Source organism: Stappia sp., from assembly GCF_048268045.1.
GTDB lineage: Bacteria > Pseudomonadota > Alphaproteobacteria > Rhizobiales > Stappiaceae > Stappia.
Genome location: NZ_JBLWWG010000004.1, coordinates 279,954 through 336,630, shown reverse-complemented (window position 1 = coordinate 336,630; position 56,677 = coordinate 279,954). Strand labels below are relative to the sequence as shown.

The 56,677-nt window shown below is 66.7% G+C and carries 51 protein-coding genes (1 of these 51 running past the window's edge); 22 read left to right on the top strand and 29 right to left on the bottom strand.

The features are described 5' to 3' along the window. From ACN0WF_RS08935 to ACN0WF_RS08920, 4 genes are all read left to right on the top strand, one after another. Positions 1-594, top strand: the 3' portion of a protein-coding gene (locus ACN0WF_RS08935; protein ID WP_417772454.1) for a DUF1868 domain-containing protein. It extends 129 nt beyond the left edge of the window; 594 of the gene's 723 nt are visible here — the last part of the coding sequence; its start codon lies beyond the left edge, outside the window; it ends in the stop codon at positions 592-594. Positions 595-812: 218 nt separating this feature from the next. Beyond that, complete coding sequence (locus ACN0WF_RS08930; RefSeq protein WP_417772453.1) at positions 813-1,487, top strand: RluA family pseudouridine synthase; 675 nt, start codon at positions 813-815, stop codon at positions 1,485-1,487. A gap of 274 nt (positions 1,488-1,761) precedes the next feature. Next, positions 1,762-3,012: a cell wall hydrolase gene (locus tag ACN0WF_RS08925; protein WP_417772452.1), complete on the top strand. Its 1,251-nt coding sequence runs from the start codon at positions 1,762-1,764 to the stop codon at positions 3,010-3,012. Positions 3,013-3,363: 351 nt separating this feature from the next. Next, positions 3,364-5,238, top strand: a complete 1,875-nt coding sequence (locus tag ACN0WF_RS08920; RefSeq protein ID WP_417772451.1) for a GGDEF domain-containing protein — start codon at positions 3,364-3,366, stop codon at positions 5,236-5,238. A gap of 12 nt (positions 5,239-5,250) precedes the next feature. Here ACN0WF_RS08920 and nadC read toward each other — a convergent pair whose 3' ends face one another. The 3 genes from nadC to nadA form a co-directional block, all read right to left on the bottom strand. Then, on the bottom strand, positions 5,251-6,132 hold the full coding sequence (gene nadC, locus ACN0WF_RS08915) for a carboxylating nicotinate-nucleotide diphosphorylase (protein WP_417772450.1): 882 nt from the start codon (positions 6,130-6,132) through the stop codon (positions 5,251-5,253). Further along, complete coding sequence (locus ACN0WF_RS08910; RefSeq protein WP_417772449.1) at positions 6,129-7,748, bottom strand: L-aspartate oxidase; 1,620 nt, start codon at positions 7,746-7,748, stop codon at positions 6,129-6,131. The genes nadC and ACN0WF_RS08910 overlap by 4 nt, the downstream gene beginning before the upstream one ends. Positions 7,749-7,993: 245 nt before the next feature. Beyond that, entirely contained in the window at positions 7,994-9,088 is a 1,095-nt protein-coding gene (gene nadA, locus ACN0WF_RS08905; RefSeq protein ID WP_417772448.1) for a quinolinate synthase NadA, read from the bottom strand. Between the two features lie 452 nt (positions 9,089-9,540). On the opposite strand from nadA, the gene ACN0WF_RS08900 reads away from it, so the two are divergent. Continuing rightward, entirely contained in the window at positions 9,541-12,012 is a 2,472-nt protein-coding gene (locus ACN0WF_RS08900) for a mechanosensitive ion channel family protein (protein ID WP_417772447.1), read from the top strand. Between the two features lie 83 nt (positions 12,013-12,095). On the opposite strand, the gene ACN0WF_RS08895 is transcribed toward ACN0WF_RS08900, so the two are convergent. After that, on the bottom strand, positions 12,096-12,503 hold the full coding sequence (locus ACN0WF_RS08895; protein WP_417772446.1) for a hypothetical protein: 408 nt from the start codon (positions 12,501-12,503) through the stop codon (positions 12,096-12,098). A 96-nt stretch (positions 12,504-12,599) separates the two neighbouring features. Here ACN0WF_RS08895 and ACN0WF_RS08890 point away from each other — a divergent pair, with 96 nt between their 5' ends. From ACN0WF_RS08890 to ACN0WF_RS08880, 3 genes are all read left to right on the top strand, one after another. Continuing rightward, positions 12,600-12,812, top strand: coding sequence for a LysR family transcriptional regulator (locus ACN0WF_RS08890; protein ID WP_417772445.1), 213 nt, complete (start codon positions 12,600-12,602; stop codon positions 12,810-12,812). A gap of 21 nt (positions 12,813-12,833) precedes the next feature. Then, positions 12,834-13,409, top strand: a complete 576-nt coding sequence (locus ACN0WF_RS08885) for a LysR substrate-binding domain-containing protein (protein WP_417772565.1) — start codon at positions 12,834-12,836, stop codon at positions 13,407-13,409. A 447-nt stretch (positions 13,410-13,856) separates the two neighbouring features. Then, positions 13,857-15,116 carry an MFS transporter gene (locus tag ACN0WF_RS08880; protein WP_417772444.1) on the top strand — a complete coding sequence of 420 codons (1,260 nt, stop codon included), beginning with the start codon at positions 13,857-13,859 and terminating at the stop codon, positions 15,114-15,116. A 133-nt stretch (positions 15,117-15,249) separates the two neighbouring features. Here ACN0WF_RS08880 and ACN0WF_RS08875 read toward each other — a convergent pair whose 3' ends face one another. Next, entirely contained in the window at positions 15,250-15,648 is a 399-nt protein-coding gene (locus tag ACN0WF_RS08875; RefSeq protein WP_417772443.1) for a hypothetical protein, read from the bottom strand. A gap of 291 nt (positions 15,649-15,939) precedes the next feature. On the opposite strand from ACN0WF_RS08875, the gene ACN0WF_RS08870 reads away from it, so the two are divergent. The 4 genes from ACN0WF_RS08870 (at position 15,940) to glyS (ending at position 21,780) form a co-directional block, all read left to right on the top strand. After that, positions 15,940-16,872 carry a glycine--tRNA ligase subunit alpha gene (locus ACN0WF_RS08870; RefSeq protein ID WP_417772564.1) on the top strand — a complete coding sequence of 311 codons (933 nt, stop codon included), beginning with the start codon at positions 15,940-15,942 and terminating at the stop codon, positions 16,870-16,872. A 164-nt stretch (positions 16,873-17,036) separates the two neighbouring features. Further along, complete coding sequence (locus ACN0WF_RS08865; protein WP_417772442.1) at positions 17,037-17,594, top strand: LemA family protein; 558 nt, start codon at positions 17,037-17,039, stop codon at positions 17,592-17,594. Positions 17,595-17,626: 32 nt separating this feature from the next. Continuing rightward, positions 17,627-19,552, top strand: a complete 1,926-nt coding sequence (locus tag ACN0WF_RS08860) for a DUF2207 domain-containing protein (protein WP_417772563.1) — start codon at positions 17,627-17,629, stop codon at positions 19,550-19,552. A gap of 149 nt (positions 19,553-19,701) precedes the next feature. After that, complete coding sequence (gene glyS, locus ACN0WF_RS08855) at positions 19,702-21,780, top strand: glycine--tRNA ligase subunit beta (protein ID WP_417772441.1); 2,079 nt, start codon at positions 19,702-19,704, stop codon at positions 21,778-21,780. Positions 21,781-21,891: 111 nt separating this feature from the next. Here the strand turns inward: glyS and ACN0WF_RS08850 are convergent, their stop codons facing one another. The 3 genes from ACN0WF_RS08850 to ACN0WF_RS08840 all read right to left on the bottom strand — a co-directional run bounded on the left by ACN0WF_RS08850 (position 21,892) and on the right by ACN0WF_RS08840 (position 24,076). Beyond that, positions 21,892-22,077: a hypothetical protein gene (locus tag ACN0WF_RS08850; RefSeq protein ID WP_417772440.1), complete on the bottom strand. Its 186-nt coding sequence runs from the start codon at positions 22,075-22,077 to the stop codon at positions 21,892-21,894. 36 nt (positions 22,078-22,113) lie between these two features. After that, a complete protein-coding gene (locus tag ACN0WF_RS08845) occupies positions 22,114-22,980 on the bottom strand; it encodes a S49 family peptidase (protein ID WP_417772439.1) in 867 nt (288 codons plus the stop codon). A gap of 112 nt (positions 22,981-23,092) precedes the next feature. Continuing rightward, complete coding sequence (locus tag ACN0WF_RS08840) at positions 23,093-24,076, bottom strand: uracil-DNA glycosylase (protein WP_417772438.1); 984 nt, start codon at positions 24,074-24,076, stop codon at positions 23,093-23,095. A 171-nt stretch (positions 24,077-24,247) separates the two neighbouring features. Between ACN0WF_RS08840 and ACN0WF_RS08835 the strand changes: the two genes are divergently transcribed. Further along, a complete protein-coding gene (locus tag ACN0WF_RS08835; protein ID WP_417772437.1) occupies positions 24,248-25,927 on the top strand; it encodes an electron transfer flavoprotein-ubiquinone oxidoreductase in 1,680 nt (559 codons plus the stop codon). Between the two features lie 111 nt (positions 25,928-26,038). Here ACN0WF_RS08835 and ACN0WF_RS08830 read toward each other — a convergent pair whose 3' ends face one another. The 3 genes from ACN0WF_RS08830 to ACN0WF_RS08820 form a co-directional block, all read right to left on the bottom strand. After that, the gene (locus ACN0WF_RS08830) at positions 26,039-26,596 is read right to left on the bottom strand and encodes a flavodoxin domain-containing protein (RefSeq protein ID WP_417772436.1); all 558 of its coding nucleotides are present in this window, start codon (positions 26,594-26,596) and stop codon (positions 26,039-26,041) included. Positions 26,597-26,699: 103 nt separating this feature from the next. Next, positions 26,700-29,027, bottom strand: a complete 2,328-nt coding sequence (locus ACN0WF_RS08825; RefSeq protein ID WP_417772435.1) for an NADP-dependent malic enzyme — start codon at positions 29,025-29,027, stop codon at positions 26,700-26,702. A 6-nt stretch (positions 29,028-29,033) separates the two neighbouring features. After that, the gene (locus tag ACN0WF_RS08820; protein WP_417772434.1) at positions 29,034-29,756 is read right to left on the bottom strand and encodes a ceramidase domain-containing protein; all 723 of its coding nucleotides are present in this window, start codon (positions 29,754-29,756) and stop codon (positions 29,034-29,036) included. Between the two features lie 170 nt (positions 29,757-29,926). Here ACN0WF_RS08820 and moaB point away from each other — a divergent pair, with 170 nt between their 5' ends. The 3 genes from moaB to ACN0WF_RS08805 all read left to right on the top strand — a co-directional run bounded on the left by moaB (position 29,927) and on the right by ACN0WF_RS08805 (position 32,231). After that, on the top strand, positions 29,927-30,484 hold the full coding sequence (gene moaB / locus ACN0WF_RS08815) for a molybdenum cofactor biosynthesis protein B (RefSeq protein ID WP_417772433.1): 558 nt from the start codon (positions 29,927-29,929) through the stop codon (positions 30,482-30,484). A gap of 125 nt (positions 30,485-30,609) precedes the next feature. After that, positions 30,610-31,578 (top strand): MBL fold metallo-hydrolase, encoded by a 969-nt coding sequence (locus ACN0WF_RS08810; RefSeq protein WP_417772432.1) that lies wholly within the window; start codon positions 30,610-30,612, stop codon positions 31,576-31,578. A gap of 416 nt (positions 31,579-31,994) precedes the next feature. Then, the gene (locus ACN0WF_RS08805; protein WP_417772431.1) at positions 31,995-32,231 is read left to right on the top strand and encodes a hypothetical protein; all 237 of its coding nucleotides are present in this window, start codon (positions 31,995-31,997) and stop codon (positions 32,229-32,231) included. Positions 32,232-32,407: 176 nt separating this feature from the next. Here ACN0WF_RS08805 and soxR read toward each other — a convergent pair whose 3' ends face one another. After that, complete coding sequence (gene soxR / locus ACN0WF_RS08800) at positions 32,408-32,839, bottom strand: redox-sensitive transcriptional activator SoxR (RefSeq protein ID WP_417772430.1); 432 nt, start codon at positions 32,837-32,839, stop codon at positions 32,408-32,410. Positions 32,840-33,007: 168 nt separating this feature from the next. Between soxR and ACN0WF_RS08795 the strand changes: the two genes are divergently transcribed. The 3 genes from ACN0WF_RS08795 to ACN0WF_RS08785 all read left to right on the top strand — a co-directional run bounded on the left by ACN0WF_RS08795 (position 33,008) and on the right by ACN0WF_RS08785 (position 36,453). Further along, entirely contained in the window at positions 33,008-34,225 is a 1,218-nt protein-coding gene (locus ACN0WF_RS08795; RefSeq protein WP_417772429.1) for an MFS transporter, read from the top strand. 284 nt (positions 34,226-34,509) lie between these two features. Beyond that, the gene (locus ACN0WF_RS08790) at positions 34,510-35,649 is read left to right on the top strand and encodes a PA0069 family radical SAM protein (RefSeq protein ID WP_417772428.1); all 1,140 of its coding nucleotides are present in this window, start codon (positions 34,510-34,512) and stop codon (positions 35,647-35,649) included. A gap of 120 nt (positions 35,650-35,769) precedes the next feature. After that, a complete protein-coding gene (locus tag ACN0WF_RS08785) occupies positions 35,770-36,453 on the top strand; it encodes a ribonuclease HII (RefSeq protein ID WP_417772427.1) in 684 nt (227 codons plus the stop codon). Between the two features lie 124 nt (positions 36,454-36,577). Here ACN0WF_RS08785 and ACN0WF_RS08780 read toward each other — a convergent pair whose 3' ends face one another. The 8 genes from ACN0WF_RS08780 to ACN0WF_RS08745 all read right to left on the bottom strand — a co-directional run bounded on the left by ACN0WF_RS08780 (position 36,578) and on the right by ACN0WF_RS08745 (position 44,496). Continuing rightward, positions 36,578-37,057 carry a F0F1 ATP synthase subunit B gene (locus ACN0WF_RS08780; RefSeq protein WP_417772426.1) on the bottom strand — a complete coding sequence of 160 codons (480 nt, stop codon included), beginning with the start codon at positions 37,055-37,057 and terminating at the stop codon, positions 36,578-36,580. Positions 37,058-37,067: 10 nt separating this feature from the next. Further along, on the bottom strand, positions 37,068-37,661 hold the full coding sequence (locus ACN0WF_RS08775) for a F0F1 ATP synthase subunit B (protein WP_417772425.1): 594 nt from the start codon (positions 37,659-37,661) through the stop codon (positions 37,068-37,070). An 87-nt stretch (positions 37,662-37,748) separates the two neighbouring features. Further along, positions 37,749-37,976, bottom strand: a complete 228-nt coding sequence (locus ACN0WF_RS08770; protein ID WP_417772424.1) for a F0F1 ATP synthase subunit C — start codon at positions 37,974-37,976, stop codon at positions 37,749-37,751. An 81-nt stretch (positions 37,977-38,057) separates the two neighbouring features. Next, positions 38,058-38,816 (bottom strand): F0F1 ATP synthase subunit A, encoded by a 759-nt coding sequence (locus tag ACN0WF_RS08765; RefSeq protein ID WP_417772423.1) that lies wholly within the window; start codon positions 38,814-38,816, stop codon positions 38,058-38,060. Positions 38,817-38,870: 54 nt separating this feature from the next. Further along, positions 38,871-39,242 carry an AtpZ/AtpI family protein gene (locus tag ACN0WF_RS08760; protein ID WP_417772422.1) on the bottom strand — a complete coding sequence of 124 codons (372 nt, stop codon included), beginning with the start codon at positions 39,240-39,242 and terminating at the stop codon, positions 38,871-38,873. Positions 39,243-39,454: 212 nt separating this feature from the next. Further along, a complete protein-coding gene (gene smc / locus ACN0WF_RS08755; protein ID WP_417772421.1) occupies positions 39,455-42,922 on the bottom strand; it encodes a chromosome segregation protein SMC in 3,468 nt (1,155 codons plus the stop codon). Between the two features lie 224 nt (positions 42,923-43,146). Next, a complete protein-coding gene (locus tag ACN0WF_RS08750) occupies positions 43,147-43,785 on the bottom strand; it encodes a DsbA family protein (protein WP_417772420.1) in 639 nt (212 codons plus the stop codon). Between the two features lie 162 nt (positions 43,786-43,947). After that, positions 43,948-44,496: a DUF721 domain-containing protein gene (locus ACN0WF_RS08745; RefSeq protein ID WP_417772419.1), complete on the bottom strand. Its 549-nt coding sequence runs from the start codon at positions 44,494-44,496 to the stop codon at positions 43,948-43,950. Between the two features lie 225 nt (positions 44,497-44,721). Here ACN0WF_RS08745 and mutY point away from each other — a divergent pair, with 225 nt between their 5' ends. Beyond that, entirely contained in the window at positions 44,722-45,813 is a 1,092-nt protein-coding gene (mutY, locus tag ACN0WF_RS08740) for an A/G-specific adenine glycosylase (RefSeq protein ID WP_417772418.1), read from the top strand. Between the two features lie 105 nt (positions 45,814-45,918). After that, entirely contained in the window at positions 45,919-46,467 is a 549-nt protein-coding gene (locus tag ACN0WF_RS08735) for a 2OG-Fe(II) oxygenase (protein WP_417772417.1), read from the top strand. A gap of 18 nt (positions 46,468-46,485) precedes the next feature. On the opposite strand, the gene ACN0WF_RS08730 is transcribed toward ACN0WF_RS08735, so the two are convergent. Then, positions 46,486-48,039, bottom strand: a complete 1,554-nt coding sequence (locus ACN0WF_RS08730; RefSeq protein WP_417772416.1) for an AMP nucleosidase — start codon at positions 48,037-48,039, stop codon at positions 46,486-46,488. 399 nt (positions 48,040-48,438) lie between these two features. Between ACN0WF_RS08730 and ACN0WF_RS08725 the strand changes: the two genes are divergently transcribed. Further along, positions 48,439-49,584 (top strand): site-specific DNA-methyltransferase, encoded by a 1,146-nt coding sequence (locus ACN0WF_RS08725; RefSeq protein ID WP_417772415.1) that lies wholly within the window; start codon positions 48,439-48,441, stop codon positions 49,582-49,584. Positions 49,585-49,698: 114 nt separating this feature from the next. Here ACN0WF_RS08725 and ACN0WF_RS08720 read toward each other — a convergent pair whose 3' ends face one another. From ACN0WF_RS08720 to gcvT, 8 genes are all read right to left on the bottom strand, one after another. Continuing rightward, a complete protein-coding gene (locus ACN0WF_RS08720; protein ID WP_417772414.1) occupies positions 49,699-50,280 on the bottom strand; it encodes a hemerythrin domain-containing protein in 582 nt (193 codons plus the stop codon). Next, positions 50,277-50,978: a cysteine hydrolase family protein gene (locus tag ACN0WF_RS08715; protein WP_417772413.1), complete on the bottom strand. Its 702-nt coding sequence runs from the start codon at positions 50,976-50,978 to the stop codon at positions 50,277-50,279. Before ACN0WF_RS08715 ends, ACN0WF_RS08720 begins: the two co-directional genes overlap by 4 nt. A gap of 24 nt (positions 50,979-51,002) precedes the next feature. Further along, complete coding sequence (locus tag ACN0WF_RS08710) at positions 51,003-51,473, bottom strand: MarR family winged helix-turn-helix transcriptional regulator (RefSeq protein ID WP_417772412.1); 471 nt, start codon at positions 51,471-51,473, stop codon at positions 51,003-51,005. Between the two features lie 139 nt (positions 51,474-51,612). Beyond that, positions 51,613-53,208 carry an aminomethyl-transferring glycine dehydrogenase subunit GcvPB gene (gene gcvPB / locus ACN0WF_RS08705; RefSeq protein ID WP_417772411.1) on the bottom strand — a complete coding sequence of 532 codons (1,596 nt, stop codon included), beginning with the start codon at positions 53,206-53,208 and terminating at the stop codon, positions 51,613-51,615. After that, positions 53,205-54,551, bottom strand: a complete 1,347-nt coding sequence (gene gcvPA / locus ACN0WF_RS08700) for an aminomethyl-transferring glycine dehydrogenase subunit GcvPA (RefSeq protein ID WP_417772410.1) — start codon at positions 54,549-54,551, stop codon at positions 53,205-53,207. The genes gcvPB and gcvPA overlap by 4 nt, the downstream gene beginning before the upstream one ends. A 35-nt stretch (positions 54,552-54,586) precedes the next feature. Beyond that, positions 54,587-55,078 carry an OsmC family protein gene (locus ACN0WF_RS08695; RefSeq protein WP_417772409.1) on the bottom strand — a complete coding sequence of 164 codons (492 nt, stop codon included), beginning with the start codon at positions 55,076-55,078 and terminating at the stop codon, positions 54,587-54,589. A gap of 2 nt (positions 55,079-55,080) precedes the next feature. Then, on the bottom strand, positions 55,081-55,452 hold the full coding sequence (gene gcvH / locus ACN0WF_RS08690) for a glycine cleavage system protein GcvH (protein ID WP_417772408.1): 372 nt from the start codon (positions 55,450-55,452) through the stop codon (positions 55,081-55,083). Between the two features lie 64 nt (positions 55,453-55,516). Next, entirely contained in the window at positions 55,517-56,665 is a 1,149-nt protein-coding gene (gene gcvT, locus ACN0WF_RS08685; protein ID WP_417772407.1) for a glycine cleavage system aminomethyltransferase GcvT, read from the bottom strand. Positions 56,666-56,677: the final 12 nt, after the last annotated feature.

Sequence of the window (56,677 nt, the reverse complement as noted above, 5' to 3'; positions counted from 1 at the left end):
GTCTGTCACCTGCTGAAAGGCTCGGCGAGCGAGCGGGCGGTGGTCGCGGCACGGCAAAGCCTGATGGACCTGCCTGAGGCGCGCGAAAACCTCGCCTTCACGCCGGTCCCCAGCCTGCACATGACGCTGTTCCAGGGGATCATCGAGTACCGCCGGACGGTTCCCTTCTGGCCGCAGGACATGCCGCTCGACACGCCGATCGAGGACATGACCGCTCACTACCTGCGCAAGCTCGAGAGCTTCGTCGCCCCCGGCCCCTTCACGATGACGGTGACGGACGCGACGCCCGAGGGGCTGACCATCGACGGCGCGACGGCGGCCGACCGGGCCTGTCTGAAGGAGTGGCGCGACCGGCTGGCCAGCGCCTTCGGCTACCGCCATCCCGACCATGACAGCTACCGCTACCACATCACCTTCGCCTATGTGCTCCGCCGCTTTTCCGACGAGGCGATCCTGGCCTGGGACGAGGCGCTTCCCGACATCGTCGCCCGCCTGCGCGACGAGGCGCCGACCCTCGAGCTTGCCCCTCCCGCCTATTGCAGCTTCGAGGACATGACGCACTTCGAGGAACTGCGGGTGCTCGCTCCCGCGTGAGGCGGCGGGATCACGGCGCCCGGGGAAAACCGTCCCGACGACGCCGGGAGCACCGGCTTTTCCGGCTCCCGAGCCGGACCTCTCACGCGTGTCCGGCAAGCAGTCAGCCTTGCATGCAAAGGTCAAAAATACAATTAAAAGTAGAAAATTTGTGACGCCACTACCGCGCGACCTTTCCCGCGCTTGGCAAGGCCGGCGCGGGCAGGCTATCAGGGCGCATGCTCGCAACTCCGCCCGCCCCGCGCGTCTACGCGCCGCCGACCGCGCCCTTTCTCGCCGTGGTCCATGCCGACGACGACATTCTCGTCCTCGACAAGCCTTGCGGGCTTCTCACGGTGCCGGGCAAGAGCGCCGAGCTTGCCGACTGCGTGGCCTCCCGCGCGGCGGCGCGCCATCCGGGTGCGCGCATCGTTCACCGTCTCGACATGGACACCTCCGGCCTGCTCGTGCTGGCGATGAACCCGGCCGCGCACCGCCATCTCGGCCTGCAGTTCGAGCGCCGGCATGTGAACAAGACCTACGTGGCGCGCGTCGCCGGCCATCTGCGGGCCGATGCAGGCACCATCGACCTGCCGCTGTCGTGCGACTGGCCCAACCGGCCGCGCCAGATGGTCGACCATGAGGGCGGCCGTGGCGCCGTCACCCACTACCAGGTGATGGAGCGGGCCGCCGACGGCACGACACGGGTGCAGCTCTCGCCCGTCACCGGCCGCTCGCACCAGCTTCGCGTGCACATGCTGGCGCTTGGTCACCCGATCCTCGGCGACCCGCTCTATGCCACAGGCACGGCTCTAACGGCGGCCGACCGGCTCCAGCTCCATGCGGCCACGCTCGAGATCCGCCATCCCGTCGGCGGCGCCAGGCTTCGCTTCGACGCGCCTGCCCCCTTCTGACGAAAAGCCCCCTCGAATTTTTTTCTCCCCTCCCCGCCGGCTTGGGCGCAGGGCGGTGCTGCGCGCGAAAATCCCTGTCCGGCAAGACGCTTGCCACGGCGATCGCATTAACCAAGATCGCCCCCTTGAGACGGCGCGAGCCCACCGGTTCCGCGGGTCTTGTCCGTCATTAACTCTCTTTCAAGGTTAAACGACGACGATCATGGTTATCGCGCCGGACGGCTGAACGCCCGGGTCGCATCGAGTTTTCGCGTAAGGACCGGAGTTGCCGCGTATGCATGGCACGGCTCGCATATATGTACCCAGCCGTCCCGGGACGCCCGGCGTTCGACGCCGCGCACCGTCCCGCATCCGGCGGCTCGCCCTCCTCGCGGCGGCGGCCCCGCTCGTCTATTTCGCCTGGACGAACGCCGTTGCCCAGCAGGACATTTCCGCGCTGATCGAGGCAAGCCGCGGCCAGGCGCCGCGCTGGATGTCGGCCATCGAGGCCTCCCCCCACATCTCGAGCCTGACACCCAGCGTCGTTCTCGCCGATGCCTCGAAGCAGTCTTCCGCCGACACACCCGACTACGCGGTCACCAACGCAGCACCTGGCACCGACCCGGCCGTGGTGCGCGGGCTCGAGGTCTTCGTCAAGGAAAGCGCACCCAAGTCCGCGCCCGACAAGACGCCGATCAACCGCGCCCGCAAGGGCGACCGCTTCGTGTCGATGGCACCCGACCGGCAGATGGTCGATGCCGCCTCCGGCACCGTCTACTACATGGGCAGCATGCTCGCCGCCGGCAGTCCGGCCGAGCTTCCCCGTGTCGCCTTCGTCCGCTCCGCCATCCCGGCCGCGTCCTCGCTCATCGCCTCGTCTGCCAAGGGCGGAAGCGGCGCAACCGGCAACCCGCTGGACCTCGCCCGTCTCGCCATGGCGCGCAATGTGGCGGCAACCAGCGTTTCCTACGCTTCAGCCTACGCGCCGAACGGCATCGACAACATCCGCGCCCCCTTCGAGGCACTGCTGAGCGGCAATGTCGGCATCGGGGCAAACGAGGAAGCCGCACTCGAGGCCAACAGCGAGAGCGATCCCTACTGGTGGGCGAAGCGGCCGCTGCCGGCCAGCGTCGTCACCTCCAAGGAACAGCGCTGCCTGGCCGAGGCCGTCTATTTCGAGGCCCGCGGCGAACCGGTGGACGGCCAGGTCGCCGTTGCCCAGGTGGTCCTGAACCGGGTGCGCAATCCGGCCTATCCGCCCACCATCTGCAAGGTCGTCTACCAGAACCGGCATCTGCGGAATCGCTGCCAGTTTTCCTTTGCCTGCGATGGCATCCGCGATCAGATCAACGAAAAAGAACGCTGGGACGTGGCGCAGAAGGTCGCGCGGGAGACCGTGTCGGGCCAGCGCTATCTGGAGAAGGTCGGCGCATCGACCCACTATCACGCCACCTACGTGAAGCCGCGCTGGGCCCGTCACATGAAGCGGCTTCAGAAAATCGGCCAGCACATCTTCTACCGGACTTACGGCGGCGGCTGGAGCTAGACAGCTGCCGCACCGTCCCCAGTAAGCCCCCGGTTTCCTGAAAATGTGACTCCCCCTACGTCTTTTTGCTGAGACTGAAACACTCCTTTCATAGATTGCAGCTATTGAAGGCGCGCCCGGGCAGGAGACACTTGCGCCTGACCCGGTGCACCGCGGCCACCGGCCCCCGCTCCTGATCGGCGGGGCAGAGATTTTGAAGCCGCGTGCTCTGCGTCGTTGCGGACGGGGGGACCGCCTGCGCGACATCGATTTTAACGACCCCGACTATGGACGCGCGGATCGCGCGCGCCCGAGCCGCATTTTTCGCGCACGCCCGACAAGGCGTGCGAAAGACTGTGGGCGATAGATGCCATGACTTTGTCTGCCAACCGGCGGATCTCGCACGTGCCTGGCCGTTTTCTGGCTCAGGTCGAGGCCGCTCTCGATTGCGCATTCGAACCCGTCGTCGATATTCATTCCGGCGACATTTACGGCTTCGAGACAACATACACGGACCTGGAAAAGCTCGGAGTTTCCAGCATAAGCGACCTCTTCGACCACGCGGAGACGATGAAATGCGTCGCCGACGTCGAGTTGCTGGTGCAGCGCAAGACGATCCAGGCGTTTTCCAGGTTGCCGAGCGCCGTGCGCACGCGGCTCTTCGTCAAGCTCGACCCGCGCGGCCTCTTGGCCAAGGGCGCGACGCTCGACGCAATGCAGGAGACCGCCACGGCACAGGGCCTGGCTGCCTGGAACATCTGCATCGACATTCCGGACCTGGAGCGTCAGGGGGCGGACGAGGCGCTCACCCTCTTTTCCCAGGCCGCGCGCGAACGAGGGTTCACGCTGGCGCTCGACGATTTCGGGCGCGGCTACGCGCGGCTTCGCATCCTCTACCAGCTCGAGCCGGGCATCCTGAAAATCGACCGCTTCTTCATCACCGCGCTGCAGAGCGACGCCCGCAAGCGGCTGATCGTGTCGAGCCTCGTCGATTTCGCCCATGTGCTCGGCATCCGTGTCATCGCCACCGGTGTGGAGACGATCGCCGAACTGCAGGCCTGCCGCAGCGTCGGCTGCGACCTGGTCCATGGCTCGCTGATCTCGCGCCCGCTGGAGGATCCCGCGATGGTGCGGCCGAACTACCCGTTGCCGCAGTCCGTCGACCGCAGGCTCGAGGGCAAGCGCAAGGCCGACCGCGATTTCCTCGACCAGGAAATGGAGCATCTGGCGCCGATCCACGCGCATGAGAACGTCGCGCGCGCACTCGAGGTGTTCAGGGCCAATCCGACCCAATCGGTCCTGCCGGTGCTGGACGGCAACGAAGAGCCGGTCGGCATCATTCGCGAGCGGGATCTCAAGAGCTTTCTCTACATGTCCTACGGGCGCGACCTGCTGCTCAATCCGACCATCGACAACCACCTCAAGGGCTTCGTGCGCTCCTGTCCCGTCGCCGACATGCAGGCGCCGCTCGAGCGGCTCGTCGACGCGGGCGGCACCGAGCTCGGCGACGGCATCCTGATGACGGAGGGAGGCACCTACGCCGGATGGCTGTCGACCACCGCGCTGCTGAAGATCTCCAACGAGGCGCGCCTGCAGATCGCCCAGGACCAGAACCCGCTGACCAAGCTGCCGGGCAACTCGGCGATCTCGGATCACGTCACCCGCACCAGCGCCAGCCCGGAGACCGACCGCGCCTATTGCTACATCGATTTCGACAACTTCAAGCCGTTCAACGACACCTACGGCTTCCGCATCGGTGACCGGGCAATCATCCTCTTCTCCGACCTGCTGAAGCGGCGCCTGGGCGGGATGCGCCAGTTCATCGGCCATGTCGGCGGCGACGACTTCTTCGTCGGCATCGACGGCTGGGAGCCGAAACGGGTGACCCGGCTGATGGCGGACATGCGCGAGGAGTTCGCCCGTCAGGTGGAAAGCCTCTACAGCGCCGACCACCGCAAGCGCGGCTTCATCGTCGCCGAGGACCGTCGCGGCCGCTCGCAGATCTACCCGCTGCTGACCACCTCGATGGCCGTTCTGCATCTGCCCAAGGGCATTTCCATCGGCAATCTCGATCTGCTCAGCAACCACATCGCGCGACTGAAGCACCGCTCCAAGGCGGAGGCGAGCGGCCTTGCGGTGTCAAGCTTCGGCGCAGACGAGACGGCCGAGGAAGAGCGTGCCGTGGTGGCGCGATTGCCGACCCCGAACACACGCGCAAAGGGCGCTTCGGACGAGGCAATCGCCTGAGCCTGATCAGGCTCAGGCGATGACGATGTCGAGCCCCAGGTCCAGCACCGGGGCGGAATGGGTTATCCAGCCGACCGAGATCAGGTCGACGCCGGTCTCCGCGATGGCGGCCACCGTGTCGAGATTGACCCCGCCGGAGGCCTCAAGCGTCACCCGGCCGCCGGTGATCGCCACCGCCTCGCGCAGCATCGCCGGTGCCATGTTGTCGAGCATCACCACGTCGGGGGCCGCCTCCAGCGCCTCGCGCAGCTGGTCGAGCGTGTCGACCTCCACCTCAACCCGCACCAGATGACCGGCAAAGCGCCGCGCCGCCGCGATCGCACTTGCGACGCCACCGGCGACGGCGATGTGATTGTCCTTGATCAGCACCGCGTCATCGAGGCCGAACCGGTGGTTGGCGCCGCCGCCGCAGCGCACGGCGTATTTCTCGAAGGCGCGCAGCCCCGGCGTCGTCTTGCGGGTGCACACGATCCGGGCGCTGGTGTGGGCCACCTTGTCGGCGAACAGGCCGGTCGCCGTGGCGATGCCGGAGAGGTGGCCGAGATAGTTGAGCGCGACGCGCTCGGCCGAGAGCAGGCCGCGCGCCGGCCCGGCGATGTGCATCACCACGTCGCCGGGGGACAGCCGGTCGCCATCGGCCTTGACCGCCTCGACGCGGATCGCCGGATCACTCAGACGGAAGGCACAGGCGGCCAGGTCAAGACCGGCGAGCCGGCCAGGGGTGCGCGCCGCGATCACGGCTGTGGCCGACACCTTGGGCCCGAGCGTCGCCTGCGCGGTGATGTCGCCGGCCCGTCCCCAGTCCTCCAGCAAGGCCGCGCGAACCGCGTCCTCCACCATCAGCCCCGGCAGCACCGGCAGATGCGCGCTTGCGTCCCTGGCGTTTGTGCTCATGCGAGCCCCCTCTCGGCGACGGCCTTGCGGCCGGCCTCGCTTGCCACCGCCTCGGCGACGATGGCGTCGACCTGGCGCATGGTCAGGAAGGTGCGATGCGCCTGGGCCGGATCGGCGTCGGGGAAATCGCTGCGGCTGTGACCGCCGCGGCTTTCCGTGCGCAGCAGTGCCCCGGCGGCGACGAGCTTGCCGGCGGTGATCATGTTGAGGATCGAGCGGCGGCGGCAGTTCCCCTCCAGCGCGTCGAGTACGGCGAGCGTTCCCGCCAGCCCGTCGGCGTCGCGCAGCACGCCGACGCCGGCGGCCATCTGCGCGCGCAGCACGGTGATCGCCTCGCGCTCCACCTCGTTGCGCCGCGTCGGCTCCTGGATGGTGTCGTCGATGCCGGGCCAGTGCGCCGTGCGCGGGTTCGGCATCTGGTTCTGGATGTCCTCGGCGACGCGCGCGGCGAAGACCACCGTCTCGAGCAGCGAGTTGGAGGCCAGCCGGTTGGCGCCATGGGCGCCCGTCGAGGCGACCTCGCCGGCGGCCCACAGGTTGTCGAGCGAGGTGCGCCCGTTGGCGTCGGTGAGCACGCCGCCCATGTGGTAGTGCTCGGCCGGGGCAACCGGGATCGGCTGTGTCACCGGGTCGATGCCGGCACGCAGGCACGCGGCATGAACGGTCGGGAACTTCTCCGCGAAGGCCGTGCCCAGCGCCTCGCGGCAGTCGAGGAAGGCCCCGCGCCCGGCGCGGATCTGCGAGAAGACGGCACGTGCCACCACGTCGCGCGGTGCCAGCTCCTTCAGCGGATCGATGTCGAGCATGAAGCGCTTGCCGTCACGGTCGATCAGCGTCGCGCCCTCGCCGCGCAGTGCCTCGGAGGCAAGCGGCGCCGGATCGATGCCGACGTCGAGCGCGGTCGGATGGAACTGGACGAACTCCGGGTCGGCGATCACCGCTCCGGCGCGCGCGGCCATGGCGATACCCTGGCCGTTCGCCTCGCCCGGATTGGTGGTCACCGCATAGAGGTGGCCGATACCGCCGGAGGCGAGCACCACTGCGTGGGCGGGAAAGGCAAGCCGCTCGCGGTCGCCGCGCCGCCGGGCGAGGACGCCGGTGACGAGCTTGCCCTCGCTCAGCAGCTCTTCGCCGATATAGCCCTCGACGACGCGGATCGACGACGTCTTGCGCACGGCGGCGACGAGCGCATCCATGATCGCGCGCCCGGCCATGTCGCCGCGCACGCGCACGATGCGGTTGACCGAATGCGCCGCCTCGCGGGAGAGCTGCAGCCGGCCTTCCAGATCCATGTCGAAGGGAACGCCGTAGCCGAGCAGGTCGCGGACCCGGTCGCCGGCTTCCTGGGTCATCAGGCGGACGATGTTCTCGTCGCAGATGCCGCCGCCGACGGCGATCGTGTCGCGGGCGTGGGCTGCTGCACTGTCATCGTCGGAGACCGCGGCGGCGATGCCGCCCTGTGCCCAGGCCGAGGACGCGCCCTCGCCGATGGGCGAGGTGGACAGGATCGTCACCGGACGCGGCGCCAGCTTGAGCGCGCAGAAAAGGCCGGTCAGGCCGCCCCCCAGGATGACGACGTCGTCGATGTGAGTCGTCGCGGAAAGGTTGGAAGTCATGTGGTTGGGTCCGAGAAGGCCGCAAGTGGCGGCAAGGAGGGAGCGTCGGTCGGGTGACCCTGGGTGTGCCGGGAGCCGGCATCGCCTTGCCTGTCGGGACCGGCGGGGGATTGCGCGTCAGACTCGGTCTTTCGCGCCATATCATCAAGAGCCGATTTCAGGAATGTCCTCGCGCCATCGGTCCGGCGGACCGGCCTTGCGAGGAAAAACGGGGCGCGGCCATCGACCGCGCCCCGTTGGCAGGCTCAGCTCTTGAGGTTGATCATGCGTTCCACGGACTGGCGCGCGCGGGCGGCGATGACCGGGTCGACAATCACCTCGTCCTTCATCTCCACGAGCGCGTCGAGGATCTTGGAAAGCGTGATGCGCTTCATGTGCGGGCACAGGTTGCAGGGCCGCACATAGTCGACGCCGGGCGTCGCGGAGGCGATGTTGTCGGCCATCGAGCACTCGGTGACGAGCATGACCTTGGCCGGACGGTGCTCCTTCACCCAGTCGATCATGCCCGTGGTCGAGCCGGTGAAGTCGGCCTCGTCCACCACTTCCGGCGGGCACTCCGGGTGGGCGACGATCTTGACGCCCGGCTCGATTGCCCGGTACTCGCGCAGCTCCTCGGCGGTGAAGCGCTCGTGAACCTCGCAGGCGCCCGCCCAGGTGAGGATCTCCACATCCGTCTGGCGCGCGACATTGGCGGCCAGATACTGGTCGGGGATGAGCAGCACGCGCGGCGCGTTGAGGCTCTCCACCACCTGCACGGCATTGGCCGAGGTGCAGCAGATGTCGCATTCCGCCTTCACGTCGGCGGAGGTATTGACATAGGTGACGATCGGCACGCCCGGATATTTCTCGCGCAGGCCCCGCACGTCGGCGGCGGTGATCGACTCGGCCAGCGAGCAGCCGGCATTCATGTCCGGGATCAGCACCGTCTTGTCCGGATTGAGGATCTTCGCGGTCTCGGCCATGAAGTGCACACCGCACTGGACGATCACATCGGCCTCGGACTTCGCCGCCTCCTTGGCCAGCGCCAGGCTGTCGCCGACGATGTCGGAGACGCCGTGGAAGATCTCCGGCGTCATGTAGTTGTGCGCCAGAATGACAGCGTTGCGCTGCTTCTTGAGCTTGTTGATCGCGTGGATCACCGGCGCCAGCAGCGGCCATTCGATCTCCGGGATCAAGTGCTTGACCTTCTCGTAGACCTCGGCCGTCTCTGCCTTCACCTCCTCCGTGAAGGCCAGGACCGGACGCTCGACCGGCGGAAACGCGCGGGTCGCGGAACGGACCGGCGCGGCAGCGCCGCTGTCGTTGGCAAGTGCGCCCGTGGCAAGTGCGATGGTCGACATGGCGACCTCCCTGACTGAGTGCGGGCCGGCCCTTTCAGGCCGTCCTCCTGCATCGGGCCTGTGCGGCTCGAATCTTTATACTCAATTTGAGCATAAATGCTGGTTTAAAAAACGCGGCCCTAGCCGACGCTTATGCTCTTCGTGCTCATATATAGGCAGGCGCATGCCGCTTGCCAATGCCTTTTGTAGGACATGAACAAATGTCAGGCGCACCGGCGCGCGCGGCCTCCGCGGTCGCCGTGACAACGCCCGATGCGGGACGGCCGGCTGGACGAAACGGAAATGGCTGAATAACTTGAAAATCAAGCACCACGGCCAACTCGCGACCATGACAGGCACAGGCCCCGATGGACCATCCGCTTCTTCGTAATGTCCTTTTCCGGCGGCTTCGGTCGCGAGCCTTTCAATCGACACAGCCCTCTTCCCCGCGCCCCCTCTGCGCAAGCCGCATTTTGTCCGCACCTGCCGCACGCGCCCTGGTTCTTGCGCTGCTCGCCGGCTGGCTCGCCTGTTCTCCCGCTCTGGCCACCTCGGCGCAGGACTGGAACGGCATCTGGGATTCCCGCTGGCTGGGCGGCGGCGCGCGCGTCTACCTGAAGCAGGAGGAGGACAAGGTCGTCGGCCGCTATCCGGCCTACACGGGCATGCTCGAGGGCCGCGTCGAGGGCAAGCGACTGATCGGCACCTGGTCCGCGCCCAAGGGGTCTGGAACCTTCGAGTTCATCCTCGCCGAGGACGGACGCAGCTTCATCGGCCGCTTCGGCAAGAACCAGTGGTGGACGGGATCGCGCATCCTGCCCGACGACGAACGCAACCTGAAACCGCTGCAATCGACGCCGGCGGAAACCCTGCGCACCTTTCTCGTCGCCGCGGATGCGGTGGAAAGCGGCCGGCTGGAATATCAGGACGACCTGATCGCACTGATGGTCTTCCCGGAAAACGACCAGGCCAACCACGTCCGCGAACTCGGGCCGCTGGCGCTGCTGATGAACCAGTTCACGGTCGATCCGGATGTTTTCGAGACCCGTCCGCCGTCGGGCGAGCGCGCGCAACTGGTCCTCACCCGCTACGACGGGCGCACCCTGCCGCTGGAGTTCCGGCGCATCAATGACGACTGGTTCATGGTCCCGCCCTCGCCCGAGGCGGTGAAGACGATGCTCAAGCAGATCGTGTCGGAGGCGGACAGCGGGCTCGCGCCGCGCGTCGGCCTGCTTGCCATGGACACGCCGCGTGCCACCATGGAGGCATTTCTCGACGCGATGCGCGCCGGCCCGGCAATGCAGGACACGGCCCTGGCCGCGCTCGACCTTTCGGAAATGCCGCCCGTGGTGCGCGACCGCGAGGCCGTTCTGGCGGCCGAATATCTCAACGAAGTGCTTGCCCGCATCGGCGAGGTGATCTTCCAGGAGATCCCCAACGACCCGGGAGCGCGTGAACCCTTCGTCTATTTCATGCATGCCGCCGGCGACATCGTGCTGGCGCCGACCGAGACCGCGGACGGCCTGAAATGGAAGTTCACCCCGGAGACGCTGCGGTCCATCCGCTCGCTCTACGCGGCGACGGAAAACCTGCCTCCGGCGGTGCGCATCCTGCCCTATGACGCCCACTCGAAAGCGACCTATTTTCGCATCCGCGCGCTGGTCGCCGCAGTCGCGCCGACCGGCCTGCGCTCGGCCGGCCCTCTGGAGGTCTGGCAGTGGATCGCGCTGGCGACCGTCTTTGCCTGCGCCGCGCTCGCCAGCATCATCGGCGGCTTCCTGCTGCTGTCGCTGCGCCGCCTGCTGTGGCAAGACGCCGGAGCCGAGAAGCCCGCGCCCTATGCGGTGTGGGGCATCCGCCTGCTGGTGTTCGGTGCAATAAGCTACGCCGGGTTCGCGATCCTCGGCCTGCCATCCGAATTCGCCAGCGTGGTCAAGACGCTCGCTGTCCTGACCATTATTGTCGGAACGATCCCCATCGAGTTCTGGGTCATCGATCACGGCCACAGGGCCTTCGACCGCGCCGGGCTGATCAGCGCGCGCGGCGAAATCCTGGCCTCGCTGCTCGTCGGCGTGATCAAGGTGCTGATCATCTGCGCCAACATCCTGCTGTTCGCCGAGGCGCTGCGCATTCCCTATGGCGCGGCGCTCGCCGGCCTTGGCATGGGCGGCATCGCGATCGCGCTCGCCGCCCGCTCGACGCTGGAGAACGTCATCTCCGGCTTCATCCTCTTCGCCGACCGTCCGGTCGATGTCGGCGAGTTTGGCCGCTTCGACGGACGGATCGGAACGGTGGAGCGCATCGGCCTGCGCGCGACCACCATCCGGACAATCGAGCGCACGCTGATCTCGATCCCCAACGCCGAATTCGTCGGCCTGCACCTCGAGAACTTCACCAGGCGCGACAGCATTCTCATGCGCCGCACGTTCGCGCTGCGCCCGGAGACGGAGCCGGACCAGTTGCGCTTCGTCCTCACCGAGGTTCGCAGGCTGCTCGTCGGTCACCCCAGGGTCACAGCCGATCCGGCGCGCGTGCGCTTCACCGGCGTGGAGCACAACCGCATCGAGGTGGAGATCTTCGCCTACATTCGCTCGACGGACTGGTCCGAGTTCCTGGCCATTCAGGAGGACCTGTTCCTGCGGATGATGACCATCGTCGCAAATTCCGGGACGGATTTCGCCTATCCGGCGCAAACCCTCTACTTCGGCCGCGACCGGGGGATCGACAAGGAAAAGGGCACGCGCGCCGCCGAGGAGGTCGACGGCTGGCGTCGCGGCGGGCACCTGCCCTTTCCCAATCTCACCGCCGAGGAAATCGCCGAGATCGAGAACGCCCTGCCCTACCCGCCCGAAGGTGCCGCTCAGGAAAGCGAGCATCCGGCCCACGCCGCCGAAGCGCCCCCCGCCGCACCCCGGCGAAGCCTCTTCTGGCCGTTCGGCGGCTAGGATGTGGACCGATGTGCGTCCCGTTGGATATGCGACCTGACTGGAGTGCGAACTGACTGGCAAGCCCTCCACGAGACCGCCGGTCAGACGTCCACGATGTTCGTGACTGTCTCCCGGAAGAAATCCAGCAAGCCGTCGGTTTCGTGCGAGACGATGAACGTCAGGCTGGTGACGTCACGCTGCCTCTCGCCATAGAAGAACCGTTGATTGAACAGGGTCAGATGCCAGCCGTCGCCCAAGGCGTAGCTGTCGATCCCAAGCGCCTCGGTGCCTTTCGGAAACACCTCCCGACCGAGCCGCCCGATCACGGCCATCAGGGCCTCGCGGGACTTGGCTTTCTGCCAGCTTGTATCGAGTGCGTCGCGGAAGTGGTCGATGCGGAAATCGATATCGTCCGACATCAGCTCGAAGAGCGACGGGTCGCCGGCGACGAACTTGGCGAGTATCTGCCCAATGGCTGTCGCCTCCGGCCGTGCGGGGGTCATCTGCATGATCATAAATCCCTTTTGCTGTGACAAAGCCTATATGCAGCCGCGCCTATGGTTATGAAATTGCTATTCTAACTATCCTTGATATAGTCATTTGCTATGATCGACCTCAACACGCTGCGCTACTTCACCAGCGCATTCGAGACCGGCACGTTCAGCCAGGCGGCGCGCGCAAACGGCGTCAGCCAGCCGACGGTGTCAGTGGCGATCCAGAAACTGGAAGAAAAGCTGCGCGCGCCCCTGTTTCTGCGATCGAAAACGGGGCTGACCCCCACGCCGCTGGCGCGCAGGCTCTATCAGGACGCCGAATAGAGCGTCACTCATCTCGCCACACTGGAGACGCGGCTGCGCGACCAGCCGCAGCGAACTGTCCGAATCCATTGCGCGCCCGACGTTCTGATCCAGGGGATCGCGCCCGGGCTCAGCAGTCTGCGTCGGAATTTCGCGACGCTGATCTTCAGCTTCACCGAAAAGCCGCGCGACAGCGACATAGCCTATCTGTCAGACGCATGCGTTCCGGATAACCACGCGTTCATTCCGCTGGCGGAAGAGCCTTTTCGCGTCGCCGTCGCGCGGTTTCATCCGCTTTCCGCCCTGTCTGGAGTGCACCTGGCCGACCTTCGGGATCATCCCTTGATTCATCGGCCCTACTGCCCGAATGCGGATCAGATGGAGCTTGGGGCCTCGCTGGTATCTCCCGTCGCGCAGACCACGAATGACACGCAACTGCTGGATCTGGTTGCCGCAGGACTGGGGATCGCTTTTGTGCCGCTCTCCCATGGAGACGGGCGCGACGACCTCACGCTTCTGCCTCTGCTCGATGCGGATGCCGGGACACGCAGGCTCGGTGTGTCGCATCGTAAAACCGCTTTCGCAAAAGGATCGGCCGAGAGACTGACGCTGTCGTAACTTTTTATAATTTCGAAAAATACTGATATATCATGTATTAGATATCCTGAATTCAGAATATTATTATAATATTTATTTGATAAATTCTCTTTCTTTCATGTAATGAGAAAATCTCCCGACGCATTCGAAGGATCCAGACCTAAGCGACTGACCTCGTTCCGCTTGATGCCCTCTGTCGGAGGCGCTTGCGCGAATGCCTCCATCGGACCGCGCTCCCGATCACCCATGAGCAGGGTGAATGGTTCCGATCAGAATCTTTCGCTTTTCCGCATCCGGGTTTCCCCCCATGATCGGGGCAACGGTTTCCTCGTGCGCCGGGCCATGCGCGCCCTGGCCGCGCGGCGGGAACGCTCCCACCAGAGGCCGGGAACTCGGCGGCGGCGGTGATCCCGGGCGGTCCGGGCGCGCGCGTTCGACGCTCCGGTCGCCTCGACAGGATCCACGTCCATGACCCGTTCCTCGCCTGCGTCCGCACCGCCCGGTGCTTCCCGGTTCGCGGACCGCCCCAATCTCGCGCTGATCATCGTCTGCGGCTGCCTGATCTCGATGATCGGCTTCGGCCCGCGGTCCGCTCTCGGCCTGTTCCTGACGCCGATGACGGAGGCGCGCGACTGGTCGCGCGAGGTGTTCTCGCTGGCGCTCGCCATCCAGAACCTGATGTGGGGCGCCGGCCAGCCCATCGCCGGCATGGTCGCCGACCGCTACGGCACGGCGCGCACCATCGCGCTCGGCGCGGTGGTCTACATGGCCGGCCTGGTGCTCATGGCCAATGCCGAAACGCCAGGCATGCTCTACATCTCGGCCGGCGTGATGATCGGCCTGGGTGTTGCCTTCTCGTCGTTCTCGCTGGTGCTCGCCGCCTTCGGTCGCGCCGTGACCCCGGCCCAGCGCTCGCTCGCCTTCGGCGTCGGCACCGCCGCCGGCTCCTTCGGCCAGTTCCTCTTCGCGCCGCTTGGCCAGGGGCTGATCGGCGGTTTCGGCTGGCAGCAGGCGCTGATGATCCTCGCCGCGATCACCATGTTCGTACCCTTCCTGGCGATTGCGCTGAAGGGCAAGCCGACGCCGCATTCGCCAGCGTCCGGGGAACGGGATCAGAACGTCGGCCAGGCGATCGCCGAGGCCTTCGGCACGCGCGGCTTCGTGCTGCTCTCCTTCGGCTTCTTCGTTTGCGGCTTCCACGTCGCCTTCATCACCGTGCACCTGCCGCCCTATATCGTCGACCTTGGCCTCGACGCGAGCTGGGGTGCCATCGCCATCGCGCTGATCGGCTTTTGCAACGTCTTCGGGGCGCTGGCGTCGGGCTACATCGGCGGACGCTTCTCCAAGCCCTACCTGCTGTCGGCGATCTACCTCGGCCGCGCCATCGCCATCGCCCTCTTCCTGATGGTTCCGGCGACGCCCGTGACCGTGCTGATCTTCGCCGGCACCATGGGTTTCCTGTGGTTATCCACGGTGCCGCCAACCTCGGGGCTGGTCGCGGTCATGTTCGGACCGCGCTACATGGCCACCCTCTTCGGCTTCGTCTTCTTCTTCCACCAGATCGGCGCCTTCCTCGGCGTCTGGCTCGGCGGCCGGCTCTACGACCAGACCGGCTCCTACGACGTCATCTGGTGGCTCGGGATCGCGCTGGCGCTGTTCGCGGCGCTGGTCCACTGGCCGATCCGCGAGGCGCCCGTGGCAAGGCTCGCCGGCCAGCCGGCGGAATGACGAAATCGCGTCGGAACGCAACATGTTTTCGAAATTCCGGCGCGAGATTGCACGAATTGCACACGCCCTGCCTAAAAACGGAAGGGGCCGCGCGTTGCGCAGCCCCCTCTTCCGTCCCGACCTGTCACGCGTCCTACCTGTGGGTGGTGATCACCCCGGTGACGGCGCGCGGGCATTCCTTCTGCACGATCACGGTGCCGTTGGGATAGACATAGCGAACCGTGTTGCAGGACTCCGCCGGCAGATTGCGCACCCGATCGGGACGCTGATAGTTGCTCGGAGGGGTCCCGGCGGCAGCGGCGGGCGAGGCGGCGCGCGCCATGCAGGCCGCCGAGGCGCAGATGATCGGGCCGTTCGCCGAACCGCGGAAACTCCAGGTCCGCGAGCCGCCACCGCCCTGGCCGTCACTTGAGGAGGCCGCGCTCGAACCGCCGCCGCCGGCCCCGGCGCTCTGGGCCATGCCCGATGCGGAAAAGCTGCAGATCGACAGGGCCGTAAGGCCAGTGATCGCAAGTGTTTTCAAGGTGATCATCGTCATTTCCTCCAAGTGGCCGGCGGGATCATCCCGGCCGGTCCGGGTTGTGGAGGCGGCGCCTTGGCGCTCTCCTCGCCTCCATGACCAGAGAATGACGCAACGGCATCGCAAACGCTGTGACGTGCGGCACAGGCTCACCGTTTGCTCCGGCAGCCGCTCCGCCTTGACGCGCTGCAAGGTTGATGGCACCTCTCCGCCCGGCGCCTGCCTGCGCCGAGCGGTCCGGCTGGCAGCCGGAGTTTCACCAGGGGACGAAGAGACATGACGAGCGACGCGGTCGCCGCGCATATGCGGCCCGAGAACTCCTTCCAGGGGCTCATCCTGACGTTGCAGCGCTTCTGGGCCGACCAGGGCTGCGTCGTGCTTCAGCCCTACGACATGGAAGTCGGCGCCGGCACCTTCCATCCCGCGACCACCCTGCGCTCGCTCGGTCCGCGTCCCTGGAAAGCCGCCTACGTCCAGCCGTCGCGCCGCCCGGCAGACGGGCGCTACGGGGAAAACCCCAACCGGCTCCAGCACTATTACCAGTTCCAGGCGATCCTGAAGCCCTCTCCGGAGAACCTTCAGGAGCTGTATCTGGCGAGCCTCAAGGCCATCGGCCTCGACCCGGACCTCCATGACGTGCGCTTCGTCGAGGACGACTGGGAAAGCCCGACGCTGGGCGCCTGGGGGCTTGGCTGGGAGTGCTGGTGCGACGGCATGGAAGTGTCGCAGTTCACCTACTTCCAGCAGGTCGCGGGCTTCGAGTGCGCGCCCGTTTCGGGCGAGCTGACCTATGGCCTCGAGCGACTGGCGATGTACATCCAGGGCGTGGATAACGTCTACGACCTGAACTACAACGGCCGCGAGGGCGCGGAAAAGGTCACCTACGGCGACGTCTTCCTGCAGGCGGAGCAGGAATATTCGCGGCACAATTTCGAGCATGCCGACACCGACATGCTGTTTCGCCACTTCAAGGACGCGGAAGAGGAATGCCGCCGCCTGCTCGACCTGGGCGCCAGGGCCCGAGAGACGACCGGCGCCGCCGTGCATCAGATGGTGCTGCCCGCCTACGACCAGTGCATCAAGGCGAGCCACGTCTTCAACCTGCTCGATGCGCGTGGCGTCATCTCGGTGACGGAGCGGCAGAGCTATATCCTCAGGGTGCGCGAGCTGGCCAAGGCCTGCGGCGGCGCCTTCCTTGAGACGGAAGCCGGTGGCGTCGGCTACGTCGCGGGCTGAGCAGCGGATATTCCCGGTTCGCGCCGGCGGCCGAGGCCGGGCGAACCGGTGCTTCTCCCCGCGCCGTGACATCCGTCACAGCGGGCCGGGCAAATCCGGTTTCCACTTGCGCGAGACTTGCAATAGCCTGCGCTTCCCGCGCGGGCGAACGGAGACTTCGCGATATGGCAACCTGGATCGTGCTCGGGCTGATCGTCCTGATCGGCCTTTACCTCGTCTATCTCTACAATGACCTCGTGCGGAAGCGGCAGATGGTGCGCGAGGGCTGGAGCGGCATCGACGTGCAGCTCAAGCGACGCACGGACCTTATTCCCAATCTGGTCGAGACGGTGAAGGGCTACGCCAGCCACGAGCGCGACGCGCTCGAGGCGGTGACGGAGATGCGCGCAAAGGCCGCCGGCATGCCGCGCGACGACGTCGCCGGCCGCGCCCAGGCGGAGGGCATGCTGTCCCAGGCGCTGGGGCGACTCTTCGCCGTCGCCGAGGCCTATCCCGACCTCAAGGCGAACGAGGGTTTCCGCGACCTTCAGGCCTCCCTGGAAAAGGCCGAGGACGCGCTGCAGATGGCGCGGCGCTACTACAACGGCGCGGTGCGGGCGCTCAACATTCTGGTCGAGAGCTTCCCCTCGAACCTCGTCGCCGGCCGCTTCGGCTTCACCCAGGAAGAGTATTTCGAAATCGAGGACCCGGCGGAACGCACCGTTCCCAAGGTCTCGTTCTGAAGGCCTCCGCCATGCACTCCCGCCCTGCCGCGATGGCGCGCGTCCTCGCCCTTCTCGCGCCGCTGCTGATCCTTCTCGGCGCCGCGGCGCATGCGGACGAACGCATCCTCTCCTTCGACAGCGACGTGCGCGTTGCCCGCGACGGCGTGCTCACCGTCACGGAAACGATCCGCGTGCGCGCGGAGGGAAACGAGATCCGGCGCGGCATCTTCCGCGACATTCCGCTCACCTTCGAGGCCGCCGGGGGACGACGGGCACGCGCCGGCTTCGATCTTGTCTCGGTCGAGCGCGACGGACACGAGGAACCGCACCGCACCAACAGCTCGGGCGACGGCGTCAGGATCTACATCGGCTCGTCCGACATGTTCCTGCGTCCGGGCATCTACAGCTACCGGATCGTCTACGAGACAACCCGCCAGGTCCGCTTTTTCGCCGATCACGACGAGGTCTACTGGAACGCCACCGGCAACCAGTGGGCCTTTCCCATCGACACGGCGACAGCGCGCGTCGTGCTTCCGGACGGAGTTGAGGCTGAAAAGGCCGACGCCTTCACCGGGGCCTATGGCTCGACCGCGCGCGACGCGACGATCCGGCGGGAGGATGGTGGAAACCGGCTGGTCTTTTCCACGACGCGACCGCTCGCGCCGCGTGAGGGACTGAGCGTCCTCATCGCCATGCCGAAGGGGGCGGTGGCGGAACCGACCGCCAGCGACGAGGCCGGCTATTTCTTCCTCGATCACAAGCTGGAAATTCTCGGCGGCCTCGGCGGGCTGCTGGTTCTCGGCTACTATCTTTGGGCCTGGCGGACGGTCGGACGAGACCCGCGCGCCGGCGTCATCTTCCCGCGCTTCGAGGCACCCGACGGCCTGTCGCCGGCGCTGTCGGCCTATGTCGCCGACAAGGGTTTCGGCGACGGCGGCTGGAAGGCGCTTTCGGCCGCCTGCCTGAATCTGGCGGTCAAGGGATACCTGCACTTCGACGACGTGGAAGGCGACCTGACCTTGTCGCGCCCGGGCGGCGACAGCCGAGCGCGCGGTGGGCTGCCGCGCGGCGAGGCGGCAATCGTCAAGTGGATGGACGCGCGCGGCGAACCGCTGACGCTCGAGAAGGCCAATGGTCCTGCCATCCAGAAGCTGGGCAACGCCTTTCGCACGGCCATCGAGGGCGAGAACCGCGAGCGCTACTACAAGAAGAACCGCTTCTATCTGGTCCCCGGCATCGCGCTCAGCGTCCTGTCGATCTTCGTGCTTCTCGTCTTCGGAGACCTGAACGAGGAGCAGGTCGCACTGCTCATCCCGGTCGCCTTCATGGGCATCTTCGTCACGATCGCCTCGGTCAATTTCGGCAAGTCGTTCCGCCGGGCAAGCAGCATCGTCAAGCGGGTCGTTCTCGCCCTTGTCGCCTTCTTCGTCCTCGGTTTCGGCCTGATCTTCAGCACCGTGTTCCTGGTCTTCACCTCCGGCGGCATGCCGGTGCTGCCGATGATCGCGCTGGCGCTGCTCATGGTCAACGTCCTCTTCGCCAGGCTTCTGGGTGCCCCGACAGCGCTCGGGCGGAAGGTGACGGACGAGATCGAAGGCCTGAAGATGTATCTGACGGTCGCCGAGAAGGACCGGATGAACATGGAAGGGGCGCCGAAAATGTCCCCCTCCCATTTCGAGACGCTGCTCCCTTTCGCCGTTGCGCTCGGCGTCGAGAAACCGTGGTCGGGCGCCTTCCAGACCTGGCTTGCGAGTGCGGAGGGAGCGGCATTGGCTGCAAGCTACCATCCCGGTTTCTACTCGGGCCGTCATTTCGACAGCAGCGACGTCGCCGGCTCCTTCGGCGACACGCTGAGCGGGATGGCGAGCGGCTTTTCCTCCTCGCTGCCGGCGCCCAAATCCTCCAGCTCCGGTTTTTCCGGCGGCGGCGGCTTTTCCGGCGGCGGTGGCGGCGGTGGCGGCGGCGGCGGCTGGTAAGCACGGCGCGGATGGACCGCGCCCTCGCGAAATTCGCAACCTCCCGGCCGGCGCCGGGGGGTGACTTTTCGGCCCCCGCTTGCTAACGGACGCAGGCAATCATTCAGCGTGCCGACCGGCCGCGCCCATGAACCAATCGAGACGCCAAGATGCCCGATCTTCTCCTGGAGCTGTTCAGCGAGGAAATCCCCGCCCGCATGCAGCGCCGTGCCGCGGAAAACCTCAAGTCGCTGGTGACCAATGCGCTGGTCGACGCGGGCGTCACCTATGAGGGCGCCAAGGCCTTCGCCACGCCCCGACGGCTGGCGCTGCACATCGCCGGTCTGACCGCGGGCTCGAAAGCGACCCGCGAGGAGCGCAAGGGACCGCGCGTCGGCGCCCCGGAAAAGGCTCTGGAGGGCTTCCTGCGCGGCGCGGGGCTTGCCTCCATCGACGAGGCCAGCATCGTCACGGACCCGAAGAAGGGCGACTTCTATGTCGCCGTGATCGAGAAGCCCGGCCGGGCGACGGGCGAAATCGTCGCCGACGTGATGCCGGAGATCATCCGCACCTTCCCCTGGCCGAAGTCCATGCGCTGGGGAACGGGGCAGCTGCGCTGGGTACGCCCGCTGCATTCCATCGTCGCCAGCTACGGCCCCGAGACCGAGGAGCCGGAGGTCATCGACTTCGAGATCGACGGCATCCGCTCTGGCAAGACAACGCGCGGCCATCGCTTTCATGCGCCCGACGCCTTCGAGGTGCGCCGGCTCGAGGACTACGCCGAAAAGCTGGAAAAGGCGAAGGTCGTGCTCGACGCCGACCGGCGCAAGGACATCATCGCCCATGACGCGCGCAACCGGGCGATGGCGCTCGGGCTGGAGCTGGTCGAGGACGAGGGGCTGCTGGAAGAGGTCGCCGGCCTGGTGGAATGGCCGGTGGTTCTCGTCGGCACCTTCGAGAAGGCGTTCCTGGAGCTTCCCGACGAGGTGATCCGCCTGACGATCCGCGCCAACCAGAAGTGCTTCGTCATGCGCGACCCGGCCACCGGCCGGCTCACCAACCGGTTTGTCGCCGTCTCCAACATCGAGGCCCCAGACGGCGGAGCGACGATCATCGCCGGCAACGAGAAGGTGATCCGCGCCCGGCTTTCGGACGCCCGCTTCTTCTGGGAGACAGACCTCAAGGCTTCGCTGGAAAGCCGTCTGCCGAAGCTCGACAGCGTCGTCTTCCACGAGAAGCTCGGCACCCAGGGCGCGCGCGTGCGCCGACTCGAGGCGCTGGCCCGCGAGATCGCCCCGCTTGTTGGCGCTGACGCTGACAAGGCGGAGCGTGCGGCACGGCTCGCCAAGGCCGACCTGCCGACGCAGATGGTCTACGAGTTCCCCGAACTGCAGGGCCAGATGGGCCGCACCTATGCCGAATTGCAGGGCGAGGACGCCTCGGTCGCCGTCGCCATCGAGGACCACTACAAGCCGCAGGGCCCGTCCGACGCGGTGCCGGCCGACCCGGTCGCCATCGCCGTTGCGCTCGCCGACAAGCTCGATCTGCTGACCGGCTTCTGGGCGATCGACGAAAAGCCGACCGGCTCCAAGGACCCCTTCGCGTTGCGCCGCGCGGCGCTCGGCGTGATCCGCATCGTGCTGGAGAACGGGTTGAGGCTGAAGCTCGGCGCGCGGCTGGCAGTCGCGAACCCGGCAATGGCGGGCAACGACAACGCGCTTGCCGCCGATCTCCTCGCCTTCTTCGCCGACCGGCTGAAGGTCCATCTGAAGGAGGAAGGCGCGCGGCACGATCTCATCGACGCGGTCTTCGCGCTGGACGGCCAGGACGACCTGTTGATGGTGGTGAAGCGTGTCGAGGCGCTCGGCTCCTTCCTTGCAACCGAGGACGGAGCGAACCTTCTCGCCGGCACCAAGCGCGGGGCGAACATCCTGCGCGCCGAGGAGAAGAAGGACGGCAGCACCATCACGGGCGCGCCGCATGCCGACCATCTGGTCGAGCCGGCGGAAATCGCGCTCGCCGCAGCCATCGACACGGCGCGCGCGGCGATCCGCGCGGCGTTGTCGCGAGAGGATTTCGCCGGCGCGATGACGGCGCTCGCCGGCCTTCGCGCGCCCGTCGACACGTTCTTCGACGATATCCTCGTCAATGCCGAGGATGCGGCGCTGCGCCTCAACCGGCTGCGCCTTCTCGCCGAAATCCGTGAGGCGACGCGCGAGGTCGCCGACTTCTCCAAGATCGCCGGCTGACAGGCAGGCGACAGGACACGTCGACGACGGTCCTGTCGCTTCCGGTTCAGGCAGCGTTTTCCGCGCCGACGCGGATCGCGGGCAGGCGTCGGGCGGGTTTCCCCGCCCGGCTCAGTCCTTCGGGCGGTAACGGCCGGTTTCCGGGTCGCGCTCAAGGGTCGGTATCGCCTCGCCCTTTGCCGTCTTTCTGGCCGCCTCAGAGACCTTGCGCTCAACGCGGGCCATCTCGCGCCGCGCCGCCTTGACCAGCAGGTAGCCGCCAATGGCGAGGCTCGCGGCTGCAATCACATTGACCATCTCAAAATCCCCAGAAGCGGCAGGGCGCTCGCGCGCTCACAGTCCGTAGCGCGCCCACATCGCGCGTTCCTCAAGCGTTGCCAGCGTATCACCGGCAAGGCCGGCGGCAAGCGGCGCGCCGGCGGCAAGGGCCGAAAGGCCGACGCCGACACCCTGCTTGCGCGAAAACAGCGAGCGCTGCCCGCCGATCAACCGCATGCGCACATCATCGCCGAAGCGGGCGCGCAGCGTCGAGCGGATATCGCCAAGGCGGTCGACAAGGCCGAGGTCGCGGGCGGTGCGGCCGGTCCAGAACAGGCCGGAAAACAGATCCGGCGCATCGGACAACACGTCGCCGCGCCGCGCCTTCACCATGGCGATGAAGTCCTCGTGCACTTCCTGCTGGATCGCCTTGAGATGGGCGACATCCTCGGCGCGCTCGGGGCGGAAGGGATCGAGGATCGCCTTGCTCTCGCCGGAGGTATGCACCCGACGCTCGATGCCAAGCCGGGCAATCGCCTCGGGAAAACCGAAGCCGGCGGAGACGACGCCGATGGAGCCGACGATGGAATTGGCATCGGCGTGGATCTCGTCGCCGGCAATCGCCAGCATGTAGCCGCCGGAGGCGCCCACGTCCTCGATGAAGGTCAGCACCTCGCGCTTCTTCTCGCCTGCGAGCTGGCGGATGCGGTCGTGGATCAGCCGCGACTGGACGGGCGAACCGCCGGGCGAATTGATCACGAAAGCCACCGCCGGCGCGTCAAGCGCGAAGGCGCGATCAAGAAGCGGGGCAACGGTTGCCATCGACAGGCCAGGGCGAAAGGGCGCTCCCATGCCGATGGCACCGCTCAGGCGGACGACGGGCACGGTGACCGGCACCTTGCCGAGTTTGCCGGGGAGAAACTTGCGAAGGCGATTGAACACGCGGGCGAACCTCGAAATCGGCGTCGGAAAGGATAAAGCGTCACCCAACGATATAGGATGCAACCGCGCCGATACAAAGAACCGCGCGGCAAACGCGGGCCGCGCGACGGGTTCAGGCGCTTTCCAGCGCCTCGCGGATCGCCAGGAAGTCGCGCCAGGCATAGCGCTTCTGGATCGGGTTGCGCAGCAGATAGGCCGGGTGCAGCGTCGCCATGGCCCGCAGCGTTCCGCCTCCGGCGGCCGGCCCGAGCGGAACGTCGAGCCAGCGGCCGCGCAGGCGCAGAATGCCTTCCTGGGTTCCGGCAAGCGCGCTGGCCGAGGCACCGCCGAGAAAGACGAGCACCTTCGGCCGCACCAGCTCGATCTGACGCATGACGAAGGGTTTGCAGATTTCGGTTTCCTGCGGGCTCGGCGTGCGGTTGCCGGGCGGACGCCAGGGCACGACATTGGTGATATAGGCCTGCGACCGGTCGCGCCCGATGGCGGCCAGCATCAGGTCGAGCAACTGGCCGGAGCGGCCGACGAAGGGAACACCGGAGCGGTCCTCCTCGCGCCCCGGGGCCTCGCCGACGAACATCACGTCAGCCTGCGGATTGCCGTCGGCAAAGACCAGCGACTTGGCCGTGAGGCGCAGGTTGCAGCCTTCGAAGCGGGAGAGAATATCGCGCAGTTCCGCAAGGCTGCCGGCGGTGGCCGCCGCCTCACGCGCGGTGGCGATGGCCTCGTCGCCCGGAATGGTCGGGATCTCGCCGCCCTCGCGGGCCTGCGCCGGCGGGGCGGGCATCGCTCGGGCAGGCTCGCGCGTCAGCGGCGCTTTCGGCGCTGAGCGCTCCATCGGCCGGGCAAGGGGCTCGTTCTGGACGGGAGACGCCCCCTCCCCCGCGTCGCCTTGCGCGCCCCGTGATGGCGCAGACGCGCTGCGCACGGCAAGCGAAAGCTCCGTCAGGGCGAAGGCGTCAACCGCCTCGTCGCCGATCCAGGCATCCGCGCCGGTGCCGAGATAGAAATCGACGAGCGCTTCCAGCCCCCGCACCACCTCGGGCGGCGGGGCGTGGGGGAAGGCAGTCTCCCCGTCGGTCGGTCGGCTCGGTCCCATGGGGCTGTTGTGACGCATCCGGCGCGCGCGCGCAACGCCGGCGGAGAAGCGCGCCACATTCCCCTTACGTCAAAGGCATATAGCCGGATACTATGGCAAGGCGGATTGCGAGCGCTTTCGCACTGCACTAAAGAAAGAGCGGGTACGCGCCAGAAAAAGAGGGAGACGGGCATGGCCGAGACGGACGAGCTGCCGGAACGCGAGAGCATGGATTTCGACGTGGTGATCGTCGGCGCCGGTCCTGCCGGCCTGTCGGCGGCGATCCGGGTCAAGCAGCTTGCGCAGGAAAGCGGGACGGACGTGTCCGTGGTCGTGCTCGAGAAGGGCTCGGAAGTCGGCGCGCATATTCTCTCCGGCGCGGTGGTCGACCCTGTCGGCATCGACCGGCTGCTGCCGAACTGGCGCGAGGAGGCGGACACGCCCTTCAAGACGCCGGTGAGCGCGGATCATTTTCTGCTGCTCGGGCCGGCCGGCTCCATGCGCCTGCCGAACTTCCTTATGCCGGGTCTGATGAACAACCACGGCAACTACATCGTCTCGCTCGGCAACGTCTGCCGCTGGCTTGCCGAGAAGGCCGAGGCGCTCGGCGTCGAGGTTTATCCCGGCTTCGCGGCCGCCGAGGTGCTCTATGACGAGGACGGTCGCGTCGTCGGCGTCGCCACCGGCGACATGGGCGTCGGCCGCGACGGCAAGCCCAACGCCGGCTACACGCGCGGCATGGAGCTGCGCGGCAAATACGTGCTGATCGGCGAAGGCGCGCGCGGCTCGCTCGCCAAGGAGCTGATCGCCCGTTACGAGCTCGATGCCGCATGCGATGTGCCGAAGTTCGGCATCGGCATCAAGGAACTGTGGCAGGTCGCTCCGGAGAAGCACCGCCCGGGCCTCGTTCAGCACTCCTTCGGCTGGCCGCTTGACGACAAGACCGGCGGCGGCAGCTTCCTCTACCATCTGGAGGACAACCAGGTGGCGGTCGGCTTTGTCGTCCACCTGAACTACAAGAACCCCTATCTCTCGCCCTTCGACGAGTTCCAGCGCTTCAAGGCGCACCCGGCGATCCGCGAGACCTTCGAGGGCGGCAAGCGCCTCTCCTACGGCGCGCGCGCCATCACCGAGGGCGGGTTCCAGTCGGTCCCGAAGACGAGTTTCCCCGGCGGCCTGCTGATCGGCTGTTCGGCCGGCTTCGTCAACGTGCCGCGCATCAAGGGTTCGCACAACGCGATACTCTCCGGCATGCTGGCCGCAGAAGAGGTCATGGGCGCGCTCGCGCGCGGCGAGGCCAACACCGAGCTTGCCGCCTATGACAGCGCCTGGCGCACCGGCGAGATCGGCAAGGACCTGAAGCGCGTGCGCAACGTCAAGCCGCTGCTGTCGCGCTTCGGCACCCGGATCGGCACGCTGCTCGGCGGGCTCGACATGTGGACCAACGAACTGTTCGGCTTTTCCTTCTTCGGCACGCTGAAGCACGGCAAGCGCGATTCGGATTGCCTGGAGCCGGCGGCGAACTTCACCCCCATCGCCTATCCGAAGCCGGATGGCGAGGTGTCCTTCGACAAGCTCTCCTCGGTGTTCCTGTCCAACACCAACCATGAGGAGGATCAGCCTATCCACCTCAAGGTGAAGGACATGGCACTGCAGAAGGCATCCGAGCACGACGTCTTCGCGGGGCCGTCGAACCGCTACTGCCCGGCCGGCGTTTATGAATGGGTCGAGGAGGGCGAAGACGCGCCGCGCTTCCAGATCAACGCGCAGAACTGCGTCCACTGCAAGACCTGTGACATCAAGGACCCGAACCGGAACATCACCTGGACGGTGCCGGAAGGCTCGGGCGGCCCCAACTATCCGAACATGTGATCCGGCGCTTCGCCACTACATGACGAAAAAGGCCCCGGCGGTTCTCCGCGCGGGGCCTTTGCTTTTTCGCCTCCCCCCCGCGGTCACGCACGCCGGCTGGGTCACGAGATCTCAGGCGGTCTCGCGGGCAAAGGGAACAACACGGGTGATGAACCCGTCGACGAAAAGATCAAGCGCTGCCCAGTCGGTGAATTCCAGCTCGCCGGACGCCGGCATCGCGACGCCCTTCTCGCGCAGAATCCGGTGAATGACCCAGCGCTTGAGAAGGCCCATGCGGCTGTCATGGACGGCGCCAGCGGCAAGATGCACGCTGGTCGCCTCCCAATGCAGCTCATCGAAGAGATCCTCGACCACGGCGCGCGCGTCGGCCAGATCCTCCGCAAGCATCGACGCCGCCGACAGGCTGACGGAAACGAACGCCGTCGGCACCCGCTCGAGCCGCGCCCGCTGCAGGCGGATGAAGTCGACCATCTCGGCCTGGTGGCGTCCCAGATGCAGCGAGGCGGCGAGCACGGCCGCGTCGAAGAGGCCAAGCTCGAGAGCCGCCGCCGCGCGCGCATCGACGAGCGTCACCTGCGCGCGGGCCGCCTTCAGACGCGCCGCGATGCGCTCGGCGATCTTCCGTGTCTGTCCCTCCGACGTGGCATAGACCACGAGATAATGCGACATGCTTGCCACCTGAACCTGCCTCCCCGGCACGTTCAGAGTGCATCATGCCGACGACGGTTGCATGACGCGGCGCCTTGTCTTTCGGCCTAAGCCGGCAAATCGATCAGGCTTGCGCCTGAAGGCGCTTGGTCTGCGCCTCCACCGCCGCGAAGGCCGACATGTTGACGACGCCGCGCGAGGTCACCGACGGGGTGAGGATGTGCGCGGGCTGCGCCGTGCCAAGCAGGATCGGCCCGACGTGGAGGCTGTCTGTCATCACCTTCACCAGGTTGAGGGCGATGTTGGCCGCATCCAGCGACGGGAACACCAGAAGGTTGGCCTCCCCGGTCAGGCGCGAGTTCGGCATGACACGGTTGCGCATCGCCTCGGAAAGCGCGCTATCGCCGTGCATCTCACCGTCCACCTGCAAGTCCGGCGCGATCTGGCGCAGCAGCTCCAGCGCCTCGCGCATCTTGCCGGCCGAAGCCATGTCGCGGGAGCCGAAGTTGGAGGCCGACAGCAGCGCGGCGCGCGGGGTAATGCCGAAGAGGCTGATCTCCTCCGCCGCGAGACGGGTCATCTCCGCGATCTCGCGCGCCGACGGGTCGATGGTGACATAGGTGTCGGTGAAGAAGGTCGCGCCGTTCGAATTGATCAGCAGCGACAGGGCGGAAAAGTCCTGAACGCCGGGCGCCATGCCGATGATGCTGCGAACATTGCCCAGGTGCTTGGAATAGCGCCCTTCCAGCCCGCAAATCAGCGCATCCGCCTCGCCCCGACGTACGGCCAGCGCGCCGATCACCGTCGGATTGGACCGCACGATGTTTCGGGCGGCCTCCGGCGTCACACCGCGCCGGCCGGCGATCGAGAACAGAGTGTCGACATAATCGCGGTACCGCGGGTCGTCCTCCGGATTGATGAACTCGAAGTCGACGCCGGGACGGATCTTGAGACCGAAGCGCTCGCAGCGATTCTCGATCACCGACGGACGGCCGATCAGGATCGGCAGCGCGAGCTGGTCCTCGATGAGCACCTGGGCGGCGCGCAGAACGCGCTCGTCCTCGCCGTCGGCATAGGCAATGCGGGTCTCGCTGGCGCGCGCGGCGGCGATGATCGGCTTCATGATCAGCCCGGAGCGGAAGACGAAGCGGTTCAACCGGTCATTATAGGCGTCGAAGTCGGTGATCGGGCGCACCGCGACGCCGGTTTCCATCGCCGCGCGGGCGACAGCCGGGGCAATGCGCAGGATCAGCCGCTGGTCGAAGGGCGAGGGAATGAGGTACTTCGGACCGAAGGTCTCCGTCACGCCGCCATAGGCGCGGGCGGCAACGTCGGAGGGCTCCTCGCGGGCAAGCTCGGCGATGGCGGTGACCGCGGCGAGCTTCATTTCCTCGTTGATGGTCGTCGCGCCCACATCGAGCGCGCCGCGGAAGATATAGGGGAAGCAGAGGACGTTGTTGACCTGGTTCGGATAGTCCGAGCGGCCGGTGCACATCATCACGTCGTTGCGCACGGCGAGCGCGTCTTCCGGCATGATCTCGGGGCGCGGATTGGCGAGCGCCAGGATCAGCGGCCTGTCGCCCATGGAGGCGACCATCGCCGGCTTCAGCACGCCGGCCGCCGAAAGCCCCAGGAACACGTCGGCGCCAGGAATGACCTCCGCCAGCGTGCGCGCATCGGTCTTCTGGGCAAAGATCGACTTCCATTCGTCCATCAGGCTCTCGCGACCCTCGTAGACGACGCCCTCGATGTCGGTGACGAAGATGTTCTCCCGGGCAGCGCCGAGGGAGACGAGCAGGTTCAAACAGGCAAGGGCGGCCGCGCCGGCGCCCGATGTGACGATCTTGACCTTGGAGATGTCCTTGCCGGCAAGCTCCAGCGCGTTCTTGACCGCCGCGGCGACGATGATGGCGGTGCCGTGCTGGTCGTCATGAAAGACGGGAATGTTCATCCGCTTGCGCAGGGCGCGCTCGATCATGAAGCATTCCGGCGCCTTGATGTCCTCCAGGTTGATGCCGCCGAAGGTCGGCTCGAGCACCGCGACCGCGTCAACGAAACGCTCGACGTTAGTCTCGTCGACCTCGATGTCGAAGACGTCGATGCCGGCGAACTTCTTGAAGAGCACCGCCTTGCCCTCCATCACTGGCTTGGAGGCGAGCGGCCCGATGGCGCCAAGCCCAAGAACCGCCGTGCCGTTGGAGATCACGCCCACGAGATTGGCGCGCGCGGTGTAGTAGGCCGCCATCGCCGGATCGCGGGCGATCTCGTTGCACGGCGCCGCCACGCCCGGCGAATAGGCGAGCGCCAGATCGCGCTGGTTGCCGAGCGGCTTGGTCGCCTGGATCTCCAGTTTTCCCGGCTGCGGGTGGCTGTGATAAAACAGCGCCGCCTCATCAAGATCGCGGGCATGGTTCGTCGCGGTGTGCGGGGCTGTCTTCGGCGCATCGGTCATGGCGGGTCACTCGGGCTTGCGGTCGGCGGCCGGGGCGGCGCCCGGCCAGGGTTCGGCAGTTGAAACGGTTGGCGCGGCCACCGTCGCTTCTTCACCCTTCGCCCGTATCAGCAGGCGAATCAACAAGAAGAGCACGACGGCGTTCAGGCAATGCCATACGAAATGCGTACCAAGGGGGAAAGCAGGACAAACAGCCGCGTCCGCTGTGCGAAAGGCGAGCGAGACGATGAAGACACAGGCGGCGGCGAGAAGCGGCCCGGCTCCGGCCAGCCCGCGCAGGCGAAGCGCGACGGCGACGCCCGGCATGGCCAGCGCCGCCGGCAGGTAGCCAGCGCCAGAACCGAGCCCCGACGCCAGGCGCGCGACGGCGAAGCCGCCGAGCAGGAAGAGCACTGTCGCAAACGCGGAAACCCGCCGCGACAGGCCATGCAGCCTGGTCAGCGCCAGATAGAAATAGACGTGAATGAAGACCGCGATCGGCAGCACATCGGCAACACCGGACCAGCGGTTGGCGAACGTGTGGAATAGAAAGGAGCCCAGGCCGATGACCGCAAGGATCGCGATCAACAGGCCGACAGCCGGATCGATGCGGCCGCGTGCCCTGGCCAGCCCCCAGGCAGCCAGGGCGGCGACCAGAAAGGCGGCGTTGGTCAACGCGTTGACCGGCTCCGCCCAGAAGCCAGGATCGAGACGCTCGCAATAGGCGTCTACGGAAGCCCACCAGTCCATGCCGCCTTGCGCCTCCCTCTCGCCGCGCCCGCGCCTGCCCCTTGATCCACCGGTACGCCCTGCACATCTGCGACGGAGCGCGGCGGTCTTCGTTGTGGCGCGGAACCTGGCCCGAGCCTATTCTTGGCAACGCCCGCGATGCAAACCCCTGCCTGCAAGGATCCATGATCATGTCACGCATCGATGACAGCCGCCCCTTCGTTCCGCTCAATATCGCGGTGCTGACGGTTTCCGACACGCGTTCGCTGGACGAGGACAGGTCCGGGTCAACGCTGGCCGCACGGATCGAGGATGCCGGCCACCGGCTCGCCGACAGGACCATTGTCACCGACGACGTCGACAGGATCCGCGCGGCGGTCAACCGCTGGATCGAGGATCCCGGCGTCGACGTCATCATCTCCACCGGAGGCACCGGCTTCACCGGGCGCGACGTGACGCCGGAGGCGATCGAGCCGCTGCTCGAGAAACGCATGGACGGCTTCTCGGAGGTGTTCCACCGCATTTCCTACGATAAGATCGGCACCTCGACGATCCAGTCGCGGGCGACCGGCGGCGTCGCCGGGGCGACCTACATCTTCGTGCTGCCCGGCTCGCCCGGTGCCTGCAAGGACGCCTGGGACGGCATTCTCAAGTGGCAGCTCGACTATCGGCACATGCCCTGCAACTTCGTGGAGATCATGCCCAGGCTCGACGAACACCTGAAGCGCGGCAAACTGCGGGAAGCCTGAGATCCCCTCGCTCTGACGCAACGGCATCAAAAGCCTTCACGGTTTCGTGAGAAGGTCTCCCTTGGCGCATGAGTCATCCTAGGTTCGACTGCGACGACTTCATCTCATCCGGGAGGATCCAGACCATGACGCTTCAGACGGTCAATCGCCGCACCCTGCTCGCCGGCGCGGCGACGGTGGCGCTTGCCGCGCCGGCGCTGCTCTCGCAGACGCGCATCGCCAGCGCAGGAGCGCCGATGCTCGGCGCCTCCGCCCCCAGCTTCCGCCGCATAAAGCTCGGCGCCTTCGAGGTCACCACGCTCCGCGATGCGGCGCGCGCGATGGACGGGCCGCATCCCACCTTCGGCACCGACCAGGAGGCTTCGGCCGTCGCCGAGCTTCTGGCGGCCAACAGCCTGCCAAGCGGGCGCATGGTCAATGGCTTCACCCCGACGCTGGTCAACACCGGGTCCGAGCTCGTGCTCTTCGACACCGGGCTTGGTGGCGAGGCGGGGTCCCTGCCCGAGCAGATCCGGGCTGCCGGCTATGCGCCCGAGCAGATCGACATCGTCGTGCTGACCCACATGCACCCGGACCATATCGGCGGGCTGATGCGCGACGGAAAGCCGACCTTCGCCAACGCACGCTATGTCACCGGGCAGTCGGAATACGACTTCTGGTCGGCGGAGGCGCGCATGACCGGCCCGACCGAAGGCGTCGCCAAGCTGGTCCACGCCAATGTCACGCCGCTTGCCGAGAAAACCACCTTCATCGGCAACGAGGGCACGGTCGTCTCCGGCATCTCCGGCATCGACACCTTCGGCCATACGCCGGGCCACATGTCGTTCCACCTGGAAAGCGAAGGCCAGCGGCTGCTCGTGTGGGGCGACGTCGCCAACCACTTCGTCGTTTCCGTGCAGCGGCCGGACTGGCATGTGCGCTACGACATGGACAAGGCGCAGGCCGCAGCGACGCGCAAGCGGATCTTCGACATGGCCGCCGCCGACCGCCTGCCGGTCATCGGCTATCACATGCCGTTCCCCGGCATCGGCTACATCCAGTCCTCCGGTGAGGGCTACCGCTGGGCGCCGGAGACCTATCAGTTCGAACTGTGAGGGCGCGGCGGACCGCCGCCGCCCCACCCGCCTGGCCTCCCCGGCCCCCGGAGCGATCCGGGGGCCTTTTTCGTTTCGCGCGGAGCCGCACTCAGGGTCTGGTCGTCCGTCCGACCGCCAGATCGTCATGCCCGCCCCTGTCATGAATAACAAGTCTTTCAGAACGTAGTTTTTCCGCCGGCCGAAATCGTCAATGTGACGCTGCGTTTTTATCATCTGTAATTATTACAGTAACGCGAGATCACATTTCAGTCACATCTAGGTTCCGCCACGATCATTCCCCACTGTTACCCCTTGACAGCCCATTTATCGCCCGCACCGACCGCCACCTTTCTTCACATGGACGGCACCACCGCCGGCCTGCGGTCTCCCAGTCCCAACGGGGAGACCGGCAGACTGACCAAAAGGAGGCACCCATGAAGAAGACGATCATCGCGCTTGCCGCTCTCACCTCGTTCACCGGCGCGGCCCTTGCACAGGCCCCGAGCTTCGCGGAGATCGACGTCGACCAGAACGGCGAACTCTCCATCGCGGAGCTCGCGACGGCGATGCCGAATCTCACCCAGGAGGCCTTCAACACAGCGGACGCGGACGGCAACGGTTCGCTTTCCAAAGCCGAGTTCGAGGTGCTCACCTCCAACAGCGGCGGCTAACCGGCGCTGCGAGACAGGCTCCGCCGCCCACTCGTCCCACGTGGGAGGCGGGGCCTGCCCCTTTTTTCAGCTTTCCAGAAGTTCTCCCCCTGCCAATACCTCCCCCGACGCACCTGCCGCCCCTCCGGGCGGCATTTTTTTGGGCCCCCGAAATTCGCGTGGGCGCGCGGAATGCCTCAGTCCAACAGGACCGGGCCAACTCCGTCTTTTCCCAACACATCCTCGGGGTTGCGCAGCGGGCAAGCCTCCATGGAAAGGCATCCGCAGCCGATACAGCCCTGCAAGTCGTCACGAAGCTGACTGAGCGCCCTTATTCGTTGCTCCAGCTGATCTTTCCAACTCGCGGAGAATACGCGCCATTCCTGAGCAGTGGGCGCGCGGTCTTCGGGTAGGGAAGACAGCGTTTCCTTGATCTCGGCGAGAGAGATCCCTGCCCGCTGCGCTATTCGGATAATTGCGACAAGCCGAAGGAGGCCGCGTGGATACCGCCGCTGATTGCCTGCGGTCCGGCGCGATTTGAGCACACCTTTTTTCTCGTAAAAGTGCAGGGTCGATATGGCGACGCCCGAGCGTCTGGCCATCTCTCCGACAGTCAGTTCGGTTTTCATGCTGGCACCTTGGCAAACCTCGACATTACTTCAGCTTATCGCGACATCCGTGCGACCGGGCAAGCACATTCCGTACGGCCAGAGCGCGCAAGGATTCCCCTTGACCTAAACCATAGTCGAGGTCGTACAAGCTCGCTCCACAGCGACCACAAAGCCAGAAGACGAAAAATGTCATCCAATTCCATTTCCGGTTCTCCGCCCCCCGCTCGCGGAGATGTCGAGGCCAGGGCCAACTGGCCTGCGGTCTTCACGTTGTCCTTCGGGCTCTTCGGCCTTGTGACCACCGAACTTCTCCCCATCGGTCTCATCACGCCCATGGCGTCCGAGCTTGGCGTCAGCGACGGCGCCGCCGGCCAGGCCGTTACCGCCACGGCGATCATCGCCGCCGTGGCGGGCCCGCTGCTCGTTCTCGGATCGGGACACCTCGACCGGCAAAGACTGGTCCGAATTCTGGGTATCCTGTTCTTCGTTGCCACTTCGATGTCTGCACTGGCCCCCAGCCTGCCTGTGCTGCTTGCCGCGCGCGCCTTGCTGGGCGTTGCGCTTGGCGGGACATGGGCCATGGCAATCGCATTGACGACGCGCCTCGTGCCGGGTGGAAAGGTTCCTCTGGCCCTGTCCATCATCTTCACCGGCGTATCCGTCGCGAACGTCATCGCCGCACCTATCGGCGCCTATCTCAGCGATGTCCTGAGCTGGCGCGCCGCCTTCTTGATGGCCGCGGCCGTCGCTTTCATCGCCCTTGCCGGGCAGGTTTTGACGATCCCCAGGCTTCCGACAGCCACCCCGCCCAGCATCGCGTCGTTCCGGATGACCTTGAGCCGGCCGGCAGTGCTGACAGGCCTGACAACCGTGTTCTTCGTCCTTTGTGGAAACACGGCCGGCATCTCCTTCGTCCGGCCCTTCCTGGAAGCCGGCCCGCAGCTCGACGTAAAGACGATCTCAATCGTGCTGCTGACCTTCGGTGTCGCCGGTTTCTTCGGAAACCTGATCGGCGGAGCGCTGTCCTCCCGCAGCCCCGCTCTCACTGCCGCCGGCGGGGCGCTCGTCATCGCGGCTGGAACGACGGTTCTGGCCAGCCAGGGGAGCACGACGCCCATCATCTTCGTCGCAATCGCGATCTGGGGGCTCGGCTTCGGAACGTTCCCGGTCGCGATATCGAGCTGGAATGCCCAGGCAGCGCCCGATCAGGCCGAAACTGCGGGGGCGCTTCTGTCGACAGCCTTTCAAGTTGCCATCGCGAGCGGTGCCGTACTTGGCGGCCTCTTGCTGGAAGGACTTGGCGCGGTCGCCCCGATCTACAGCGCCGGACTTGCTGCCGTGACCGGCGCGTCCGTCATGCTCCTTGTTGGCCGCTCGACCGCGCTACCGCGCCCGACCTGCTAACGCCGGTGGCCGCGTTGCACGACCCCATGGCATGGCCACCCGCTCTACAGCGCGCGGCCATGCTGTCGCCATAGCTTCAGATCGGGCACCGGCTTCAATGGCCCAGCTTTGTCCCGCATAGCCGCCTACACAGAAAGCGAGCGTCCGTCACTTTTCCATGGTCGCCGGTGCTGCAGGTCTTCTGGCACGCCCCTCCACGGGTCTCTTTTCAGCGCTATTTGTTCCTGATATGTTCACACTATTAGGCGTGACTCAGGCTGATGCCGATCAGGAGCAGACAGGCAATGCAGACGGGCAGGACGCAGCGTCCTCTTTCCCCTCCTCTTCCCCCGGCGCCGGAGCCCGGCGCGCCGCCCGCCGGCGATGCCCGCGGCGCATCCGGACGCGGCGCGGGCCTCAACATGGCCGGGCGCTACGAGCGGGAAAGCAGCGAGATCTTCGACGACGGCTGGGGAACGCTCGACGAGATCGAAACCCTGCGCACCCACGTCCACGAGGAGCGCGCGCGAACGATCATCACCCGCAACGAATCGCCCGACATTTCCTTCGACCGCTCGATCAATCCCTATCGCGGCTGTGAGCACGGGTGCGTCTACTGCTTCGCTAGGCCGAGCCACGCCTATGTCGGGTTGTCGCCAGGACTCGACTTCGAAAGCCGTCTGACCGTCAAGCCCAACGCGGCGGAGCTGCTCGAGCGGGAATTGTCGCGCCCCGGCTACGCGCCGCGCACCATCGCAATCGGCACCAACACCGACCCCTATCAGCCCATCGAGCGCCAGTGGAAGATCATGCGCGAGATCCTGACCGTTCTCGACCGCTGCAATCATCCTGTCGGCATCGTCACGAAGTCGGCGCTGGTGCTTCGCGACATCGACATTCTGGGCTCCATGGCCGAGCGCGGCCTGGTCAAGGTGGCGCTCTCGATCACGACGCTCGACCGCAAGCTGGCGCGCACGATGGAGCCGCGCGCTGCAACGCCCGAAAAGCGGCTCGCCGCCATCCGCGGCCTGTCCGAGGCGGGCATACCGACAAGCGTGATGGTCGCGCCCGTCATCCCGGCGCTCACCGATTCGGAAATGGAGCGCATCCTGGAGAGCGCCCATGAGGCAGGGGCGCGCGAGGCGGGCTACATCCTGCTGCGCCTGCCTATCGAGGTAAGCCCGCTCTTCCGCGACTGGCTGTTGCGGCACCGCCCCGACAGCTATCGCCATGTCATGAACCTCGTACGCTCGATGCGCGGTGGCAAGGATTACGACGCGCAGTGGCAGAAGCGCATGAAGGGCGAGGGCCCCTATGCCGAGCAGCTTGGCCGCCGGTTTCAGCTCGCGGCAAAACGCATCGGCATGAACGCCAAGCGGCGGGCGCTGAACAAGGACGCCTTCCTCGCGCCGCGCGCGGGCGGCGTCCAGCTGCAACTGTTTTGACCGCAGCGACGTGACCGGCTTGCCGCACCTCCGCGCAGCGATGCCCATACTTGTCTTTGCCGGCGTTTCGCGGCAGGAACGTCGGATGAGGCACGCTCCCCCCTATCCCGACGCGCAAGCATGACCCTTCGCGGATCCATGCCGCTCTTCGACCGGCTTGAGATACCTGACGCCATCGACCCCGGTGCGGAAGCCCGGATCGCGGCGCGCTTCGACAATCGGCTCGCGGGCATCGACGAGGCCGGGCGCGGGCCCTGGGCCGGACCGGTCGCCGTGGCGGCGGTGATCCTCGTACCGGGCGACGTGCCGGACGGTCTCGCCGATTCCAAGGTGCTCAGGGAGGCCGAACGCGAAAGGCTTTTCGAGGAGATCTGCGCACGCGCCCATGTGGCGCTTGCCTATGCGGCGCCGGAGACCATCGACAGGCGCAACATTCGCGCAGCGACCCTGGCTGCCATGGCGCGCGCGGCACGCGCCCTTCCACTGCCCCCGACCTTTTGCCTGATTGACGGACGCGACGTACCGCCTGGGCTCCCTGTTCCGGGCGCAGCCGTCGTCAAGGGAGACGGCCGGCTCATGTGCGTCGCAGCCGCTTCCATCATCGCAAAGGTCGCGCGCGACCGGCTGATGAAGCGCATGGCGACCCATTGGCCCGCCTATGGCTTCGACGGCCACAAGGGCTACGGCACGGCCCGGCACGCCGCCGCGCTTGCCGAGGCGGGCGTCTCGCCGCTGCATCGGATGAGCTTCCGTCCGGTCGCTGCTGCAGCCGCGGCCGGCAAAGCACCCGACAAAGACCGCTGACGGCGGCCGCATCGCCCCCGCAAGACAGTTCCCTGAAAAGACAGCGCCCTGAAACGCAAAAACGGCCCCGAAGGGCCGTTCGCGTTTTCGCGTCCGCGCGGGCGCCAGGCACCCGGGGGCGAACTCAGTTCAGACGGGTCTTGACCGCATCGATGCTCTCGGAGAGCAACTTCTCGCTGACCGCGCCGGTGACCTTCTTCGACAGAATCGCGCGGGCGGCCTCGATAGCCAGGTCGGAGGCGCGTGCCTTGACCTCGGCAATCGCCTGCCCCTCGGCCTGCGCGATCTTCTGCTCGGCGGCAACCGTGCGCCGGGCGATCATCTCCTCGAGGGCGGCATTCGCCTCGACCGTCATGCGGTCCGCCTCGCGCTTGGCCTCGGCAATGATGCCCTCGGCCTCGCCTTCGGCTTCCTGACGACGACGCTGATAGTCGGCGAGGAGAGCCTGCGCCTCCTCACGCAGCTTGCGCGCGTCGTCCAGTTCCTTGCGGATCGTGTCCGCCCGCTTGTCGAGCGAGCTTCCGATCATGCCAGGGACCTTGAAATAGGCCAGCACGACAAAGAACAGAATCAGGCCGACCAGTGCCCATGCTGTGGCGTCCATCAGCGCGTCCTCACTTCATCGCCGCGTCGACGGCGGTGTTAAGTTCCTTCTCCGTCGGCGCCTTTCCGATCAGCGTCTCGACGAGAGCGGAAGTCGTCTCGGTCGCGATTTCGCCGACGCTGGCGAGCGCGGAGGTCTTGATCTCGGCAATGTGCTGCTCTGCGGCAGCCAGCTTCCCGGCAAGATCTTCCTCGGTCTGGTGACGGCGGCTGTCGACCTCGGTCTTGAGCTTGTCGCGCGTCTCCTGGGCGATCTTGTGCGCCTTGTCGCGCGCCTCGGCGAGCGCCTGCTCGTAGGCGGCGATGGCGGCATTGCTCTCCTCGTTGAGGCGATTCGCCTCGGCGACGTCGCCCGCGATGCGATCGCGGCGGTCCTCGAGGATGCCGCTGAGCCGGGGCAGCGCCACCTTGCTCATGATCCAGTAGAGAACACCGAAGGTGATCGCCAGCCAGAGCAGCTGAGACGCGAAGGTCGAGCCGTCAAAAGGCGGAAAGGTGCCGACCGAATGCTCGTCGGCCGGGATCTCGATAACAGCGTGGGTATTGACTTCGCTGTGGGTCTCGGCGCCGGTCGTGGCCATGTTCATCTCCAATGCCGCAGCCATGCAAACACCGCGCCTTGCGCGGTGCGCCAGCCGGGCGCGGCTGCGCGCCCGGCTGGAAAGTTTGCGTCGCTGACGCGTGTCGCGATCTTAGACGGCGAACAGCAGGAGAAGAGCGACGAGCAGCGAGAAAATGCCGAGCGCCTCGGTCACGGCGAAGCCGAGGATGAGACGGCCGAACTGGCTGTCGGACGCAGACGGGTTGCGCAGCGCGCCGGACAGATAGTTGCCGAAGATGTTGCCAAGGCCGAGGGCGGCGCCGCCCATGCCGAGACATGCGAGACCGGCACCAATGTACTTTGCTGCTTCAGCTTCCATGACACTTGCTCCTTAGATGGGGTAATTTCAGCGACGACAAGGGCGACCGCGCCTCATTGCGCGGTCGAACCAGACTGACTCTTAGTGGCTCGGATGCAGCGCATCGTTGAGGTACATGCAAGTCAGAACCGTGAACACGTACGCCTGCAGGAAGGCGACGAGGAACTCCAGACCGGTCAGCGCCACGGTCATCAGCAGAGGCAGGATCGCCGATGCGGGACCGAGGAGACCGAAACCTTCCGCTGCGCCGAGCGAGACCACGAAGCCGGCAAACACCTTCAGCGTGATGTGACCGGCCAGCATGTTGGCGAACAGACGAACCGACAGGCTGACGGGGCGCGACAGGAAGGAGATGATCTCGATCGGCGTCACCAGCGGGATCATTGCCGCGGGAACGCCGTCAGGTGCGAACAGCTTGAGGAACTTCACGCCATGCCGGGCGAAGCCGTAGATGGTCACGGTACCGATCACCACCAGCGCCAGCGCGAAGGTGACGATGATGTGGCTGGTGACCGTGAAGAAATAGGGGAACATCCCGAGCATGTTCGCCGTCAGGACGAAGACGAAGAGCGAAAACACCAGCGGGAAGAAGCGCATGCCCTCGTTGCCGGCCGAGCTTCGCAAGGTACCGGCAACGAACTCGTAGCCCATCTCGGCGATCGACTGCCAACGGCTCGGAACGAGACCGCGCCCGCTCGTCGACAGGATCAGCCCCATGGAGACGACCGCAACGGTCACAACCATGAAGAGGGCGGAGTTCGTAAAGGACAGATCGAGGCCGCCGACCTCGATCGGAACAAGCTTGGTGATCTGGAACTGATGGATCGGATCGTTCGCCACCGGGTCAGCCCCTCTTTAGCGGTCGCATTGAACGCTTTCGCGTCGTGAACTGGTTCATTTCCGTCCGTTGCGCGCCTTGTCAACCGGATCCGACACCATTCCGACGGATCTCAGCACATTCAGCACGCCAGCAGCGAAGCCCAGCAGCAGGAAGACGATCAGCCCCCAGGGACTTGTCCCCAGTCCTGCGTCGAACAACCAGCCAAGACCCGCTCCGACGACGATGCCGGCGACGAACTCCGTCGACAGCTTCATTGCCTGAGCGTACCCCTGACCCGCACCCGATGAAGACGACTTGCGAAGCGACGCTTCCGCCACCTCTTGCCGTTCCTCGAGCGCCCGCATCAGCCGGCTCTTTCGCTCGGACAGTTCGGCTTCCGTAAACCCGCGATCCCCCTCGCCCGGTCCGTTCTCTTCCGGAGACATTATGCTTGCGTCCCCTTCCCAGACTGGAGCCGGCCAAATGCCCGCCTGCCCTTGAAAGCCGGGCGCACCATAGTCGGCACCCCCGGCCCTGTCAAGGAGGCATCAGAACATGTCAAGTTGCTGAAAATAAAATGGAAACGCCGTTACTCACAGGCTTTTGGAGGCGCCTCCGCACAAATGCCGCGGTCACGGCGGCGCGCGACGCCTCGCCCCTACACGGCTTCGAGGAATCGCTCCGCCGTGTCGAGGTCGACGGAGACGAGCTGCGAGACCCCGCGCTCGGCCATCGTCACGCCGAAAAGCCGGTTCATCCGCGCCATGGTGATCGGGTTGTGGGTGATAACGACAAAGCGCGTGGCGGTTGAGCGCGTCATCTCCTCCAGCAGGTCGCAATAACGCTCGACGTTGGCGTCGTCGAGCGGAGCGTCGACCTCGTCGAGCACGCAGATCGGCGCCGGATTGGTCAGGAAGACGGCGAAGATCAGCGCCATCGCCGTGAGCGCCTGCTCGCCACCCGACAGCAACGTCATGGTCTGGGGCTTCTTGCCTGGCGGGCGGGCGATGATCTCCAGCCCGGCGTCGAGCGGGTCCTCGGCGTCGACGAGTTGCAGTTCCGCCGTGCCGCCGCCGAAAAGATGGGTGAACAGCCGCTGGAAGTGAGCGTTCACCGTTTCGAAGGCTTTGAGAAGACGCTCGCGCGCCTCCCTGTTGATGTTGGAGATCGCCCCGCGCAGGCGTTTGATGGCCTCGATCAGGTCGTCGCGCTCGCCGGTAAGCGTGCCGCGCTGCTCCTCGATCTCGCGCAGTTCGTCCTCCGCCCGCAGGTTCACACCGCCCAGCCGCTCGCGCTCGGCCTTGAGCCGGTCCACGCGGCGCTCGATCGCCTCCGGTTCAGGCAGCGGCGCTCCTTCCTTCAGCCCGGCAAGACCGGGAAGCGCGGCGACCGCCACCTCCAGCGCCTCGTCGATCAACGCCTCGATCTCGCCCTTGCGCTGGGTCGCCGCCCGCAGGCGCTCCTCGGCTCGGATGCGTCGTTCGCGTGCGTCCGTCAGCGCCGAAAGGCCTGCCTGGGCGGCCAGGTCGGCGTCGCGCTGGAAAGCCTCGGCGCGCGCCAGCGCATCGTCGGCGGCGCGCCGCGCCTCCTCCGCCTTCGCGATCTCGGTGAGCAGCGTGCGGCGCTTGTAGTCGATGTCGTCGGGTGCCTCGATCAGCTCGGCACGCTCTTCCTCGGCCGCCTCCATGCGCTCGCGCAGCACCTGCACCTGCTGGCGGGCGCCGGCGGTGCGCTGGCTCCAGGCGGCGCGCTCGCGGGAGATTGCTTCCATGCGGCGGCGGCGCATCTCACCCTCGCGCGCCAGTCCCTCGGCGCTCGCGCGCTCGCGCGACAGCGCCGCACGCGCCTCGACCACAGCGGCACGGGCCTCCTCGATGGCGCGGGCAAGCCCCGCGTCCTCGCCGATCTCGCGCATCGCCTCGCCGGCTTCCTCAGACGCGGCGCGAGCCTCCTCCAGATCCGCCTCGATGCGCTCCAGGGCATCGCGCAGGGACGCAAGCCGCGCCTCGGCCTCCGCATGGGCACGCTCCAGCCGGATCACCCGCTGGCGCTCGGCCTCGGCCGCGCCGCGCAGCTCCCTGATCTTCTGGCGCGCCGTCTGCTCGTCTTCCGCGGCGCGCCGAACCGTGTCGCCAAGTTCCGAAAAGGCGGCGCGCTGCTCCTCGAGCCGCTCCCGCGCCAGCGCAATCTCACCATCGAGAGCCGCAAGCCGGTTCTTGCGGGCCAGCCTCTGGGCCGCCGGCGTTGGCGCGTCGGCGGCAACCACGAAACCGTCCCAGCGCCACAGGGCGCCATCCAGACTGACAAGCCGCTGCCCCGGCGCCAGGTGCCTGGCCAGCCGCGCGCCGTCCGCCGCCTCCGCCACGCCGATCTGCGCCAGCCGGCGGGCAAGCGCACGCGGCGCATCGACGAAGCCAGCCAGCGGCTCCACTCCGGCGGGAAGCGCCGGATCGGCGGCCCCGACAGTCCCTTCGGCGGGCTCTGTCCAGCGAAGCGGCGCATCGCCGCCGAGCGGCGCGTCAAGATCCTCGCCCAGCGCCGCGCCGAGCGCGGTCTCATATCCCGGACGGGCCGACATCGCCTCGACGATGGCCGGTAAATCGCCCTGCTGGCCCTCGCCAAGCACCTCGGCAAGCGTGCGCGCCTCCGTCTCCAGCCGCGATGCCTGGGCCTCCGCCTCGCCGAGCGGGCCGCGCGCGGCCTCCATTCGGGCGCGAGACGCGGCCGTGCGCTCCTCCGCCTCGAGCACACGCTCCTCCGCCTCGGACAGAGTTTCCTCGGCCGCCAGCAGCGCCTCGCGCCCGGCTTCGAGATCCGGCGCGTCCTCGACTTCAGCTTCAAGCCCTGCAAGGTCGGACCGCGCGCTTTCGTGCTGGCGCGCGAGCTTGTCTGAACGCTGGCGCGCCATCTCGAAGGCATCGGCGAGTTGCTGGCGTCGCGCCAGAACCCCGGCCTGCTCCTGGGTGAGCGCGGACAAGCGCTCCTCAGCAGCAGCGACCACCGTCTCGGCCTCGTCGACGCGCACCGCAATCTCTTCGGCACGGTCCTCCTCGGCCATCGCCTCGCCGCGCAGCTCCTCTTCCTCTTCGGCGAGAATCGCCAGGTGTCCGTCGTTGTCGGCGAGCAGCTCTTCCTCGCGGGCAACGTCCTGATGCAACTGCTGAAGCCGGCGACCGAGATCCTCGAGCCGCTCGCGTACACGCCGCTCCTCGCCATCAAGCTCGTTGCGGGCGATGACAAGGCGCTGCAGAACCGCACCGGCGGCAGCGGCCGCGTCGCGCGTTTCCGGCACCTTGAGGGCGGCAATCGCCTGAGCACGGGCCGCATCGCCCTGCACGGTCGCGGCCTCCCGCACGCCCGCCTCGGCCTCGGAAAACTCCCGCTCGGCTTCCGCCAGCCGATCGCGGCAATCGAGCCAGCGCAGATAGTAGAGCGCGGCCTCGGCGGAACGGATCTCGGCTGAGAGATTGCGGAAGCGCCCCGCCTGACGCGCCTGCCGGCGCAGGCTGTCGACCTGGCCGTCGATCTGGACGAGCACATCCTCCAGCCGCTCGAGGTTCTGCTCGGCGGCACGCAGACGCAGCTCCGCCTCGTGGCGGCGGGAATGAAGGCCGGAAATGCCGGCCGCCTCCTCGAGGATCTGGCGGCGCGAGGTCGGCTTGGCGGCAATGAGCTCGCCGATCTGGCCCTGACGCACGAGGGCGGGCGAGCGCGCGCCGGTGGAGGCGTCGGCAAAGAGGAGCTGGACGTCGCGGGCACGCACGTCGCGAGCATTGATCTTGTAGTTGGAGCCGGACTCGCGCTCGATGCGGCGGGTCACCTCGAGCACCTCGGCATCGTTGAAGCCGGCCGGCGCGGTGCGGTCGGAATTGTCCAGAAACAGCGTCACCTCGGCGGTGTTGCGCGCCGGCCGGTTGAGGCTGCCGGAGAAGATGACGTCGTCCATGCCGGACGCACGCATGTTCTTGTAGGAATTCTCCCCCATCACCCAGCGCAGGGCTTCGACAAGATTGGACTTGCCGCATCCGTTCGGCCCGACAACACCCGTCAGGCCGTCACCGATGATGAATTCCATCGGCTCGACGAAAGACTTGAACCCGAGAACGCGGAGTTTGGAGAACTTCATGGCCGCGCGACCCGTGCCATGCGCGTTGGCACCACCACGGCAAAGGCGCGGGCACAATCCGGCCGGGAGACCACAAGGTCCGTCCGTTCAGCCATCATTGCCCCAAAGCCTCCATGGCGGCCGCAACCCCTTGCCTCATCCAACAAAGCCGAAAGCCGCCCGGGACCTGCGCGTTGTCCGGGCGGCGAATGGTTCATCAGTCTGGCGCGGGAAGGCCCCGGCCGTCAGAGGTACTTTGCAACTTCCTCGTCGAGTTGCGCAACCGTCAGCGCGCCGCTGACCTTATTGCCGTTGAAGAAGAAGGTCGGCGTCGCGTTGACGCCGAACTCCTTCGACGCACGCTCGCGGTTGGCCTCGATGCCCTCCAGCAGCTTCTGGTCGGACAGCGTCTTCTCGAAGCTCTCCTTGGTGAAGCCGATCTGCTGCGCCAGCTTCAGCATCGCATTGTAGGGGTCGTCGGTGAACGCCCAGGTGCGCTGCTGCTCGAACATGATGTCGATGACGTCGAAATACTTGTCCCTGGGCACCGAGCGCGCCAGCATGAAGGCGCCGGCTGCAACCGGATCGAGCGGGAACTCGCGGAAGACGAAACGCACCTTGCCGGTGTCGATGTAGTCCTTCTTGAGATGCGGATAGGTGGTCTTGTGGAAATGGGCGCAATGACCGCAGGTCATCGAGGCGTACTCGACGATGGTGAGCTTTGCGTCTTCCGGACCCATGGAATTTTCGGGCAGCAGGCCCGGTTCCATCAGCTTGTCGACGTCGACCTCCTGGGCCCACGCCGGAAGCGCGTTCAGCGCCAGGCCTGTTGCGGCCATGAGGGCGGTGGAACGGAGAATAAACTGGCGGCGATTGAGGCTCACGGGGAAGGCTCCCATTGATCGAGGTTTCAGCGGCGTCGTCCGGCTTCTTATCGCCTTTGCCGTTCCGGTCAACCGACAAGGAGAATATGGCGTCATTGGGAACGGGGCGATTGTCCGCTTTCAGCGCCGCTCACAAGATCGCGAGCAGCGCGTGATCGCACCCTATCGGGTCTTGGCGATCACCGCGCGGCCGAGCTTTTCCAGCGCCTCGCCAAGACGGGTGCCCCGCACGGCGGCAAGCTTCGCCTCCAGCTCGCGCTCCTCCTCGGCGGTCAGCGGACGCGGCTTCTTCGGCGGCGTGCGCTTGGGCGGCGTCAGCGGGCGCTGGAGGATGCGGATACGCCCGATCGCCGCCCAGCCGAAGAAGCCATTGATGCGCTCGATAACCTGGGGCACTTCATGGGTGAGCAGCAATGCCGTCGCGCCATCGGTCTGCACGACGAGCGTCGCCGGCTTCTGCTCGCCATCGACGGCCCCCTCGGGCACGCGCGGCCAGTCGACCCTGAGCGGCTGGACCCGCCCGGCGTAGCGCTCGCCGACGATATCCGGCCAATCAACGACGAGATCGGCGGCGGCGAACCCCCTGCGGCGGCAAGACTTTTCAAGCGCCTTGCCGATGAGATCGCCAATCGGGCGCGCACGGGTAACCCAGCGCAGGCTCGAGCCCTGCTGTGCGCCGCCGGCGGCCATCGTCTTGTGCGAATCACTCATAGGTTCAGTCGACTCCGTAATTGAGTCGATTTAACGACACTTCGTCCGAGTCGCATGGGCCACGCGTCGCGGTTTTCAGCCACTCCAGAGCTTTCGGCAGGTCATCCCTGTCCCGTCCACAGCTTTGCCACAGGACTGCGCCCGCCGCCCCTTGAAATCGCCCGCCGCAGCCCGATCCTGCTTGCCGGTGCCAAGCCCACCCGCCGCAAGGAAACCGCCGACCCGATGCCGACCGCGACAACCTCTCTCGCCGACGACCTTCTCCGCTGGTACGATCGGCACGCCCGCGCCCTGCCCTGGCGGGTGTCGCCGAAGGACCGGGCGCGCGGCGTCACCCCCGATCCCTACAGGGTGTGGCTTTCCGAAATCATGCTCCAGCAAACCACAGTGCAGGCGGTCGGCCCCTATTTCGCGGGGTTTCTTGCCCGCTGGCCGAGCGTCGAGGATCTCGCCGCCGCCGACGAGGCGGAGGTGATGAAAGCCTGGGCCGGACTTGGCTACTACTCCCGCGCCCGCAACCTCAAGGCCTGCGCCGAGGCCATCGCCAACGAGCACGCCGGCCGCTTTCCCCGGACCGAGGAAGGCCTGCGCGCGCTTCCCGGCATCGGCCCCTATACAGCCGCCGCCATTGCCGCGATCGCCTTCGACCGTCCGGCTGCCGTGGTCGACGGCAATGTGGAACGGGTGATTTCCCGGCTCCGCCTGATCGAGACGCCCCTGCCGGCGGCGAAACCCGAAATCCGGGCCGCGACCGCGGATCTGGTGCCGGAAGCGCGTCCCGGGGATTTCGCCCAGGCGATGATGGACCTTGGCGCGACGCTGTGCAGCCCGCGCAAGCCCGCCTGCGCGCTCTGCCCCTGGACCGATCCCTGCGCCGCTCGGCTTGCCGGCATCGCCGAGACGCTGCCGCGAAAGGCCCCCAAGGCGGCCAAGCCGACACGGCGCGGCATGGCGTTCGTCGCGGTGCGCGCCGACGGGGCGGTGCTGATGCGCCGGCGTCCGCCGAAGGGACTGCTCGGCGGGATGAGCGAACCGCCGGTCAGCGCGTGGGGCGAGACGGCTGCGATGGACGACCTTGCGGGGATGCCGGAGGACCTCGCCCGCCTCTCGCTGGACTGGCGACGCCGGACCGGCGACGTGCGCCACACCTTCACCCATTTTCATCTGGAACTCGCCATCTGGCGCGCCGACGCACCGATGACGGCACCCGCGCCCGACGGCTGGTGGTGGTCCGAACCCGGCGAGATCGACGGCGAGGCGCTGCCCACCGTGATGCGCAAGGCGGTGGACGCCGGCCGCGCCGGCCAGGCGGCCTGAACCGCGCAACGCAACATCGCCCGCCCCCCTCGTCAAATCCGTTGCGTTTTAACGGGAACTGCCGCATAGACCCGCATCTTTTCGCCGTTGCGGAGACTTCGGCCAATGTTCACGCATTCCATTCCCGCTGTTTTCTCCCTTAGGGAAGCCACCGAAGTCATCCGGCTGGCGGAGCAGGCCCAGGCCGCTTCCGGCGGTCTCGTCGGCGGATTGCACCACCACAACATCCGGCGCGCCGAGATCGCCTGGCTCGACGACACCGGCAGCGCCGCCTGGGTGATGGAGCGGGTGGTCGCCACCGTCGCGCGCGCCAACCGAGAGCATTTCGACTTCGACATCACGGATTTCGGCGAGCGCCTGCAAGTCGCCTCCTACGACGAGAGCGACGCCGGTCACTACGACTGGCATTCCGACATCGGCGACGGGCCCATCGCGCGCCGGCGCAAGCTCACGGTCGTCGTGCAGTTGAGCGAGGCGGAGGGCTACGCGGGCGGCGAGCTGCAGATCAACCTCGGCGGAGCGATCCACACATCGGACCGCGGCCTCGGCGATGCCACGCTCTTCGCCTCCTTCATGCTCCACCGTGTCGCGCCGGTGACGCGCGGCCGACGTCACTCGCTCACCTGCTGGTGCCACGGCCCGGCCTTTCGCTGAGCTCCGGCGGGCGACCTTCTACTGGAAGGCCGTCTCGGCGAAGGAGCGCAGCTTCCTCGAGTGCAGCCGCTCGCGGGGCATCGAGCGCAGCTTTTCCATGGCGGCAATGCCGATCCTGAGATGCTGGGCGACCTGGCGCTTGTAGAAATCGGTCGCCATGCCGGGCAGCTTCAGTTCGCCGTGCAGCGGCTTGTCCGAGACGCAAAGCAGCGTTCCATAAGGCACGCGGAAGCGGAAGCCGTTGGCGGCGATGGTCGCGGATTCCATGTCGAGCGCGATGGCGCGCGACTGCGAGAAACGCTGCACCGGTTCGCGGTGGTCGCGAAGCTCCCAGTTGCGGTTGTCGATGGAGGCGACCGTGCCTGTGCGCATCACCCGCTTCAACTCGTACCCCCCGCAGCCGGTCACCTCCTCCACCGCACCCTCGAGCGCCACCTGCACCTCGGCAAGCGGAGGGATCGGCACCCAGTTGGGCAGGTCCGCGTCGAGCACATGATCCTCGCGCACATAGCCGTGGGCGAGAACGTAATCGCCGAGCTTCTGACTGTTCCTCAAGCCCGCGCAATGGCCAAGCATCAGCCAGGCATGAGGACGCAGAACCGCCACGTGGTCGGTGATCGTCTTGGCGTTGGAAGGACCGACTCCGATGTTGATCATGGTGATGCCGGAATGGTCCGGGCGCACGAGATGATAGGCCGGCATCTGCGGCAGGCGGGCGGGCAGCTCGCCGCTCGGGCGCCCTCCCGAGCCCGCTTCGGTGATCACGTTTCCGGGCTCGACGAAACGGGAGTAGCCGCTTTGCGGATCGGCCAGAAGGTCGGCGGCGATCCGGCAGAACTCGTCCATGTAGAACTGGTAGTTGGTCAGGATCACGAAGTTCTGGAAATGCTCCGCCCCCGTTGCCGTGTAGTGCTGGAGACGGTGCAGCGAGTAGTCGACGCGCGGCGCGGTGAAGGGAGCCAGCGGACGGGCCGCGCCCGGCGCCGGCTCGAAGGTACCGTTGACGATGGCATCGTCGAGCACCGACAGGTCCGGGAGGTCGAAGACGTCGGCGAGCGGGCGGTGCAGCGCATCGGCCACCCCCTCCACATGGGTGCCGTCATAGAAGGCGAAATGCAGCGGTATCGGCGTATCGCCGGCACCGACTTCCACCGGCACCTCGTGGTTGCGCAAAAGCAGCTCGATCTGCTCCTTGAGGTACTCGCAAAAGAGATCCGGCCGGGTGATCGTCGTCGAATGCAGTCCCGGACCGGAGACGAAGCCGTAAGAGAGGCGGCTGTCGAGGCGCGAATGGGACCTGGTGCGCAGGCGGATCTCCGGGTAGCAGGCGCGCACCCGCCCCTCCGGCAGCTCGCCCGCGACGAAGGCGCGAAAGGCCTCGCGCAGGAATGCGGTGGCGGTCTCGAACAATTCCTTCAGCCGCTCGACTGCCTCCCCCGCATCGTCGAAGGCGACGAAATCGGCGCGCGGCAACTCATGCACGACGGGCGTTCCAGCCGCGACAGCCCCGCGAACATCGCCTCCGCCGCCGCTTCCCGCTCCCGTTTCGTTCGGTCCCGCACCTCGCGTCATGGCCGCTTGCCTCCGTTGCTTGCTGTTTTCGTTTCCAACCATCACCGGACTATGGGAGTTCCGTAAGGCGGCAGAAAGATTTTTCATCGTTCTCCGCCCCGCTCCGGCGGTCGATGTCCGCACGCCGCCGTTAACCGTTTCCGCCTTTGTTTACATGCAATTTGCAACGGTCGAGGGCGCGGGGCGCGGAAAATCGAAGCGAGGCCGGTAGATAGTGCCGGCAGGGAGGCAAGCCATCGCCCGACAGCGCGTTAAGAAAGCGAAGCAGCTTCGCGCGGAACCGTCACAATTGTAAACAATACCTTGATTCAAAAAAGATTTTTACCAAAGCGCCTTAACCAGCGATTTACCAAGACCGGTAACCATGATGCTCGTAATTGCGTGAGGTTCTGCGTCGCAATGAGTGTACAGCGTAAAGGGGTGCCCCTCGTGGCACCCCGCCTTCCCGAGGCGTCAAACGCCAACGCCGAGTGGCTCGACTCGATCCTCAAGGGGGATTGCGTCGCCGCGCTCGAGCGCCTGCCCAGGCAGTCCGTGGACCTCGTGTTCGCCGACCCGCCCTACAATCTGCAGCTCGGTGGCGAGCTGCACCGCCCCGATCATTCGCGGGTCGATGCCTGCGACGATCACTGGGATCAATTCGACAGCTTCGAGGCCTATGACGCCTTCACCCGTGCGTGGCTGATGGCCGTGCGGCGGGTGCTGAAGCCGGACGGAGGCCTGTGGGTCATCGGCTCCTACCACAACATCTTCCGGGTCGGCTCGATCCTGCAGGATCTCGGCTTCTGGATCCTCAACGATGTGGTGTGGCTGAAGTCGAATCCGATGCCAAACTTCCGCGGCAAGCGTCTGACCAACGCCCACGAGACGATGATCTGGGCGTCAAAGTCGAAGGATGCGAAATACACCTTCAACTACGAGGCGCTGAAGACGTTCAACGACGATCTTCAGATGCGCTCGGACTGGCACCTGCCGATCTGCACGGGCTCCGAACGCCTGAAGGATGACGGTGGCCAGAAGGTGCATCCGACGCAAAAGCCGGAGTCCCTGCTCTACCGGGTCCTGCTCGCCTCCTCCAATCCCGGCGACGTGGTGCTCGACCCCTTCTTCGGCACCGGCACGACGGGTGCCGTGGCAAAGAAGCTCGGCCGCCATTTCGTCGGCGTGGAACGCGAACAGGACTACATCGACGCCGCCCGCAAGCGCATCGACAGCGTCGAGCCGATCGACATGGAGGCGCTCGGCGTCAGCCAGGGCAAGCGCGCTGCACCCCGCGTTCCCTTTGGCAACCTGATCGAGGTCGGCCTGCTGTCGCCCGGTGACAGGCTGACCTGCGCCAAGGGCCGGCACGAGGCGCGGGTGCGTGCCGACGGCTCGCTCGTCTGCGGCCAGCACAGCGGATCGATCCACAAGGTCGGAGCGCTTGTGCAGGGTCAGGAATCCTGCAACGGATGGACTTATTGGCACGTCGAGAACGCCGGCAAGCGCCAGCCTATCGACAACCTGCGCGCCCAGTTCCGCGCGACACGGCTTTCGGCCGCCTGAGACCCAAGGGCGACTGACCTCGAGCACTGCATCGCTTCCCCGCGCGAGCAGACCGCCTCCCCCGAACAACCGGGCGGGGGCGGTTCTCGTGCGCGGCGACGCGCCGCAAGCGGCTCAGCCGACGCCGAGATCGTCCTCGCCACGCTCAAGGACCAGCGGCACGATCAGATCCTCCTCATCCTCCAGGTGCCGCATCAAGCCGGTGACGAGCCGGCCGCTTTCGAGCGCATAGGCATCGGCGGAGCGCCGCACCCGGTCCGCGTCGGCGCCGTGCAGGTCACGCAGCAGAACGTTGGCGCTTTGCGCGAGACTTGCGATGCGCTCGTGGATCACCTCGTGGTCGCCCTCCAGAAGGTCGAAGCCGGCCGCAAGCCGCGGCTCGGCAGCGGCGAAGACCGGAAAGTAATGGTGGTCCTCGATCATGTGATGGTGATGCAGCTCACCCAGGAACTGCTGGAGCCTCGGCGCCAGAAGCGCGCCAAGATTGCCCGCTTCCAGGCGCTCCTCGCGAAAGTCGGCGATGATGCGTTCAAGGGTGCCGCCGAGCGTGCGGAAGCCGTCGTGCCGCGACAGCCAGAAGCGCATCAGGCCGCCGAGGTTCTCATGTGTTTCCCAGACGCCACGCGGATGTTGCTCGAGTAGAAAGCGCAGCTCGCCGGGCAAGCCGGCTCGCGTGTCGAGGTCCGTATCGGTCATTCACTTTTTCCCACGTCGCTTGACTGCCCGGCAAGATGGGGCTCCTCGCCCTGCCGGCAAGTGGCGACGCCGGCGGCGGCGAGCCGCTGTTGCTGGCGGGCCCATGCCTTCTCGTCGGCGGCGAGCGAACCGTCAAGATCGATGACGACCCCATACCCGCGGTTGCGGGCGCCAAGCGCGGTGCTGGTGACGCAATGGGCGAGATCCAGGCCCGTGAGACGAAGGTGTCCGACGTTCTCCTGTCGCAGGAGACGATCCAGTTCCGGGTTGGAGAAGGCATCTCCGACGTGCTTCAGCAAATCCGGGAATCCGGCCGCATCGACATCGCGGTCAAGCCGCGCGCCCGGTCGCCCCGGGTTGCCCGCCCCGCCGAGCAGCATGTCGGCGGCAAGCCGGATCGCCCAGCCCTTGTGCTGCTGGCGGATGTAGACAACCGCCTGCCCCGCACTCCTTGCCTTCGACACAAGCTCGTTGATCCTCACCACCGCCCGGTTCCGGCGCTCCTCGCCATAGCCATGGGGACCCTCCGAGCGGGTGAAGTCCTCCTGCATGTCGATGACCAGAAGCGCCTCGCCCGCAGCGTCCGCGGCGACGGGAGCGCCAGTCGTCGGCCGCGCGATCCGGCGCACGGTGGCGATGAACCAGGCCCCCAGCGCGCACATGACGAGGAAAGCGACGGCAAGAACCGAGAACCACATGACAATTTCCTGCGCTTGCGAGGGTCAGGCGAGAGGGCGAGGACGATCAGGGTCGTCCTCGAAGGCTGTGAAATGGTCGAGACAGGCCGAGAGCACGCGCCGGGCGGTGTCCACGTCCGCAGCGTCGAGCCGCCCCGCCAGGGCTGCGGCAAAGCCGTCCTCGCGCTCGCGGATCGCGGCGAAGAGCTCCTTTCCTTGCACCGTCAGGGCGATCAGCCAGGAGCGCCGGTGCGCCGGGTTGGCGTGCCGCTCGACAAGGCCGCGAGCCAGGAGTTCGTCCACCCACTTCTGCACGTTCTGACGCGGCAGGAACAGCGTGCGGCCGATCTGCGGAACGCTCATCGCGCCCTCGCACGAGAGAACCGAGAGAACGGCGCGCGCGCCGGTCCCCAAGCCCGTACCCTCGAGGTGGGCGGCAACGGAGCGCGCCACCCTGCGGTGAAGCGGACGCACCTGCTGGAGAAGCGCATAGAGGCTTTCGACATCGGCCTTCATGAGACACCTGAAACGACATACGAGATGTCATTATGACATATCATGTTTCTCTTCACCGGCAAGTGCGAAGTGGCCTGCACATATGAAAACGCCCGGCACGATGGCCGGGCGTCCTCCTGTTGCTGTCGATCCCGAAGACCTATTCGGCGGCCTGCGGCGCGACCTTGCGCGGCTCCGGCCGCTGCCACTTGAGCACCGGGTTGCGCGCCGCGCGGGTCTCGTCGAGCCTTCCGCGCGGAGCAAAGAACGGCGCTCCCTTGAAGCGCTCGGTCTCGCCCTTCTGCGCGCTCATGACGAGATCGCGCATCGTCGCCACGAACAGGTCGAGCGCCGCGCGGCTCTCCGATTCCGTCGGCTCGATCAGCATCGCGCCATGAACGACCAGCGGGAAATACATGGTCATCGGGTGATAGCCCTCATCGATCATCGCCTTGGCGAAATCGAGGGTGGTCACGCCCGTGTCCTTGAGGAAGCTGTCGTCGAAGAGCACCTCGTGCATGCACCAGCGCGACCCGAACGGCAGGCTCATGAGGTCCTCGAGGCCGACACGCACGTAGTTGGCGTTCAGCACCGCATCCTCGGACGCCTGGCGCAGACCGTCGGCGCCATGGCTCTTCATGTAGGCGAGCGCGCGCACATACATGCCCATCTGCCCGTGGAAGGCGGTCATCCGTCCAAAGGGCTGTTCGCCGTCCTTCAGGTCCGCCACGGTCTCGACCCAGACGCTGCCGCCCTCTTCCTTGCGCAGGAACGGCAGCGGCGCGAAGGCCGCGAGCCTGTCGGAGAGCACCACGGGACCCGCACCCGGACCGCCGCCGCCATGGGGCGTGGAGAAGGTCTTGTGCAGGTTGATGTGCATGGCGTCGACGCCGAGATCGCCCGGGCGCGCCTTGCCGACGATGGCGTTGAAGTTGGCCCCATCGCAGTAGAAATAGCCGTTGGCGGCATGGACCGCCTCGGCAATCGCGATGATATCGCGCTCGAACAGCCCACAGGTGTTCGGGTTGGTCAGCATGATGCCGGCGATATCGCCCTCATGCTCCGCGATCCGCGCCTGAACAGCGGCGGTATCGACCGTCCCGTCCTCGCGCGCCTCGATGGAGACGACCTTGTAGCCGAGAAGGGCGGCGGTCGCCGGATTGGTGCCATGGGCCGATTCGGGCACCAGCACGATCTTGGGATCGCGTCCGGCCGCCTTGTGCGCCGCCTTGATCGCCATCATGCCGCACAGCTCGCCGTGGGCGCCGGCCTTGGGGCTCATCGCAACCGCGCTCATGCCGGTCATGGTGACGAGCCAGTGACCGAGTTCGGCGATCAGGTCGATCGCGCCGGGAACCGTGGACAGCGGCTGCAGCGGGTGAATGTCGCCGAAGCCCGGCAGCCGCGCCACCTTCTCGTTGAGACGCGGATTGTGCTTCATCGTGCAGGAGCCGAGCGGATAGAGGCCCGCGTCGATGGCGTAGTTCTTGGACGACAGGCGCACGTAGTGGCGCATGGTCTCCGGCTCGGTCAGCGCCGGCAGGTCGGGCGTTGCCTTGCGGGCAAGCGTGCCGAGCGCCGGAGCAAAATCGTCCGGCTCCTCGAGATCGACGCCGCAAACGTCCATGCGCCCGCTCTCGAAGAGCAACGGCTCTTCCATGGCAAGCGCCCGGTTGCCGGTAAAGGTCTCGTGGATGGCGCGCGGATCCGCCATTTCGGCCGGGGCGGACGGGCGGCCTTGCGTGTTCATGCTCATGCCAGCACCTCCTTCAGCGCGGCGACGAAGGCGTCGCGATCCTCGTCGGAATTCACCTCGCTCGAGGCAACGATCAGCAGGTCGGCAAGATCGGACGCGCCCGGCTCCAGGCGCGAGACCGGCACGCCGCCGAGAACGCCCTTTTCAGCCAGCTTCTCGACCACGCCGGCCGCCGGCTTCGGCAACTTCACGGTGAACTCGTTGAAGAACGTGTCGTTCAGCACCGAGACGCCCGGCACGCTCTCGAGACCTGCCTTCAGCTTCACCGCGTTGGCGTGGTTGATGCGGGCGAGCTTCGCCAGGCCGTTGCCGCCGAGAAGTGTCATGTGGATGGTGAAGGCGAGGCAGCAGAGCCCCGAGTTGGTGCAGATGTTCGACGTCGCCTTGTCGCGGCGGATGTGCTGCTCACGGGTCGACAGCGTCAGCACGAAACCGCGCTTGCCGTTGGCGTCGACCGTCTCGCCGCACAGCCTGCCCGGCATCTGGCGAATGTATTTCTGCCTGGTGGCGAAGAGACCGACGTAAGGCCCGCCGAAAGTGAGGCCGTTGCCGATGGACTGGCCCTCGCCGACGACGATGTCGGCACCCTGGGCGCCCGCCGGCTCGATCAGGCCGAGCGAGACGACCTCGGTGAAGACGGCGATCAGCAGCGCGCCATGGGCGTGCGCCTTCTCGGCGATCGGCGCGAGGTCGATCAGATGCCCGTAGAAGGATGGCGACTGGACGACGACGCAGGAGGTCTCGTCATCGATCGAGGCCAGAATGTCCTCGGTACCCTTCGGGTCGGCAGGAAGCGCCTGGGTGCTGTCGCCGGCCATGGCGGAGAGACCCTCGACAACCTCGCGGTACTGCGGATGCAGGCCGCCGCAAAGGACCGCCTTGTTCCGCCGGGTGACACGATGGGCCATCAGCACCGCCTCGGCGGTGCCGGTGGAGCCGTCGTACATGGAGGCGTTTGCCACCTCCATGCCGGTGAGCGCGGCGACCTGTGTCTGGAACTCGAACAAGTACTGCAGCGTGCCTTGCGTCACCTCGGGCTGATAGGGCGTGTAGGAGGTGAGGAACTCGGAACGCTGGATCAGGTGATCGACGCTCGCTGGCACATGGTGCTTGTAGGCACCGGCGCCGACGAAGAACGGCACGTCGGAGGCGGCGACATTTTTAGCCGCCATGCGCGAAAGGTCGCGCTCGACAGCGGCCTCGCCCTTGTGCAGCGGCAGGTCGATCAGCCCTTCGAGGCGAGCCTTTTCGGGGATGTCGACGAAGATCTCGTTGATGTCAGAGACCCCGACGCGCGCCATCATGTCGGCACGGTCGGCATCGGAAAGCGGAAGGTAGCGCATCGGGAGCGGATTCCCTTTCAGGCGGGTCGGGTGCGTTATTCGGGGGCGGTCAGGCGCGGCGGCACGGTGTCCACGACGATCTCGCATCTGACCGAATTGGCGATGAAGCACATCTCGTGCGCCAGACGGTGGAGTTCCTCGATCTTCGCCGCATCGGGCATGATCGCGGAGCGGAAGGTGATCACCGGGCGCAGCGTCACCCGGGTGATGCCCATGCGCCCGGGGGCGATCCGCTCCATGACGGCCTCGGCCTTGTCCTCATAGGCCGCGATGACGAAACGGTCGCGGCGGGCAAGATCGAGAAAGGTCATCATGTGGCAGGACGAGATCGCGGCGATAAACGCCTCCTCCGGATCGACGGCCTCCGCCACCGAATGGGGCAGCGGCACCACGGCCGGAGAGGCGGAGGCGGGCACTTCGACGCCGCCGTCGAAGCGCCAGACATGCCCGCGCGAGTATTTTCCCTTCGAGAAATCCTCGCCCTTGCAGGTCCAGACGACCTCGGCGGTGTGAATGTGCCCGGCCATGATCAGAGCCCCTCGACGTGAGCCTTGTAGGCGGCCTCGTCCATCAGGCTCTCGAGCTGAGAGGCGTCGGCAAGCTTGATCCGGACGAACCAGGCGCCGCCTTCGGGGTCCTCGTTGACCGTGCCCGGCGCATCGGCGAGCGCCGCGTTGACCTCAACGACCTCGCCATCGAGCGGGGCGTAGACCTCGGACGCGGCCTTGACGCTCTCGACCACGGCGGCCTCGTCGCCCTTGGCGAGCTTGCGGCCGACATCGGGAAGCTCGACGAAGACCACATCGCCAAGCTGGCTCTGCGCGTAGTCGGTGATGCCGACAGTGGCGACGTCGCCGGAAACGGTGATCCACTCGTGGTCTTCGGTGAAACGGGTGCTCATCTGATTCAGTCCTCTGGAAGAGCCGGGGTTTTTCCCGGCGATGCTTCTGGATCGAGTGCCGCCGTCAGGCCGACGGCTTGCGATAGTAGCGCTGCGGAACGAACGGCATGGCCGCAACCTTCGCCTCCAGCTCGCGGCCGCGCACGACCAGCTTGACCGGCGTGCCGACCCCGGCATGTGCGGCGGCGACATAACCCATGGCGATGGGCGCGCCGAGGGTCGGGGCAAAACCGCCCGAGGTCACCGTGCCGATGGGCTCGCCGGAAGCCGAACGCACCTCGGCGCCCTCGCGCGCGGGAGCGCGCCCTTCCAGCGTGAAACCGACGCGAACGCGCGCGGCCCCCTCGGCAAGCTCCTTGAGAATGCGCGTGGCGGCAGGAAAATCGGCCGCCTCCTTGCGCCGCTTCTGCAGCACGAAGGGGATGGCGCCTTCGATCGGCGAGGTCGTCTCGTCGAGATCATGGCCATAGAGGCAAAGCCCCGCCTCGAGGCGCAGGCTGTCGCGGGCGCCAAGGCCGATGGGGGCGACGCGCTCGTCGGCGAGCAAGGCGCGGGCAATGGGCTCGGCCGCGCCCGCGGGGAGCGAGATCTCGTAGCCATCCTCGCCCGTGTAGCCAGAGCGCGAGACGTGCACCTTGATGCCGTCAAACTCCATCTCGGCGACACCCATGAACGACAGCGTCGCCGCCGCCGGCGCATGCGCCTTCATCACATCGGCGGCAAGCGGCCCCTGCAGCGCGATGAGCGCCCTGTCATCGATCTTCTCCAGCCGAACCCCATCGGGCAGGCCGGCCTCGATCATCGGATAATCGACATGCTTGCGCGAAGCGTTGACGACGAGATAGAGGCGGCCGTCGTTCTCCTCGCCAAGCGGACGCGCCACCATCAGGTCGTCGACAATGCCGCCCTCGGCATTGAGCAGCACCGTGTAGCGCTGGCGACCGGGCTTCAGGCCGACGACATCGGAGGGAACCATGGTCTCCAGGGCGCGCGCCGTGGTCTCGTGGTCCGGACCGACAAGCCAGGCCTGCCCCATATGCGAGACGTCGAACAGGCCGGCTTTCTCGCGGGTGTGCGTATGCTCGGTGAGGATGCCGGTTGGGAACTGGACCGGCATCTCGTAGCCGGCGAAGGGCACGAGACGCGCGCCGAGCTCCCGGTGCAGATCGGTCAGGGGCGTGGAAAGAAGGCTATCGGATGCAGCATCGCTCATCGTGTCGTCCTG

Bases quoted from the DNA above. Each gene is read 5' to 3' on its own strand.
- ACN0WF_RS08930 (WP_417772453.1), top strand. From the start codon at position 813: ATGCTCGCAACTCCGCCCGCCCCGCGCGTCTACGCGCCGCCGACCGCG.
- ACN0WF_RS08925 (WP_417772452.1), top strand. From the start codon at position 1,762: ATGCATGGCACGGCTCGCATATATGTACCCAGCCGTCCCGGGACGCCC.
- ACN0WF_RS08920 (WP_417772451.1), top strand. From the start codon at position 3,364: ATGACTTTGTCTGCCAACCGGCGGATCTCGCACGTGCCTGGCCGTTTT.
- nadC (WP_417772450.1), bottom strand. From the start codon at position 6,132: ATGAGCACAAACGCCAGGGACGCAAGCGCGCATCTGCCGGTGCTGCCG.
- ACN0WF_RS08910 (WP_417772449.1), bottom strand. From the start codon at position 7,748: ATGACTTCCAACCTTTCCGCGACGACTCACATCGACGACGTCGTCATC.
- nadA (WP_417772448.1), bottom strand. From the start codon at position 9,088: ATGTCGACCATCGCACTTGCCACGGGCGCACTTGCCAACGACAGCGGC.
- ACN0WF_RS08895 (WP_417772446.1), bottom strand. From the start codon at position 12,503: ATGCAGATGACCCCCGCACGGCCGGAGGCGACAGCCATTGGGCAGATA.
- ACN0WF_RS08890 (WP_417772445.1), top strand. From the start codon at position 12,600: ATGATCGACCTCAACACGCTGCGCTACTTCACCAGCGCATTCGAGACC.
- ACN0WF_RS08880 (WP_417772444.1), top strand. From the start codon at position 13,857: ATGACCCGTTCCTCGCCTGCGTCCGCACCGCCCGGTGCTTCCCGGTTC.
- ACN0WF_RS08875 (WP_417772443.1), bottom strand. From the start codon at position 15,648: ATGATCACCTTGAAAACACTTGCGATCACTGGCCTTACGGCCCTGTCG.
- ACN0WF_RS08870 (WP_417772564.1), top strand. From the start codon at position 15,940: ATGCGGCCCGAGAACTCCTTCCAGGGGCTCATCCTGACGTTGCAGCGC.
- ACN0WF_RS08865 (WP_417772442.1), top strand. From the start codon at position 17,037: ATGGCAACCTGGATCGTGCTCGGGCTGATCGTCCTGATCGGCCTTTAC.
- ACN0WF_RS08860 (WP_417772563.1), top strand. From the start codon at position 17,627: ATGGCGCGCGTCCTCGCCCTTCTCGCGCCGCTGCTGATCCTTCTCGGC.
- glyS (WP_417772441.1), top strand. From the start codon at position 19,702: ATGCCCGATCTTCTCCTGGAGCTGTTCAGCGAGGAAATCCCCGCCCGC.
- ACN0WF_RS08850 (WP_417772440.1), bottom strand. From the start codon at position 22,077: ATGGTCAATGTGATTGCAGCCGCGAGCCTCGCCATTGGCGGCTACCTG.
- ACN0WF_RS08840 (WP_417772438.1), bottom strand. From the start codon at position 24,076: ATGGGACCGAGCCGACCGACCGACGGGGAGACTGCCTTCCCCCACGCC.
- ACN0WF_RS08835 (WP_417772437.1), top strand. From the start codon at position 24,248: ATGGCCGAGACGGACGAGCTGCCGGAACGCGAGAGCATGGATTTCGAC.
- ACN0WF_RS08830 (WP_417772436.1), bottom strand. From the start codon at position 26,596: ATGTCGCATTATCTCGTGGTCTATGCCACGTCGGAGGGACAGACACGG.
- ACN0WF_RS08825 (WP_417772435.1), bottom strand. From the start codon at position 29,027: ATGACCGATGCGCCGAAGACAGCCCCGCACACCGCGACGAACCATGCC.
- ACN0WF_RS08820 (WP_417772434.1), bottom strand. From the start codon at position 29,756: ATGGACTGGTGGGCTTCCGTAGACGCCTATTGCGAGCGTCTCGATCCT.
- moaB (WP_417772433.1), top strand. From the start codon at position 29,927: ATGTCACGCATCGATGACAGCCGCCCCTTCGTTCCGCTCAATATCGCG.
- ACN0WF_RS08810 (WP_417772432.1), top strand. From the start codon at position 30,610: ATGACGCTTCAGACGGTCAATCGCCGCACCCTGCTCGCCGGCGCGGCG.
- ACN0WF_RS08805 (WP_417772431.1), top strand. From the start codon at position 31,995: ATGAAGAAGACGATCATCGCGCTTGCCGCTCTCACCTCGTTCACCGGC.
- soxR (WP_417772430.1), bottom strand. From the start codon at position 32,839: ATGAAAACCGAACTGACTGTCGGAGAGATGGCCAGACGCTCGGGCGTC.
- ACN0WF_RS08795 (WP_417772429.1), top strand. From the start codon at position 33,008: ATGTCATCCAATTCCATTTCCGGTTCTCCGCCCCCCGCTCGCGGAGAT.
- ACN0WF_RS08790 (WP_417772428.1), top strand. From the start codon at position 34,510: ATGCAGACGGGCAGGACGCAGCGTCCTCTTTCCCCTCCTCTTCCCCCG.
- ACN0WF_RS08785 (WP_417772427.1), top strand. From the start codon at position 35,770: ATGACCCTTCGCGGATCCATGCCGCTCTTCGACCGGCTTGAGATACCT.
- ACN0WF_RS08780 (WP_417772426.1), bottom strand. From the start codon at position 37,057: ATGGACGCCACAGCATGGGCACTGGTCGGCCTGATTCTGTTCTTTGTC.
- ACN0WF_RS08775 (WP_417772425.1), bottom strand. From the start codon at position 37,661: ATGGCTGCGGCATTGGAGATGAACATGGCCACGACCGGCGCCGAGACC.
- ACN0WF_RS08770 (WP_417772424.1), bottom strand. From the start codon at position 37,976: ATGGAAGCTGAAGCAGCAAAGTACATTGGTGCCGGTCTCGCATGTCTC.
- ACN0WF_RS08760 (WP_417772422.1), bottom strand. From the start codon at position 39,242: ATGTCTCCGGAAGAGAACGGACCGGGCGAGGGGGATCGCGGGTTTACG.
- smc (WP_417772421.1), bottom strand. From the start codon at position 42,922: ATGAAGTTCTCCAAACTCCGCGTTCTCGGGTTCAAGTCTTTCGTCGAG.
- ACN0WF_RS08745 (WP_417772419.1), bottom strand. From the start codon at position 44,496: ATGAGTGATTCGCACAAGACGATGGCCGCCGGCGGCGCACAGCAGGGC.
- mutY (WP_417772418.1), top strand. From the start codon at position 44,722: ATGCCGACCGCGACAACCTCTCTCGCCGACGACCTTCTCCGCTGGTAC.
- ACN0WF_RS08735 (WP_417772417.1), top strand. From the start codon at position 45,919: ATGTTCACGCATTCCATTCCCGCTGTTTTCTCCCTTAGGGAAGCCACC.
- ACN0WF_RS08730 (WP_417772416.1), bottom strand. From the start codon at position 48,039: ATGACGCGAGGTGCGGGACCGAACGAAACGGGAGCGGGAAGCGGCGGC.
- ACN0WF_RS08725 (WP_417772415.1), top strand. From the start codon at position 48,439: ATGAGTGTACAGCGTAAAGGGGTGCCCCTCGTGGCACCCCGCCTTCCC.
- ACN0WF_RS08720 (WP_417772414.1), bottom strand. From the start codon at position 50,280: ATGACCGATACGGACCTCGACACGCGAGCCGGCTTGCCCGGCGAGCTG.
- ACN0WF_RS08715 (WP_417772413.1), bottom strand. From the start codon at position 50,978: ATGTGGTTCTCGGTTCTTGCCGTCGCTTTCCTCGTCATGTGCGCGCTG.
- ACN0WF_RS08710 (WP_417772412.1), bottom strand. From the start codon at position 51,473: ATGAAGGCCGATGTCGAAAGCCTCTATGCGCTTCTCCAGCAGGTGCGT.
- gcvPB (WP_417772411.1), bottom strand. From the start codon at position 53,208: ATGAGCATGAACACGCAAGGCCGCCCGTCCGCCCCGGCCGAAATGGCG.
- gcvPA (WP_417772410.1), bottom strand. From the start codon at position 54,551: ATGCGCTACCTTCCGCTTTCCGATGCCGACCGTGCCGACATGATGGCG.
- ACN0WF_RS08695 (WP_417772409.1), bottom strand. From the start codon at position 55,078: ATGGCCGGGCACATTCACACCGCCGAGGTCGTCTGGACCTGCAAGGGC.
- gcvH (WP_417772408.1), bottom strand. From the start codon at position 55,452: ATGAGCACCCGTTTCACCGAAGACCACGAGTGGATCACCGTTTCCGGC.
- gcvT (WP_417772407.1), bottom strand. From the start codon at position 56,665: ATGAGCGATGCTGCATCCGATAGCCTTCTTTCCACGCCCCTGACCGAT.